Source organism: Williamwhitmania taraxaci (assembly GCF_900096565.1).
Lineage (GTDB): Bacteria > Bacteroidota > Bacteroidia > Bacteroidales > Williamwhitmaniaceae > Williamwhitmania > Williamwhitmania taraxaci.
This window is the reverse complement of the sequence record NZ_FMYP01000028.1, coordinates 1-47192: the sequence shown is the minus strand read 5'-3', so window position 1 is coordinate 47192 and position 47192 is coordinate 1. Positions and strand designations below refer to the sequence as shown.

The following is a 47192-nucleotide window of genomic DNA, read 5'->3' as shown; positions in this document are numbered from 1 at the left end:
CTGGCGTTACCACAACCGATATCCTTCCATCCGGCTACACTTACGTATCCAACGATCTCGGTGCATCATATGTTCCAGTTACAGGTATATGGACTATTGGTAATCTGGCTAACGGCGCTACCGCTTCGCTTAACATCACCGCAACCGTTCTAGCAACTGGGTCATACGCCAACACTGCAACTGTGACCAGCACTACCATGGATCCTACACCGGGCAACAACACCGATATCAACACTCCGGTGCCAAACCATATACCAATAGCGTTTGACGATTCTCAGACAACTTTCATTGAAACTCCAGTTACCATTCCAGTGCTTGGAAACGACACAGGTCTTGAAGATGGAGGTCTTGCGGTTACCATAACGGTAAACCCAACCAACGGAACTTTCGTTGTTAACGGCGATAACACAGTTACCTATACACCGAACGCAGGATTTACCGGAACCGACACCTTTATATACCAAGTGTGCGATGCCGACGGCGACTGTGCAACGGCTACCGTGACCATCACCGTTAATCCAACAGCGATCAATCACCTTCCTGTAGCTGTAAACGATACTACATCGACCAAGCAAGATACTCCTGTTACCATTCCTGTGCTTGGAAACGACTCCGGTCTTGAAGATGGTGGATTGATGGTTACCATAACGGTAAACCCAACCAACGGAACTTTCGTTGTTAACGGCGACAATACCGTTACCTATACACCAAACGCTGGCTTCACTGGAATTGATATCTTCACATACCAAGTTTGCGATGCCAATGGTGACTGCACTACTGCAACTGTAACCATCACGGTGATAGGAACAGTAATTGTCCCTGAAGGCTTCTCCCCCAACGGAGATGGAGTTAACGATAATTTCGTAATACCTGGCCTCGATAATTTCGACAAGCTATCCGTAGAAATCTTCAACCGATGGGGTAATGTAGTTTATAAGGAGGAACACTACAAGAACGATTGGGATGGAAAAGCCAACGTTGGTTTCACCATTGGCAGCGATCTCCCGGTGGGAACCTACTTCTTCCTTGTAACCATTCACGATAATGGGAAGAAAATAACCGGTTATGTTTACATCACTCGATAATCTGATAAAATGGAAAAAAAGTTAACTATGAGAACTTATATAAAACATATACTGGTTGGTTTATCGGGATTTCTCCTCACTTCAAACTTGGCATTTTCCCAACAGGAGCCACAGTACACTCAATACATGTTCAATACCGTGTCGGTAAACCCAGCCTATGCTGGAACCACCAATGCCCTCAACTTTGTAGCCCTATCCCGCATGCAATGGGTGGGGCTCAAGGGGGCTCCTGTAACCCATACTTTTTCAATGCATACGCCTATCAACGGAAAGAAGGCTGGGGTTGGACTTTCGGTAATTTCTGATAAAATTGGCCCGGTTAATAACTTTTACCTAAGCGCCAGCTACTCCTACCGTGTTCCCCTTAATGAAAAAGTAACTCTCTCATTGGGATTAAAGGGAGGTATATATAACTACTATGTTGGGTTGAACCGCTTGAGCATTATCGAAAACAATGATGTGGCCTTTAACCAAAATGAAACCAAAAAGTTTCACCCAAACCTAGGCCTTGGTGCCTACTTCTACGCTGATAGATGGTATGCCGGGTTAGCAATTCCCACTCTAATCCAATCGGATTTGAACAAGGATAACGTCAACACCAATAAGGTGAGCGAGCTGAAGCGCCACTACTTTCTGATGGCAGGTTACGTATTTCCCATCAATTCGGATTGGGATTTTAAGCCCTCCTTTATCGAGAAAGTAGTTACCGGCTCGCCGCTTTCAACCGACCTAACCGCCCAATTCCTCTACCGTAAGGCATACTGGATGGGTGCAACCTACCGAATTGGTGATGCTCTTGCATTCCTTTTCGAAGCTCAGGTTTCTGAACAAATTACCATTGGTTACTCCTACGACATAACCACCTCGAAACTAGCCGGGCACAACAGAGGAAGCCATGAGATTCTCCTCAGTTACTCCTTTGAAAAACTTACTGCTAAGAAAATTAAGTCGCCTAGATATTTTTAATTCGCTGAAGGACTTAATGCCTATACAACTATGCTAAACCTAAAAAAAACGCTTGTGAAACGGTTTCGATACCTATACATATTGCTCGCACTTTTAATGATGACACCTTCTGTCTCAAGTGCGCAGGTAAAGGCAACGCTGGACACGGCCCTTTTCAAAGTAAAGGCGCGCAAAGCCACCTCCCTCTTTGAAAAAACGGCTTACGCCAAGGCTATTCAGCTCTACGAGGAACTCTCCACGGCTGGTTACCTCCCCGATTCGCTCCAACGCAACTTGGGCATTGCCTACTACAAGATAGTAGACATGGGAAAGGCAGAGCCCATTTTTAAGAAGCTTGTGGCAACGCCATCAGCAACGGCTCCGGATTACTACTACTACTCCAAAATTTTGAAGTTCAACGGCAAATATGATGAGGCTGATGTTTGGCTTGATAAATACCTTGCCTTAAATGCAACCGATCAGAGTGCCCAAAACCAGAAAGCCTCGGCCCCCTACATTAAGCAGCTGCTCGAGAAGGAGCGCTACCTGATCGCAGAGGTTCCCTTCAACTCTATAAACTCCGACTTTGGGGCAGTACCTTACGGCGACCAACTTATCTTTGCTTCGGCTCGCCCCAACCAAGATCTCATCAAGTATGAGGACTCATGGAAGCAAACCCCTTACTTTGCCCTCTACACCGTACCTCAAAACGCAGATACAACTTTGCCCACGCACTTCATGTGGAAGTTGAGCACTATTTACCACGATGGACCAGTTTGCCTCAATCAGGAGCAGACCGAGATGTTTGTAACCCGCAACAACTACCGATACCTCTTGCCCCGCAAGGATAAGGAAGGGGTGAACAACCTGAAAATCCACTACACCAAGCGTAGCACCGATGGATCGTGGGGTACGCTCGTGGAACTGCCCTTCAACAGCGACAGCTACTCCTGCGGCCATGCAGCCCTTTCCCCCGACGGCAAAACGCTCTACTTCTCCTCCAATATGCCGGGTGGATATGGGGTCACAGATATTTACGCCATCACCCGCAGCGACTCGGGCTGGTCGGCTCCGCACAACCTAGGTTCAGACATCAACACTGAAGGCGATGAGATGTTCCCGTTCGTGGGGGCCAACGGCCTGCTCTACTTCTCCTCCAACGGACATAAGGGTATTGGTGGCCTCGACGTGTTCGTGGCGCGACTTGGCAAGAATGGCCACTACACCGTGAAGAATATGGGCTATCCCCTCAACGGCAACGCCGATGACTTCAGCTTCTACCTTCGCCCCGATGAGAAAACCGGCTACTTCGCCTCCAACCGTCAGGGAGGAAAGGGCGACGATGATATTTACGCCTTCACCATTACCGATGCCATATCTTTTGCCCTTGAACTTCAGGGCACCACTGCCGATATCGATACTAAGGATTGGTTGACACAAGCAACCGTAACGCTAAAAGCAAACAACCCTTCCGAGGCTGAAAAGGTGGAAACTGGCGATAACCACAGCTTCCGCTTTGAGTTAGAACCGGAGATGACCTACACGATTACTGCTGCACGCCAAGGGTATACACCTGTTTCTATTCCTGTGAACCCCAGTACCATGCCGATCGTTTCCGGGGTCATTTCCGTCCCAATGGAACTCAGAAAGGTAGACGAGTGGGGCGTTTACGGAAACGTATACTTGAAACCTTCCATGGAAATTGTGCCTGAGGTTAAGGTTCGAATTGAAAAAATGGATAAAACCGTAATTGGCGACATCACCACCGAGGGTGAAATAGGATTTAGGCAGAGATTAGAGCCGGAAACGAACTACGTGCTCGTTTTCGAAAAGAAAGGATTCCTCACCAAGCGTGTTGATTACTCTACAAAAGGTCGTAGACCGAGCTATATAAACATTAACGAGATTGTGGAAATAGCAATTGAAAAGGTGGAACTCAACAAGACCATTGAAATCCCAAACATTTACTACGACCTTGGCAAGTGGAATATCCGCCCCGATGCTGCCATTGAGCTCGACAAGGTGGTGCAATTTCTTACCGACAACCCCGACATTAAGGTGGAGTTGGCCTCCCATACCGATTCCCGCGGTAGCTCTCAGGCCAACCAAACCCTATCCCAGAAGCGGGCAGTTTCTGCAGTAGAGTATATTGTGAAGAAAGGTGGAATCAGCGCCGACCGCATTACAGCGAAAGGATATGGTGAGTCCAAACTCAAGAACCAGTGCGCCGATGGTGTGAAGTGCTCTGAACTCGAACACCAGCAAAACCGTAGAACCGATATTCGAATCGTGAGTTTCTAATCGTTCCATACGATTAAAAAGCGCCACCAAATTTTGGTGGCGCTTATATTTAAACGGGTTGGTTGTTTTCTATCTGCATGTTAACAGTAGTAAAGAAACTCACTTAATCGAACAGCCAGAAACGCAATAGCCCAGCAATTCCTCTCCTCCGAGGAACTCCAAAATCGATTTGTCGCCATCTGCCTTACACTAATTGTTGTTATATCTGCTAGCCTTTAGTTCTGCACCAACAGTCCAACACAGCCATATCGGAGCGGCTTCCAACAAGGATGTTTATTTGAAGCAAAAATTGGGGCTTCTATTCGTAAAAAACCTTACTTTGCAGAGTAATAAAGGCAATTGCAATGAACTACTGTAAAGACCTCTTCGCCTACCAACGCAGAAAATCTGCTGAAGTAGCTATTGGAAATACTCCGCTGGGCGGAACCAACCCCATCCGTATTCAATCCATGACGACTACAAACACCCTCGACACTGAGGCTACGGTGGAACAGTGCATCCGCATTTTTGAAGCGGGCGGAGACTACGTTCGCATTACTGCACAAGGGGTTCAGGAGGCCGAAAATCTTGCCAACATAAGAAAATCACTCTCCGAAGAAGGCTTTACCTTTCCGCTGGTTGCCGATATTCACTTCAACCCCAAGGCAGCCGAGGTGGCTGCCCTTCATGTAGAGAAGGTGCGCATAAACCCCGGTAACTTTGCTGAGCGCCGCCCCGAGGGCGAAATCTATACTGAGGCCGAGCTAGAAGAATGCCATCAACGAGTTGAAGCTGCGGTAAAATCTTTCATAGCTATTTGCAAAACAAACAATACCGCTGTCCGCATTGGGGTAAACCACGGCTCCCTCTCCGAGCGCATGGTAAGCCGCTTTGGCGACACACCCGAGGGAATGGTGGAGTCGGCTCTCGAGTTTTTACGAATATTTAAAGCGGAAGACTTCCATAACCTAGCCATCTCCATGAAGAGCAGCAACACCCGTGTGATGGTGCAGTCGGTGCGGCTCCTCGTTTCCCGTATGCAGGAGGAGGGTATGCACTACCCAATACACCTTGGCGTAACCGAAGCGGGCAATAGCCGCGAGGGTCGCATAAAGTCGGCCGTGGGGATTGGCGCGCTTTTGGCCGATGGTATTGGCGATACCATTCGCGTATCGCTCACCGAAGAGCCTGAATTTGAGATTCCAGTTGCCCGTAAGCTCGTATCCCACTTCAAAAAACGTGTTTCCCCAGCCAACCTGATTATTCCAAACATTAACCCCATAAACCCATACTCCTATTCCCGCATCACCTCCAGCGATTTTGGCTGGATTGGAGGCCACACCCCTCCCGTGGTTATGGCCGACCTCACTGGCGCAGAAAACCCCGAGGCCACCATGCTCGATCTTCTCGAGATTATGGGCACCGCTCCAATGCCCGATCTTTTCATTTGCAACGAAAGCGTATCGACCGAAATTTCGCCAGCCTCAAGAATCGTTGTTGCCGCCGAAAAGGCAACCAGCTACGACCTTCCACTTTTCGGAATTGCCAACTATAGCACTTACCGTAATGGAGTTGCCCTAATTGAGGTAAACCATTCCGAACTCAACCTCGATTTTATAAAAAATCTGAAGGAACAGCGCACATGGGTATTGGTGCTGAACGCAACCTCGACAAATCCGGTTGCCGAGTTCCGGTCGATGGTATTCCGCCTGCGCGAGGCCAATTGCCTCAACCCCGTTATTCTTAAGAATACCTACACAAACGACGATATTGAAACCGTTCAGCTGCAAGCTGCGGCGGATTTTGGCACTCTGCTGCTCGATGGCATCGGTGACGGTATCTTCCTCAACGCTCCCAATATCCCCATTGAAGAGTCCATTACCACCGCCTTCGATATTCTACAAGCAGCACGCGTGCGCACCACCAAAACCGAATACATCTCGTGCCCCGGCTGTGGACGAACGCTATACAACCTTCAGCAAACCGCCGGCCTTATTAAGGCTCGCACCTGTCATCTAAAAGGTTTGAAAATTGGGATAATGGGATGTATTGTTAATGGTCCCGGCGAAATGGCCGATGCCGACTACGGTTATGTGGGGGCTGGTCCCGGAAAAATCAACCTCTATAAACAGAAGGAGTTGGTTAAGAAGAATATTCCCCAGACCGATGCTCTCGAGGAGCTTATCTCTCTCATTAAAGAAAACGGCGATTGGAAGGACCAATAAAAATGAACCATACTACTCAAAAAGCATTTCAAGATTTCTACCCCGAAGAGTATAGTCACTGCTACGGCTGCGGAAAGAGCAACCCGAACGGCCACCAGCTCAAAAGTTATTGGGACGGCGACGAAACCGTTGCCCATTTTACACCAAAAAGTTACCACACCGGAGGTTACCCGGATAACGTCTACGGCGGTATAATTGCCTCGCTCTTCGATTGTCACGGAACGGCAAGTGCCGCAGCAGCTGCTTTTAGGGACGAAGTTCGTGGAATGGATACCCTACCGGCTATCCGCTTTATAACCGCCTCGCTCAAGGTAGATTACCTAAAACCTACGCCCCATGGGGTAGAACTCGAAGTACGCGGCCACATTGTGGAGGTTAAGCCGCGCAAAGTTACCGTGGAGATGACCCTTTCGGCCAACGGCGAGGTATGCGCTAAAGGCCACATGATTGCTGTAAGGCTGCGCGAATAAACAACACCCAATAGGGAAATAATTTCGACCTTCAATAGTAACCTCGCAACCAAAAATTTATCTCCTTCTCAAACCAAAATATAAGAGAGGAGTGGTAAAATCCACTTTAATGCAACTCCCAAAAGATGCAACTAATATTGCTCCAGTTAAATTTTCGAGGCTTATTTTCCTTCCATTTCAATAATCTTAAAATTGAAATCCAACAAGAACAACGCCTAGGCATCAGTTACATTGAAGAAAAGATTGAAAAAACACTCTATTTCATTTTTTCCATTAAATTTACAGTATTCTTGCCTGTTGATGAAGCACATCTATTCTCTCGAATATTGTCATTAAACATAAAACAGGCGAATAAACACACATTGCTTGCAATGTGTTGAATATAATAATGCTAGGTTGATAAACGCTTAATCACTTAAAAAAATAATATGAGAATTAAAACTTTACTCTTTATCGCTTTTTCGATCTCTTATGTCTTTGCAAATGGGCAGAACAAGATTGAAAAACAAATTACAAACGACATTTACAATGATTATCAACTCAGCGTTTCGGGCAATAAAATGATTTGGTATCAGGATAGCCTCGAGTACACAAACTTGATGTACTGGGATGGATCAAAAAAAATAAAGTTAGTTGACAAGCAAGATTTAAAAGCAGACAAATCGCCAGCTAAAATTTCGGGCAACTACATTACATGGGCTCAAAAAGTTAATGGAAACTACGAGATTATGCTCTACGATGGCCAAACCATTAAACAAATTACCAGCAATGATTACGATGATATCCGTCCCGATTTATACGAAAACAGAATTGTATGGCAATCTTACAATGCTGTAACAAACAAAAGCAATGTGCTTTACTATAATGGAACAACATCCATTCAAATAAATTCTGATACGCTGCAAGCCTACTATCCCTGTATCTCAAAAAACAAGATTGCATTTACAGCGGGAAGCACGAATGGATATGGCATTTTCCTTTATGAAAATGGAAGCGCAAAACTTATTTCAAATTATTCGAACGATTTTTCTACTGGGACTAAAGGCGAGCCAATGGTGTCGGATAATATCGTGGCTTGGGGTGGTCAAACAAATGAACAAAAGTGGACAATTTTTTATCATGACAACACCACACATCAAGTTGATGCAGCCTATAGCTCTGTAGATGTTAGGGATGTTTATCTAAATAACATCTTGTTTGAGGGGGAAAACGCAGATAAAAGCTATAATGCCTTTCTATACGATGGAGCCATCACCCAAATAACTACAGACGGAGAATCTGGCCCCAACTCTATGTACGGGGATTCCATCTACTATGAAACATCAGGAAATATTTTTCTTTACACCAAAGCCGGTGGAAGTAAGGCAATAACGCAGAGTGGCAATGACTACCACTCTTGTTACAAAGGGGGAGTGCTTGCTTGGACAAGAGATATTAATGATAAAGATGACATTTTTATTTTGGTAGATGCCCAAGATATAACGGCTCCCATACTCTCGGCTGCATCCGTTGATGGAATTACAGCAACAAATGCCGTGGCACACATAACCGCCAACGAAGCAGGAACAGCTTACTATGCCGTGCAACTAGCTTCAATAACAGCACCTACCGCGGCGGCGATTAAAGATGGAACAGGCTTTTTAGCAGCAGGGAATGCCCCGGTAACTGCAACCGTTGAAAAAAGTATAAACATTGCAGGACTATCATTCTCATCGTCATACTCGTTTTACACCATAGTTGTGGATGGAGCAAGCAACACATCGGAGATAAAAAAAGTGGAATTCACCACCATCACGAGTTCTATCTCCAGCACAGCAGGGGAAGAAATTCTGACCATATGGCCAAATCCCGCACATGGCATCGTTCAAATCAATGTAAAAGTATCGGCTCAATACAAAATATTCAACATGCTCGGTATCGTGGTTAAGAGTGGATACCTAGACGAACATCAATCTACCCTCGATATTAGCAACCTAGCAAAAGGCAACTACTTTATTCGTACAATTCAAAAAGGAACAACCATAACTAAGAAGTTAATGATAGAATAAGCATTTTATCACAGAACAAAAAACCCTGGCAAAAATGTCGGGGTTTTTTGTTACCATAAGTTCTATTACTGATCAATAGATCTTACCCTACTCGATAAATCCAGCAAAAGAAGTTCCAATATAGAGAACTGCATATGAAACTAAATCATCTCCCAACCAAAACACTCAACCAGAAATTGTCGTTTTTTCTTGACTTGAATTCTCTTTTTTCCGATATTGCTTCCAATTGTTGCTACAAAAACCAAGAGCTATGTTCAACGATGACGACGATTTCGATGACGACGATGACGACGAAGACGACAATGACCTCTTTGAAAGTGATCTTGATCGATGGATCAGTAACTTTGAACACGAGTTGCCAAAAGAGTTTGTATCCCATCCCGATGCACACCAAATCGAACTCGATATCTTTTACCAAAACTATAATTCCCTAATTACACCGCTCACCAAGGCTATTGAAAGGCTGCTGCCTAGGCACTACCCTCTATTTGAGGATGAACTGCGGCCGAAAGTTATTGAGCGCATAAACAAAATCGCTAAAGACACCGCTTCAACTACCCTAATTGGCCTTTTTAGGCTGGTTTACGATCAACGGAGCGGTGTAAAAATCCGCGAAAAGTATACAGACTTCGAAACACTTAAAGAGTGGTATGCCCGTTCTCCTCAGCCCCAGTTTATTGGAAATGAATACCGTTCCGCAGCACCAAAACTCACCGACCAAGAGTGGGCCGAGCGAGTAATAGAGGTAAACGAGAGCATACAGGAGGAATTTGACGAAGAAAATGAACCCCGAGTTGAGTTTATCGATGCACTTCAGAGCGTTTTGCTACCAAACTACCGTGAAATTGAAAACCTTAACTCTGACGAGCTGTTTGCGTATGCAATTATTCTAAGCCAGGGATATTCTGATTACTGCAACGATGCTTGGCTTATCGATTGTTTCATTGAATTCAAACTACCTATAAGCGATCTCGACCTTCCCGAATATGATTTAGAAAAGAAAATTGTTGCTATAAAGGCTAAGCGATTGGAGGAAAAAAACAGTCGTCTAGCCGAAGAAACACAGGCTAATTGCGAAGAGTAACCCCCAATTAAATTGTTCACCGTCGTTTAACTTAATATTTCAACAATGAAAGAGGAAGACTACGACTACAATCTATGCTACGAAGATTGGCTACACTACTACAGAAACGCCCTTCCCTCCGAATTAGTTTCGGCTCAAGAAAGTCACTATCAAGAGCTTTACTATCTCTATCGCGTATTTACCAACGTGCTGCGCCAATTTCAGCCCGCAGCTTACCAGCTTATGCTAACCCAGTTTCCTCGCTTTAAGGAGGAAACACGACCGCTGGTTATTGATCGGCTCCAGAATATTATTAACAAAACTGGCCAAACTTTTTTGCTACAGCTCTTCTTGCTGATTTATGAGCAACGAGCCGGCGTAAATGTTCATGAAAAATATCCCGACTTTGAGAAATATCAAACAACTTTCAACCAAAATAAAAAGCGAGATACCATGGTTGAAAACCTTCGAAAAGCATACCCCCCATGTACGGATGAGGAGTGGTTTGTTTTTCGCGACGAGCTAAATGTAACGTTAGACGAGCACTCTCAATGGAAAAAGACTAGAGAACTTGCCTACACGAACCTGTTACAAGATATCGTTCTTAGCCAATTTTCGCTGATAGACGAAATAAACCCCGACGAGTGGATTATTTATGCCTTATGGCTACTAGAAGATTATGGTGACTACTACTATGAATGCGATTTCATGTGCTCTTTCTTCGATAGCAAGCTACCAGAGGAAGATATAAAGCTAAACCGCGTGGTGCTCCACGATAAAATAATGGCTCTAATAAAGGAGAGAGATAATCACAATAGTAGACCTATTGATAAATAAACTTAACAATCGCATTCACTAGTAGTGGGATCCTCCGCTTTTTATGGAATGTGACCGAACCCCCATAAAAAAACTCCGACCATCTTTCGACGATCGGAGTTCTTACTAATTTATGATAGCCATTCGGCTATAGGCCTATTGCTTTACAACGCGCAGAATCTTCTTCTGGCCATTGCCTTGCAGCACCACAAAGTAAACACCTTGCTTCATCGAACTCATGTCGAGCTTAATGGTTTGCTCCAATCCAGAAGGTTGCTCGCGGTAAACCAATTTTCCGTTAACATCGGTAACCGAAATATCCGAAACCGAGGTAGTGGCAGGAATATCGATAAACAGTGTACCGGAACATGGGTTTGGATAAGCACTGATGGCGCTGAAAAGCTGCTCATCAACACCTGTTTCAATCACATCACGAAGGATAACCTTTACAACCTTGGTGCTCGAAAGCGTTCCATCGCTTACCTCCAGCTCAAGGCTGAATTCGGGATTCACCTCAAAGTCAACAGGCGTAACAGTTTTTACAACCAAGTTGCCGGAAGCATTGTCGTAAGCAAAGGCATCGCCAGTGTTTCCACCCTTGATGGTTACGGTCAGCGGATTAAGATCGCCATCCTTATCGCTTACCTCAACCTTACCAACAACAAAATTCACTGGTGAGTTCTCATCAATGGTGAACGACGTGGAGGTTATCTCCGGTGTATTATCGTTCACGTTGGTGAGATTAATCGTCAACGTTTCGGTGGCAGAAGTATGCAACCCATCGCTAACGGTTACCGAAAGGGTAAAGGTTGGTGTGGTTTCAAAATCGAGTGCCGACGATTGGTTTACCGTAATTGCTCCGGTAGATGCGTCGATGGCAAAGGCATCGCTGGTGTTGCCTGCGGTAATTGTCCATCCTTGGAATAGTGTTCCATAATCAGGATCCGTTGCCAAAACGAGACCAACCGCCGTGCTGTTGTTGGCGTTTTCGTCGATGGCAAAAGATTGAGCTGCTGTAATCACAGGATTTTCATCATTAACTGCTGAAACAATTATGGATACAGTTTGAGACGAACTGGTATTTGTGCCATCAGATACCGTTAGCGTTAATGTAAAGCTGGGGTTAACTGCAGAATTTAATCCAGTATTGTCCACTACAGTAATTGCTCCGGACGAAGAGTTAATGGCAAAATAGCCACTACTGTTTCCGGCAGTAATTGTCCAATTCTGGAAAGTAGTTGCCGTTACATCACCATCGGTAGCTAAAACTGTTCCTACAGGTGTTCCGTTTGGTGACTGTTCCGCAACATAAAAAACTTGCGCGGCGGTAACCACAGGAGCAACATCGTTCAAATCGTTCAGGTTAATGGTTACATCTTCCTCTGCGCTAGTATTCGTTCCGTCGCTTACCGTAACTTTAATGGTAAGTGAGGAATTAATTTCGCGGTCGAGATCACCTGCATCAGCAACGGTTATTTGACCGGTAGCAGCATTTATTGCAAATGCACTACTGCCATCCCCGTTGGGGTTTACATTAGCAGTTATCGCCCAACCGCTGAAAGTTGTTCCAGCATCGGGATCGGTTGCAACAACTGTTCCCACAACTGTTCCTGAAATCAAGTTTTCGTTAATACTGAAACTTTGTGCTGGTGTTACAACTGGCGTTTCGTTCACATTGTTAATGGTAATCGTAAATGCCTTCTCGAAGGACAAACTGCCTTGGTCGGTTGTTCTTACGCGAACCGAGTAGCTGCTCTTGGTCTCGAAGTCGGGACTTGCTGTAATCCGCAAGTTGCTGCCGCTAATGTTGAACGAGGCGTTATCGGTGCCGCCCGTTCCGGCTACCAGCGTATAGGTAAAGGTATTTGCTGCATCGGCATCGGTGCTGCTCAAGGTACCTATTGTAGAGTTGGCCGATACGTTCTCGTTAATTGAGCTGGCCGATAGCGCAACATCTGTTGGGGCTTCGTTCAAATCATTGATGGTAACGGTGAACGCCTTCTCGTAGGTCAAGTTGCCTTGGTCTGTTGTTCTTACGCGAACCGAGTAGCTGCTCTTGGTCTCAAAGTTGGGACTTGCGGTAATCCGCAAGCTGCTGCCGCTGATGTTGAACGAGGCGTTATCGGTGCTTCCTGTTCCTACCACTAACGTATAGGTAAAGGTGTTGCCGGCATCAGGATCGGTGCTGCTCAACAGACCTACTGTAGTGTTTCCTGCTACGTTCTCGTTGATGGCGCTGGCCGATATCTCAACGTCTGTTGGACTTTCGTTCACATTATTAATCGTAATTGTAAATGCCTTCTCGTAGGTCAAGCTGCTTTGGTCGGTTGTTCTTACGCGAACCGAGTAGCTGCTCTTGGTCTCGAAGTCGGGGCTAGCGGTAATTCGCAAGCTGCTGCCGCTGATGTTGAACGAGGCGTTGTCGGTGCTTCCTGTTCCGGTTACCAGCGTATAGGTAAAAGTGTTGCCGGCATCAGGGTCGGTGCTGCTCAAGCTGCCCACCGCGGAATTGGCCGCTACATTCTCGTTAATGGCGCTGGCCGATAACACTATGTCTGTAGGTGCTTCGTTTACGTCACTAATCGTAATGGTAAACGCCTTTTCAAAGAATAAAGTGCCTTGGTCGGTTGTGCGGACTCTAACCGTGTAACTGCTCTTGGTCTCAAAGTCGGGGCTGGCGGTAATTCGCAAGTTGCTACCGCTTATGTTGAACGAGGCGTTGTCGGTGCTGCCCGTTCCTGCCACTAGCGTGTATGTAAAAGTATTACCTGCATCAGGGTCGGTTGAACTCAAGCTGCCTACGGTTGAGTTGCCTGCTACATTCTCGTTGATTGCGCTGGCAGAAATAGCGATGTCGGTCGGGCTTTCGTTCACATTATTAATCGTAATCGTAAATGCCTTCTCGTAGGTCAAGCTGCCTTGGTCGGTTGTTCTTACGCGAACCGAGTAGCTGCTCTTGGTCTCGAAGTCGGGGCTGGCGGTAATTCGCAGGCTGCTACCGCTGATGTTGAACAAGGCGTTATCGGTGCTGCCCGTTCCAGTTACCAGCGTATAGGTAAAGGTGTTGCCGGCATCAGGGTCAGTGGAACTCAAACTGCCTATTGTCGAGTTGGCGGCTACATTTTCGTTGATCGAGCTCGCCGATAGCGCTATATCTGTAGGCGTTTCGTTCACATTATTAATCGTAATCGTAAATGCCTTCTCGTAGGTCAAGCTGCTTTGGTCGGTTGTTCTTACGCGAACCGAGTAGCTGCTCTTGGTCTCGAAGTCGGGGCTGGCGGTAATACGCAAGCTGCTACCGCTGATGTTGAACGAGGCGTTGTCGGTGCTGCCTGTTCCAGCGACTAGTGTGTATGTAAAAGTATTACCTGCATCAGGATCGGTGCTGCTTAATGTGCCTACAGTGGAGTTGGCCGCTACATTCTCGCTAATCGAGCTGGCCGATAGCGCAACGTCTGTTGGTGCTTCAGCAACATCATTTATGGTAATCGTAAATGCCTTCTCGAAGGACAAACTGCCTTGGTCGGTTGTTCTTACGCGAACCGAGTAGCTGCTCTTGGTCTCGAAATCGGGACTTGAGGTAATACGCAAGCTGCTGCCGCTAATGTTGAACGAGGCGTTATCGGTGCTGCCAGTTCCCGCCACTAGCGTATAGGTAAAGGTATTGCCAACATCTGGATCAGTAGTGCTCAAGGTGCCTACAGTTGAGTTGGCAACTACGTTCTCGTTAATAGCAGAAGCGGAAAGTGCAATGTCAGTTGGGGCGTTGTTTACCACTGCTGCTCCCCAGGTAAAATTGTCAATTGCAAAGTAATTAGTAGTTCCACCCAGCGTAATTTCTAACTCATCGATTGCAATATTATCGTATCCAGGTGTTGCAAAATTAACTAATGAAAAACCCCTATTCGTAGAATTAGTATAGCTGGCACTAGCAAAATCAGATGAAGGGGGGCTGTATGTAAACTTCGTTGTACCACCTAATTTTCCAGTTAAAGTTACAGTTACACCAGATGTTTGGTTAGAGTTTCCACCATTGTCTGAAGGATAAAGATATAGACTCTTCACACTAAATGTTGAAGTCGATTTAATTTGACATGGATTAGTCAAAGAAGTAAGGTTGTCTATAAAATTACTACTGCTTAAATAACCATAAGGATTGTAAACATCCACAGCAAAAGCTCCGCCACTTGGATTAAGGGTAAAAGGAACACTGTTGCTGGTAAAACTTGTGGCACCCATGGAAAAACTTTCAAAAGTCTCTGTTGTTTGGGCTGAAGCACCTGTCAAGAAAAACAACAGACTAATGCAAACCACAAAGATTAGCCTGCCAAGATTTCTTAAATAGGAAAGACTGTTTGTTTCATACAGGATGTCGGTCATCCCGAACACCCGTGCTGAATTTAGCTCACTTCGTTCATAAGAACGCATGCGCTTAATTGTGCCTTGAGTAAAGTAGTTTCTCATTTTCTTATTATTTAGTTTGCGTTCACTTTATTACTACACTGAAAATCATTCTAATAAAAATACAAATAAATCAAGTACGATTAGAACAAATTATCTACAACTTTCTAAATAGTGTTTATATCTTTATTGCAATTCGTTAAATTGAAAACCGTAACAATTAAGAATTACCCATAAACACTATGCCGAATATCAAATTCCTTTTTGAAGAACTCCTAAAAGAGACAACAGATGATACAACAGCCATTAATCTGCTGAAGGAGATTGAAGCAATACTGGCAATCGAATCAAATAGTAACACAGATGATTCAATTACCGATGTTCTCCTTTCGCAAGGAGTTGCCATTAATCCCAAACTTGCCGCGCAATGTTTTACCGATTATCTGCGAACACACCGGTTTATGCTTGGAACCTATCAATGTGTTCTTCAACTAATAAATCAGGGAATAAAACCAGTTCAAATACTCTATGCCGGCACGGGTCCTTTTGCTACTATTGTGTTACCACTATTGTATCTTTTTAGTGAGGATGAAATCTCTATCACAACAATTGAGATCAACAGCAACTCTTACACGGCTGCAAATCTCTTAATTAGAAAGTTGAAAAAAGAAAAATACTTCGATTCCACTCTTTTAACTGATGCCATTACTTACTCCCCGGATAGAGAATTCGACATTATTATTTCCGAAACAATGGATAAGGCTTTAACCCGTGAACCACAGCTGGCTATTTTCAGCAACCTTATAAATTACCTTTCTCCTACCGGACAATTAATCCCGGAATGTATAAAAGTCGATCTAGTTGCATCATCAATCTACCTCGAAAAGGATGTACCCTACTATTGTTTCGATGATAAGGAAACTCGGTTGGTAAATCATAAGCATCGGCAGTTTATCGATAATGTAATCTCAGCTGATCGCCATTTTTTCGAAACACAAACGCTTATTCCAAATCAAAGCCTATTCCTGAAAACTGTCAAAACTAGCCAAATTACAGAAAACCTCAACGAACTGATTTTCACAACAGAACTTGTAGTGTTTGATGATGTAGTATTGCTCGAAGATGATTCCACATTAACGAAAAAATACATTTGTTACTCTTTCACTGCAATGGATAAAGGGAAAGAGTTTGATGTACATTACCTCAATAATGATTCACCTCGAATAGCATTAACACCAAAAAACTAAACACACAAGTATGGATTTTGCCAACCCGTAATACATTCATCGTGTATCTCGCTAAAAATTTCGTGGTTATACTTCAAAGAACGTCCCTGCCCGATTATCATTTTCCGGACACAGTTATTACCAATTTCAATTTTTTCTATGTCGATAATTGGAGTTGCATAATTGGAGTCTAGAAAGAAATTCCGATCGCCCCTTGGCGACTTTACCGTTTCATTCTTCATGCTTCTAATTACAGCATCCCAATCACGCTTTAATAAATCGGGGATCAGCTGAGAAAAAAGCGATCCCATTTCGTAACCAAGCAACGCAAACAGATCGGCTTTTGCCCCTGTGCGCATTGTATATTGTTGCTTAAACCGGACATTCATCTCATCCTGTGAATTATATTTCCACAAAGAGGCTGAATAAACAGTCATATTCAGGTTGCTGATTGTATCCAACAACTCCTCAGATGCCATGTGAGCACTAATAATTAAGGGTATCTTTCCTGCCAATCCTGATTGGTGAAATTCAACCAAAAAATCGATCGCTTCAGTCCCACAAAACAAAGCATGGATGTACGAGGGAGGGTCTTTCCTAAACTTTTCAAAGAAATGATCCAGCTGCCCCTTCACCTGCGATTTTCCTTCGATGTAAGGTAATATATGGTTGTCTATCCATTGGGAACCTGCGGATATTGTACCCTGCCTAAATGCGCTATGAAGGTGATAACCGGCATCATATAACGGCATTATAACGGCGCCTTTATCGCCAAATTCCTTTTGTGCCCACAATCCAAGAGAATACTCCGACTGCCATAGCTGAAAACTGTTAAAAAAAAGATGGTTAGAAATATGTTGGGTGTATGGTATGTATTCTCCCATGTCGAAAAAGAATGCAAGCTTTTTCCTGCTTTCAATAATTGGCGCCAACTCGGGCACTTTTTGGTAACTTACAATTCCCGATATAATATCAACATTGTCAAACTGAATCAATTTTTGAACAGCCTCTTTCACAATATTTCCACCACCCTGCTTTATATACTCTGGATAAAAACGAAACAGATTTTGGTATTGCTCCGGCATTGAACAATAAAACCCATTAACAATATTAGGTGTTAATGCAGGATAAATTGATGAATAAGGTGTTAAAAAACCTATTTTAATTGGTTGATTATTAATCATATTGTGTTTTTACGATTATAAGGCTATCCAAAAAAACATTTTGGATAGCCTCTATTTATTCCTTTAATCTCTGGTTGGATAAATTCCATTTAATGCAATAATAAAATTTACTGCTAGGTAAGGCATACGGTTATCAAACGCAGCACCATTCCCCACAGTTGAATTAACCACAGTTGTTGCTCCGCCCGAAACATCAGTTGCTGTATTCATGGCTACGGTTGGCGTTTGGTTGTTATAAATAGTACTTCCAGTAGCACGACCAGCCATAGAGGCAGCCAGTGTTGTCGAACCATTTGTTCCCGGTACGTTATCTGTTCCCGCTGCAGGACTTGCCTTAATGGTTACACTAATTGGTGTTGTAGTTACAGCAGCAGTATGGGTATGTGAAGGTAAATTAGCTGTTGTTAATGCCATACTTTCAGTTCCCCCAATATTCGCTAGATTGTAATTTATTGATGTACCTGGGCGTGTTCCTAAGCCCATAGGTACCCTACCTCGGAAGTCGGGTAAATTAAAAGTTGAACTCCCATTACCTCCAAATGCAATACCTAGCAGTGAAAACAAAGCTGAATTTTGAGCTACATTCATTGATCTACCATCGCACTGTGCCCAGTAACTTGGTGCCCAGCCCATAGGCCAGAGTAAAAGTTGTGCCATAAAAGGATCCATAATACTTAATTTTTTAGTTAATAATTAGGTTGTATAATCTAAAACTTTAGATTCGATTTTGGGTTTATCGGTTTGGCTATACCAAAAATCAATAGATCGGGGAAAGCGGTCTCCAAGTTCGTAATACTTAAGAGGCATGTTTAAGCTGCAATCGTTTAACCCCAGCACCTCTTCGTTAAATACTTTTATAGTTGTATAGAGAAGCAAGTCATGAGGACCTATAAGCGTTTGGGGTATATCCACAACCTTGCGATAGGTGCTTACATCCAACCTTTCTTTGTTTACAGAAAAGAGTTCGCTTATAAATGTAGTTTTGCCTCCCTCTTCCAGCAATTGATCTCCATCCCAAATACCCCTTTTCCTTAGGTATGCATCAATGGTAATTTGCTCGGGAATGAAAATGGTATCGACCCCACACTGCGGAATTAGATTCTGCATTATGGCCACCTGAGGTTCCTTCTTTAATCCTGCCTGCATAGTCTCTGAAATCACTATGTCGTACTGCCTATCAACCTTATAGATACTTGCATCAGACAAAACAAACATCTCTGCAAACACGTCAATACCTAAGGTTCTATAGAGTTTTTCGACAGCTTCAACTGATACAGGATTGATATCTAAGAGTGTTACACGTACCTGCACTGGTGTGTAAAAAGAAAGAAGAGGTGTAATCAACGTGGCATAAGGACCACATCCGGCATAAAGAATATTAACCGTGCTGTTACCTTCCTGAAGTTTTGAATCAATGGCTTTTTTAATACCCCGAAGGAAGATTGCCGTTCGCTTCATTTCAAGGAGACAATGTGCAGCACCCGAGGGTGATATTGCTTTTCCGGAGGGTAAGAGGATATCGCCATCGCCCAACTTGTGGATGTCAACGCCGGTAATCGAGCTGAATTGCTGATACAACTCATCGCAAGCACGATTCATGAGGAAAAAATCGTCCTTACAGTAAATCAACTCCTTCCCGGCTAATTGGTCTGGGTAAGTCATATGCTTGTTTACTTATATGCTCTATTTTTAGGCAATCGATAAGAAATTACAATTTTACTCCGACCTATTCTATGTACTCAACTTTAAAGAAATGCTTACATCCTAATCACTGCGGAAAAATGTGGAAATCAAACCATTCTAACTTCGTTAATAAATGTACACCATTCTGAAAATACAAAAAAATATTTTCAGAACTTATTTTCAACATAATAAACGAACAGTAGCATTTCAACCAAATCTCACCAGAATACAGCGTCTGATATTCAAAGGCAGGGTAAGACAAACCTATTCAATAACCAAAGTTAGGCTCATTGCAGGGATATCTATTTATCAGAATCAACAAAAGAGGTATCTAAATTGACAAAAACGAAATTATTTATCTGGACATACCACCCGACACAAGTAGACTTATTTGCTTATATTTCATAACATTGAGTCGAAATATAAATTAAAATCACCTTGTCAATGCTAAATACAGACGAAATTCTATCCGATATTGTCGCTCGATATTAAGATGCAGGAAAGTAAACCATATAGAACCCATCTTGGGGGAATTCGGTTCTATATACAGTGCAAGAGGCACAAAACTATGGTAAAAAAGAGATGTAACCTTTTTTGGCGGCGCGCCCAGTCGCAACCAAGCGCATCGTGCCTCTTTACGCCGCCATCTCTGGAGCCACATTCAACGAAATACACCATATGTTTAACTGCTATTTCAGCGAGATGCAGCCGATAAAATCCCAATGTTATAAGCAAGCCCAGAACCACGTAATTGCCTATTATAAAGCACGAACTACCCTAGAAATGCAAAAATCCCGACCATCTTGCGATGATCGGGATTCCGTGGGCCCAGTTGGTATCGAATCCCGAGATTCTTCTCCCGAGGTTCTTCCGAGCGAAGCAAGGTTAGAACCACGTGGATTCCCGCGAAGCGGCACCAACTCCCCTCTGATTATTCCGCTGAATTTTGTAGGGAGATTAATCGCTCAATGTAGGCCCTGCTCTTATGTCCCTTTATCTCCATTTCCCGTTTATACGCTTCTGACCTTGTTTCAAATTGCTCCCAACAAACCAGCTGCCATGGTATACCTCGAGAAGAGTAGCGTTCTTTTCCTGCATTATGACGCTTTACTCGCTCTTCAATATTTAGAGTACTACCAATATAATAACTTCCATCCTTTTTAGATTGTAGTATATAGGTGAAGTAGGCCATTTTTATGCACAAGTTACAAAATCCCATGATTCCTCCGAGAGAAACAAGGTCAGAACCGCGTGGATTCCGCTTCGCGGAACCCCCATAAACTGCAAAAATCCCGACCATCTTGCGATGATCGGGATTCCGTGGGCCCAGTTGGTATCGAACCAACGACCCTCTGATTATGAGTCAGATGCTCTAACCGACTGAGCTATGGGCCCAAGGGCTTTCCCGTTTGGAAAAGTTTGCCTTATTTTGCGGTGCAATGTTAACCATTTACAACGGATTATTCAATACCCACTCACAACTTTTTGCATGCAACCAAAATTTTTCAGCCAATTCAACAGCCCCATTCGTAGCGTTATTTTTGATCTTGGGGGAGTTATCCTTCCAATCGATTACCAACTTACCCTTAATAAATTTGAGGATATAGGATTCGAAAACTTTCAGCAGACCTTTACCCAGGCTGCCCAAAACCAAACCTTCGACCTTCTCGATAAAGGATTAATTGACCCAGCAGCCTTCCGCAACGAGATTCGTAGGCTTGCCGCCAAGGAAATTCCCGATACCGATATCGATGCCGCCTGGAACGCTATGCTCCTCGACTTTATCCCCTCACGCCTTCGCGTTCTTGAACAGGTAAAACGGTGCTGTAACACTTATCTGCTAAGCAATACCAACGAGATTCACTACGATGTATATATCAAACAGCTGTTCGCCAAAACAGGGTTAGAGTCGCTCTCCCAATTCTTCAATAAAGAGTATTACTCACACCTCATCCATTTGCGAAAGCCCGATGCTGCATCTTTTGAACTCATACTCCGCGAAAATAACCTCACGGCCTCCGAAACACTCTTTATCGACGATACGCTCCAGCACGTGCAGGGTGCACAACGGGTTGGTTTAAAGGCGTACCATCTTAAAGTTAACGAAGGAGAATCCATCGAAGCCCTCTTCGCCGATATCCTTTAGCATGCTTGCTTGATCCGGTATTGGACTTCGGAACGTAACATTTCTCTCCGTTAGCCAATTAAATGTGTGTTTCGGACCTAAAAATTTGTTATTTCTGTACCGAAACATATCTTTGTGGGATTTTTAAAATTCCAACCAAAATATTGGCTGGAATTATTCGACTGCGCTTATAGCGTAGTGTTTTGTTTTTAGTAGAAGTAGTAGAGTTTTATAAGGAAAAATCGCATTATCAATGAGTACCAAATTTCCCGAATACAAAGGACTGGACCTGTCGCAGGTAAACAAGGATGTTTTAAAAACCTGGGGCGAGAATGATACTTTTCACAAAAGTTTAAAGGAACGGGAGGGTCATCCCACATTTGTATTTTACGAAGGACCTCCTTCGGCAAACGGCATTCCTGGTATTCACCACGTAATGGCGCGTACCATAAAAGATATGTTTTGCCGTTACAAGACCCAGAAGGGATTTCAAGTTCACCGCAAGGCTGGATGGGATACTCATGGTTTGCCCGTTGAACTCGGCGTAGAGAAAATGCTCGGAATCACCAAGGAGGACATTGGCAAAACAATTTCCGTTGAAGAGTATAACAAAACCTGCCGCAAGGAGGTAATGAAGTATACCGATCTCTGGGAAGATTTAACCCACAAGATGGGATACTGGGTGGATATGAAAAATCCATACATCACCTACGATAACCGTTACATTGAAACGCTTTGGTACCTAATCAGCAAGCTCTACGAAAAGGGCCTATTGTATAAGGGTTACTCCATACAACCATACTCTCCTGCTGCAGGAACGGGCCTAAGCACGCACGAACTCAACCAACCCGGTTGCTACAAAGACGTTAAGGACACTACCATGGTGGCCCAGTTTAAGGTGGTTTTAGATTCGAAAAGCGATTTCCTCTTTAAGGATACCGACGATGAGGTTTTCTTCATTGCTTGGACCACTACCCCTTGGACTTTGCCCTCCAACACTGCCCTTGCGGTGGGGAAAGGTATTACCTATGTGCGCATAAGAACCTTTAATCCATATACATCGTTACCAGTTGTACTTATCCTTGCTAAGGATCTCTATGGAAACTACTTCCCCGAGAAGAATAAAGACCTTAGTTTTGAGGAGTATAAACCAGGCGATAAAAATATCCCATACGAAATCCTTTCGGAGCACAAGGGAAAAGATTTGGAAGGCTGCCGCTACGAGCAACTTATGCCCTACCAGCAACCTACCGACGGCGATGCCTTCCGTGTGCTATGCGGCGACTTTGTTTCCACCGAAGATGGAACCGGAATTGTGCACATCGCCCCAAGCTTTGGTGCCGATGACTTTCGCGTGGCCAAGCAAAACGGAATTGGCTCACTGACCCTAGTCGATAAAACCGGACGATTCGTCGATGGCATGGGTGAATTCAGTGGCCGTTTCGTGAAAAACGAATACGACGACACGCTACCCAAGGATGCACCCACTCTGGATGTGGACATTGCGGTAAAGCTTAAGTTGGAAAACAAAGCCTTCAAAATTGAGAAGTACGAGCACAGCTACCCTCACTGCTGGCGTACCGATAAGCCCGTGCTTTACTATCCGCTCGACAGCTGGTTTATTAAGACAACCGCCGTGCGCGAACGCATGATGCAGCTCAACGATACCATCAACTGGAAGCCACAAAGCACCGGAGTAGGTCGCTTTGGAAAATGGCTTGAGAACCTAGTGGACTGGAACCTTTCACGCTCCCGCTACTGGGGAACACCACTTCCAATTTGGGCAACAGAAGACCATGGCGAACGTATTTGCATTGGCTCCGTTGCGCAGATGAAACTCGAGATCGAAAAATCGGTTAAGGCTGGTTTAATGCAGACTAACCCTCTTGCCGAATTCAACGAAAATGATTTCTCTAAGGAAAATTACGATAAATTCGATCTACACCGACCATTTGTCGATGATGTAGTCCTCGTTTCAAGCAAAGGCGAAAAGATGGTTCGCGAACTCGACCTCATTGATGTTTGGTTCGATTCCGGCGCCATGCCATACGCCCAGGTTCACTATCCCTTCGAAATGGGCGAAAAGGAATTGCACGAGGTTTTTCCAGCCGATTATATTGCAGAAGGTGTAGACCAAACACGTGGCTGGTTTTTTACCCTCCATGCTCTCTCCACCATGCTCTTCGATTCTGTAGCCTTCAAAAACATCATCTCCAATGGACTGGTGCTCGACAAGAACGGAAACAAGATGAGCAAGCGTCTCGGCAATGGTGTTGATCCATTCCAAGCCATTGAGCAGTATGGATCGGACCCACTTCGCTGGTATATGATTACCAATTCACAGCCTTGGGATAACCTAAAGTTCGACCCAGCAGGCATCGATGAGGTAAGGCGTAAGTTCTTTGGAACGCTCTACAACACCTACTCCTTCTTTTCCCTCTACGCCAACGTGGATGGATTTACTGGTAAGGAAGCAGAGATCCCCGTGAACCAACGACCGGAAATTGACCGTTGGGTAATCTCCCAGCTGCATAGCCTTGTGAAGGAAGTTACCGACGCCTTCGAAAACTATGAACCAACCCGTGCTGGTCGTGCTATTCAAGATTTCGTCACTGAAAATCTAAGTAACTGGTACGTGCGCCTCAACCGCAAACGTTACTGGGGTGGTGAATACGATAACGACAAAATTGCGGCCTACCAAACGCTATACACTTGCTTGGAAACCGTTGCCTTGCTGGCGGCTCCCATTGCACCATTTTATATGGATCAACTGTTTACCGATCTCAACAATGTTACCGGTAAGCACCAGAACCAAAGTGTACACTTGGCCAAATTCCCTGAGTGTAACGACCAACTTATCGACAAAAAATTGGAAGTGAGAATGGATATTGCCCAAAAGGTATCATCCATGGTGCTTGGCCTTCGGCGCAAGGTGAGCATTAAGGTGCGTCAACCGCTTTCGAGGATTATGATCCCCGTGCTCGACACCGAAATGCAGGAGAATGTTGAAGCGGTTAAAAACCTAATCCTTACCGAACTAAACGTGAAGGAATTGGAGTATATCTTTGACACCAAGGGCATGTTGGTTAAAAAGATTAAACCAAACTTCAAAACGCTTGGACCAAAGTTTGGTAAGCAAATGAAAGAAATATCCACCATTGTAGGCACTTTCACTCAAGACGACATACAAAAGGTAGAAGCAAACGGTTCTTACACCATACACACAAAAGATGGCGATCTCGAACTGCTCCTCGAAGATTTTGAAATCCTTTCGGAAGATATTCCCGGTTGGCTTGTTGCCAGCGAGGGAAGACTTACCGTGGCACTCGATATTACCATTACCGATGACCTACGTGAGGAAGGAATTGCGCGTGAACTGATTAACCGTATCCAGAATATCCGAAAAGATATTGGTTTAGATGTAACTGATAAGATTAATATCCGTATTGGTAGAAATCCTATCATCAATGATGCGGTAGTGAAGCACAAATCTTACATATCAACACAAACATTAGCGGTTGATATTTTGTTGGAAGACTCGCTTTCTGGCGGAGCGATTCACGAGGTAGAACTTGATCCTGATCTGGTTCTACATATTGGGGTAGAGAAGGCCATCTAACGGTTGGCTGTAAGAAAATATTTATATCTTTAAGAAAATTTTAGGGCTATGGCTGAAACTGAAAAAACAAGATACAACGATGAAGAGCTTGCCGAGTTCAAGGAACTGATTATTCAAAAACTCGAAAAGGCCCGTAAAGACTACGACACGTTAAAAGCCTCTATCACAAATAGCGAGAGCAACGATACCCAAGATACTTCTCCTACATTTAAGGTGTTGGAGGAAGGTGCGTCTACCCTATCGAAAGAAGAGTCGAGTAAGTTGGCACAACGCCAGCAAAAATTTATTTCTCACTTGGAAGCTGCACTGCTAAGGGTTCAGAATAAAACGTACGGCATTTGTCGCGAAACAGGAAAACTCATTTCCAAGGATCGCTTACGTGCTGTGCCCCATGCAACACTTAGCATCGAAGCAAAAAACAACCAAGTGTAAGCAAAACACACATCATTATAGCCGGTGGAAATGCTCCTCCGGCTATTTTTTTGCACTCCCGTCATGCTCCAATCCGTAATATTTAGGTTTTCGGTGGAAAAGAAAATAGAATAATCATTTACCTGTAGCGGTTGAACTCTTATTTTGCTAGTTTTGCACGTTATTGTTAAAGGGTTGCCTAACCCTTGTGAATTAGAGAGATCATCCATACGAAGTGAAACAAAAATATAATGCAATAAGATGAAGCGTTTAAGCATATTGCAACAGGCAGCCCTGGTCGTATTCGCCGTGCTACTGCTTGATCAATCGGTGAAAATTTGGATCAAGATGACCATGAAAATTGGCGACTCTTTTCAGGTTTTTGGGAACTGGTTCTACATCCTGTTTACCGAAAACAAGGGGATGGCATTTGGAATGGAATTTGGCGGCGACTTTGGCAAATTGGCCTTAAGCCTATTTCGAATTGTAGCGGTGATTGGTATAGGCTGGTATCTGCACAAACTTTCGAAAAGCAACGCCTCCAAGGGGCTCATTTTCGGACTAGCTCTCGTTCTTGCCGGTGCTCTAGGTAATATTATAGATTCCATGGTGTATGGTATGCTCTTTACCGATTCCTACGGCCGGATGGCTGAGTTTCTACCGGCTGCAGGAGGATACGCCTCGTTCCTGCATGGCCGAGTGGTCGACATGCTATACTTCCCTCTTTTTGAAGGCTTCTATCCCTCTTGGATACCCTTTGTAGGTGGCGAAGAGTTCGTTTTCTTTCGACCAATTTTTAACATTGCCGATTCTTCCATTAGCATCGGGGTAGTTTACCTCCTGATTTTTCACCGAAAAGAACTTTTTAAAGAAGAGCACAAAACAATAGAGGATCAAGAAACTCCAGCGAAGAACGCAGAATAAGGATACAAAACATATAAAAACCGGGCAGTGCGCTCGGTTTTTTTTTTGCCCATATCGGAGTATATCTAACCGATATCCATCTACTTTGTCAATCAAATATCAGTTGATCTCCCTCATTTACTTGCTGTTTTTCGCACCTGCATCGAAATAATGGCCACCGGTGTAACTAAGTATTGCGAGGTATCCGCTTGCTGCTGGATTTTTTGCACCACGTCCATTCCTGCTACTACGTGACCAAAGGCCGAGAAGCCTTGTCCATCGGGATTGCGGCGTCCACCATAATCCAGCTCGGGCTGGTTGCCAATGCAGATGAAAAACTCCGACGATGCCGTTCCTGGAACCGATCGCGCCATTGAGATTACCCCATCGGTATGGAGAATACCCGTTTCTTGCGTTGTCTCGTGACGAATTGAACCCAACCGATCAATCAAGGAGTCAACAAACAAGCCCCCTTGAATAACCTCAATAGGATACTTGGAGTTAAATTGGTTATCGAGCCTCACCACACGGTAGAATGAACTGTTGCTATAGTTGCCGTGCTCCACGAGAGAGAGAAAATTTCTTCCCGAAACAACTGATCGAACGGTATCTACTTCAATGGTAATAACGCCCTGATTGGTCTGAATCACCACACAAGGTAAGTCGGGCTGGCTTCGATGGAAACCAAAAAAAAGTGCCGATAGCAATCCAGCTACCAGCACTATAGATATTATTGTAAATCGCTTCACTGCCGAGGCATTAATCTTCCGATTTATTAAGATACTCATCAAACATCAACTTCATGCGCCTGATCTCTTTTAGTGGACCACTCACAACAATCGGATTCTCGGTACTATTAATGGTAACGGTATCTTCATAAAGCATAAAGAACTTTTTCATACCATTCTTATACCGATAGTTAAGGATATAACCCTCCTCGCTCTCCTTTACAAAACCAATGGCGTCCATTATTTTCTCAACTTGCTGACGATCATCGGCAAAAGTGCGATTAAGGTGAATGCTCCGCTTACCAAACCCAATCAATGGGAAAATAAAGGAAAAGGCTACACCTATTAAAAGATACGTTTTTATCATCCCGGGATTAAAATCCTTGAACGCTTCCGATTTCATCGATTCCATAATCAGAACCATTGTACCAAGAAGCACAAAGAAATAAACCAGATACTTTGCAACGCGAATTAAGTACTTTTTCATATTCAGCTGTTTTTGTTAGAGCAAAAATAGTAAAATATACTTTCCGTTTGCTATTATTGCATAACTGTTAACTCTCAGAAAAATACAATTCTATGAAAAAGTTCCTCTTTACTGTTATTTCGCTGCTTTTTGCAGGCTCCCTACTGGCACAGCCCGAAAATAAGGTTGTGGGAGTATGGCTTACACAAGACAAGGACTCCAAGATAGAGGTTTCCAAAGGGAAAGATGGAAAATTCCATGGAAACATTGTTTGGCTCAAGGAACCAAACCGAAATGGACAACCAAAAAAGGACGAGAAAAATCCTGAAGTAAAACTAAGAAGCAGACCTACGCTGGGGTTGAACCTACTTTCCGGTTTTTCTTTCGACAAGAGCAAGAACGAATGGGTGGATGGCACCATCTACGATCCCAAATCGGGTAAAACTTATAAATGCCTTATGTGGTTTGAGGATGAACCCAACGTACTCCACGTAAAGGGATTCATTGGCTTCTCGCTCATTGGCAAAGAGATTGAGTGGACTAAATCTACCATGTAAACTCCATGATTGGCTCTTGGTTACGAGGTTTCTGGGGCCTTATCTACCCCGACCTGTGTGCTGTATGTGAGTCGCCGCTCATGCATGGCGAAGAGGTTTTGTGCACCCGCTGTAGCTACAAACTTCCCCGAACCCGTAACTGGAACGAATCGGATAATGAGGTGGCCAAAATATTCTGGGGCAGGGTGTATCTTTTGCACGCCTGCTCCTTTTTCTATTTTCGCAAGGGTAGCCGTTACCAAAAACTCCTGCACAAGTTGAAGTATGCCGATCGAAAAGATATTGGGCGCTATCTCGGCCAGCAGTTTGGCCGGGAATTGCTAACTGTGGATCAGCTTAGTAATATTTCCGCAATTATTCCCGTTCCTTTACATCCAAAGAAATTGCGCAAAAGGGGTTACAACCAAAGCGAATGGATTGCGCTAGGATTATCCGATACCATGTCCATTCCCATTATTACTAACGCACTTCAGAGGATCGTATACACCGAAACCCAAACCAGGAAAGGACGACTCGAGCGATGGGATAATGTTTCGGAGGTGTTTGCCATTGCCCACAAAGAAAAGATTAAAGGAAAACATATTCTCCTTGTCGATGATGTTGTTACCACCGGAGCAACTCTTGAGGCCTGCGCACAAGTCCTTATTACGGAAGGCGAGTGCGAAGTGAGCGTTGCAACTTTAGCTTGCGCGGGAAGATAGGCTACCACCGCTAGAGCATATAGAAGAGAGATATCTGCATCAGGTTGTTATACTGCCCCGCATTGCGCCGATAGGGGCTGTTTTGCTTTGTATCCCGAATAGGTAAAACGGAATAGCTCAACTTTACCGCTCCTCCCGCCCTCGCCCAAAAGAAATACTTAAACCCGCCCTGTGCACTTATCTCGAAAAAGTTGAATGCGGGAGAATCGATTTCGGATAATGGACCCATCTCGTTCTTTTCGGCGGAATGAACAAGAACACCAAATCCCAAGCCCCCCTCAAGAACACTTCGGGACGAAATCCTATACGTTAAAAGTACCGGCACTTCAGCATAGATCAAATTAATTCGATAAAACTCCAGCTCGTTAAACTTCTTGTAAGAACCCTTTTGAACCCCCGACAAGCCAAGATGTAAGGATGTTTGCTTGGAAAACGGGTATTCTACAAACAGTTCGGCCCAAACGCCGGTCTTATGGAATCCGGCATACCTGTCTCCATCCACCTGGCTCATGGCAATTCCACCCGCGATACCACCCTTAAACGATTGGGCGAAAATTGTTGCAGGCATCAATATTAAAACAAGAATAAACCACCTCATTTTTGCTTCGAGTTATTTACAATTCATTATTTCTTCCACTAATTACTCGCTTTATGGTGAATAAACTATCACCACAAACCATGAGTAGCCTGTAAAAATAGTAATCAAAAACCATTTAACGCATCTATTAGCTCCTTTGCCATTAACGAAACACCAACACTAGCGTACTCCTTAATGAAGGTAAAGTTCTTTCTTGCTGAAACGGGAAGCATATTGGGATCGATTAAATATACCCGAACATCACGTGAAATGCAATCGAGTAGGCCTGCTGCGGGGTAAACATTAAGCGACGTGCCGATTACTGCAAATATATCGGCTTGCTTCGCGAGTTCTGCCGCCATCGACATATTAGGAACCGGCTCACCAAACCACACAATGTAAGGCCTGAGTTGCGATCCCTTCTCGCACAAATCACCCATTTTAAGCTCCCAGTTCTTTAGCGTATATACCAATCGAGAATCGACGGTGCTTTGCGCTTTGCGAAGTTCGCCGTGAAGGTGAACCACCGATTTACTGCCCGCCTGCTCGTGCAAATCGTCCACGTTCTGCGTAATCACGGTAACCTCAAAATGTTCCTGAAGAGCGGCTAGGGCCATGTGACCAGCATTTGGCGTAGCCTCAAAGAGGACCTTCCGACGCTCATTATAAAACCGCATTACCAACTCAGGATTCTTACGCCACGCCTCGGGACTCGCCACCTCAGTGACATCATACTGCTCCCACAGACCTCCCATATCACGAAAAGTCTTTAATCCACTCTCAGCACTTATGCCCGCCCCAGTTAAAACAACCAACTTTTTCATCTTAACTCCAACTACCATACCCCAACAAAATTGACCTTATAGCGAACAACGCTTCATTCATCAAAGTTAGACCAAAAAATGCGAGAACACCCACCTTAGAAATAGAAGATTGTGGCAAATTGTAGATCCTATCTCAATTTTTCTTAGTCGACTCTAGCCACCATTGAGTATTTAATGCCTACATTCGAAAAGAAAACGAAGCTAAATAGATATAGCATGAAGCTGTTGGGAAATATTATCTGGCTGCTCTTTGGCGGCATCTTTATTTTTCTGGAATACCTTGTCGGTGGGTTTTTGCTCTGCCTAACCATTATTGGGATTCCTTTTGGTATTCAGGCCTTTAAACTTGCGTTTGTAGCGCTGTGGCCGTTTGGCACTAGGGTTGAAAATACCGATAGCTCCGCCGGTTGCCTCTCAATAATTATGAATGTCATTTGGCTCCTCTGCGGTGGCATTTGGATTGCCCTCACGCACCTCCTTTTTGGAATTATATTCGCCATCACAATTATCGGTATTCCCTTTGCCGGCCAACATATTAAGCTGGCAGGGCTAGCACTCTCCCCATTTGGAAAAGAGATACACTAAGAACGCGGAAAACTATAGGGATGAGGTTGGAACTTGAAGCCAACACCATGTATTCCATAATCGCTATGCGATAAAACAACACCAATCGAACGATTCCCCACAATACCCAAACGGCTACGCGGTATTAACCAATACTGGGACGAAGTATGCTGCCGTAGAGAATAGCCAAGCCTTCAACCCACCCAAACTACCCTCATAACAGACTATGGCACAGATCGCCAAAAACCACGTGTGACTCGGGTAAAAACCACGTGTGGTTTGGAGGAAAACCATACGTGTCTCGGAGCAAAACCACGTGTGGTTTTTTTAAGAGGCACAGCATACTTTTTCTGGGGGACAAAAAACCTACTCCCTTTGCGTCCGTCGAAGTCGTAGGTTATTAAAGTAGGTAATGACTCGCCGTAGTATGTCGAACTGGAGCGTTACGGCAAAGAAGAGCGTGAATATCCAAATGAAGGCAATGTTGAACCACACCGTATCCACGTATTGGTTGTTGAACTTTTTCATGGGGGCATAAAACTGCGCACGGCCCCAATTCATGGTTGGCATCATGAAAATAGGATCCTTTTTGCGAACAATTTGGGTGGGTACCTCTACCATTTTTTCCAACTCCTGGCTGTTCAAAACATAGTCGGCCAACGCCTTATTGTGGTAATCCCGCTTTAACTTTAGAAAACCATCGCTGCCAATGGTTGCCAGCAAGTGGTTGTAAACGCTATCCTTCTGCTTGGTTGCACTATCGGCCTTCTCGTAATAGTATTTTTTTAAAAAAAACAGATAGCCCACAGCCTCCTCAAACACATCTTCACTGAACTCGGCGGGACTAAGCTTTTCTAAATATTCGAATGGTGGCTTTCCCGATTCAACTTGCAGCTTAGTTAGCTCATTCTTTATCACCACCAACCTATCGGACAGTCCAACACCATTGTTGTTGGCCGATTTCAAACGAATAGACTCATCCAACTTGTTCTGCACCTTTGGAATCAAGTAACTCGTATTGTATGCTGCCGTGCTAATTTGCAACTCGTAGGGGAAAAAGTGTTTCTCATACGCGTTCTCCTTAAACTGAACAACCGCCAATGCCTCAAATGCCCATCGAGACACCATGATATCACCCACAAAAGGAACGTAAATCTTATCGGTGAGCTTACGGTGCAGGTTATCAAACGGAACAATGGTGCCACTAAGAAGCAGTTGGGGCACTAGAATTAATGGAATTAGAATGTAGATTGCCACCACGGAGTTTAATCCCGCGGATATATTTAGCCCTAGCATATTTGCAAAGCAACAAAGCGTAAACAGTATGAGCCAGTAGATGGGAAGTAACCCTTGGATTTCGAGAATGTAACCAGCCACTGCAACGTAGAGCAACATCTGAATGGCCGAAAGCGCAAAGAGATACAATATTTTTGAGTTTAGGTAACTAAACCTGCTCAGATTCAAAAAGGATTCTCGCTCTAGGATTTTCCTGTCCCGAATAATCTCCTCCGCGCTCACTGTAAGCCCAAGGAAAAGGGCCACTACAACGCTCATGAAAAGGAACGCGGGAAAGTTCTTGTTATCGCTAAACACATAAGCTGGCCCTGCTGCAAATTTTGTGAAGTACCCCAAAATTAGCGCAAGTATCGGTGCCTCAAGTAAGTTAATAAACATATACTGCTTATTCGAAATTTTCGAGAGCAGGTTGCGCAGAAAGAAAATCTGCATCTGAACCTCAATATTGGGGATATTGAAGAAGTTTTTGGGTATTATTCGTTTCACCTCCTTCGGCCTAACCTTATTAAGAAGGTGCTCGGTGTAGAGGGCATGCCACTCTTGCGGACTTTTGCGTCGCTTCCGGGTAAAACGCCCTTCTCGATCAACCTCCTTCGCCTCAATAATTTCGAGCAGCTGCTCCGGATGTACATGGCCGCAGTACGGACACTCGGTTTCGGTTGGGTTAACCTGAGTAATCATCCGCTTAAAGTAAACAATGGCATCGAGCGGATTTCCTTGGTAAATGGGATATCCGCCTCTATCGAAAATCCACAGCTTATCAAACATCTTAAATATCCGCGACGACGGTTGATGGATATTTACAATTACCAGTTTTCCTTTCCTTGCCTGGGCTTTGAGAAGATCCATCACCATCACCGAGTCCTGCGACGATAACCCCGATGTAGGCTCATCCACCATGAGCACCGAAGGTTCGCGCATTAGCTCCAGAGCAATATTTACACGCTTTCGCTGGCCACCACTAATTGTCTTGTTCAATGGACTGCCCACCACTAAGTCCCGGATATCGTCTAGGTCGAAGTCGCGAATGATGCGCTCCACTGTTTCGCGGAGCTTATACTCCGAAAAATTACTAAAACAGAGCTTGGCGTTATAGTAAAGATTCTGGTAAACCGTTAGTTCCTCAAAAAGCAAATCGTCCTGAGGCACAAAACCGATTACTCCTTCGAGGCGGTAATGCTCCCGATGAACATCGTATCCGTTTACCATTACATGACCCGACTTGGGTTCCAACTTGCCGTTTAGAAGGTTCAGTAACGTAGATTTTCCAACTCCGCTCCCGCCCATTACGCCTATAACTTGGCCGGATTCTTCCCAAAAGGAGAAATCACGAACTCCATTTTGGGTATTCTTGAATCGGAAGTTCAGATTTTCGGCACTAAATATAATACTACTGCTTCCGGGTTGTATAAACAGGGCGCTCTCAATCTCACGAAAGTAAATCGGCTCATTATCGGGAACTTTAATGATATTTCCTGTGTCGATAATGTACGAAACACCCGATTTAAGCGGTTTGTTGTTAAGTTGAATATTGCCTGTTCCGAAATACTGAAGCAGAAACTGGTTAATTGTCTCCAACTTTAGGATGAAGATGCTCCCCTCTAGGTTGCTTCTAATTATGAGCTTGCGCTCCTCCTCCCTTGGTCGATTACTTTCCACCCACAAACCCTCTAGGTCTTCCACGTGAAGCTGGTCGCTGTTGGAAACAATAAGCAACTGATTGCGAGGGATATTATTTTTAAAAGGAGATATTATAAACTGATAAATGTTCTCAAACTCTTTTGCTTCAATGTTAAAGTTCTGCGCCACCACATGAACAAAATGCTCCTCTTGGGCGGTAATTATTCCATCGACATGGATAAATTCGAGGAGCCGAATAAATACCATTATTCGCTCTGTCTTTGGTAAACTCTTGGTAATGTGTTCACAGATTTTGGCGGCTTGCCGAACAACCAGTGTTCCTTCTACCGCCACACCAACGGTTGCATCAATACTCTCCAATTCTTGCTGGTAAAACGAGAAGTAATCCTCAAACAGCTTCAGATAGTCATTTGTGTGCTCAATACCAATATGTTGATTCAGATATGATGCAACAATTTTCTTTCCTCTCGACGACACGGTAGAGCCATTCTCATTAGCAATGAGAGCAAAAAGTTGCATTAGCGCATTGAGTACCGATTCGTTCATGGAGAGCAATGATTGTTCCGAAAATTACAAAAAAAAGAGCATCTGCTGCAGTGCAGATGCTCTTTTCATTCATCTTAAATATAAATCACACGCTATTTTACCATTTCATTGCGAATCTTTTCAACCACACTAGATAGGTTAGCAATCGCTTTTGCATCTACCTTATCGCCTTGAACACCTTTGTATGCTTCAGAAATAGTCTGAAGTTTTACAAGCATCTCAGCAACATCTGCGTTTGCTTTATTCTTATCCAAAAGTTCGATTAACTTAACTAACGATCCGTTTTGGTTAACAATAATCTTAACAATGTCTTGGTTGTTCTTGCTGGTCTTCTCAATTTGGGTAGTAATGTAAAGACCTTCGGTCCAGCTACCCGACATCACCAACAGGGAGAGGTTGTCCTTACCGTTGTTAGTTAAAAATTCGTAGGTTTTGAAGAATGAATCGCTAATCACTTGGATAAGACTATCCTGATTGTCGATGTTTTTTTCTACGCGCTCAGCAAAAGTCGCATTGAACTCGGTTGAGATTTGGAGTTCATCGATAAGCTTTTTGGAAACCTTAAGATAGTTCATGGTTTCTTGCTTCATTTGGTATGTGCTTGCATACGCCAAATCGGCACCATAAATACCAAGGTTTATTGCCTTGCTCTTCTCAGTAAAGTATTTATCAACATTGTTTGTTGAGTTCGAAATGCTGAGAATAAACCCTGCACCGGCCTTGTTTAGTAGGTTGGTGACCTCAAAAGCAGTGGGAAGAGGATACTTGGTAACCATCTTCACAAGTGAATCTTTGGGTAGGTTTTCGTCTTGAGCCTCGGTGCTTGCTTGTTGACCACCTCCGCAGGAGGTTAAAACAAAAGCAAAAGAAAGGCCGTAAATTGATAGCTTAGTTGCGTTTAATAGAGTTTTCATCTTATTCTGGCTTATATTATTGTTTGTCGATATAAACAGCCACAAGTTACGAATTTTAGGAAAACAACCATAATCCTTGCGTCATTAGTTTTCTGAGTTTTTTCTCTTTACAGGACTACCCTATCCAATTCTTTCGACAGCCTCATTTTTAGCTGATTAAGCTGATTCAATTGAGCTAAAATTGCGTTCACCTGTTCTTGGTTCCCCTCCTTGTGCGATACGGAAAGCTGCGTATGTAGCTTGCCCATCACCGACTGAATAATCTTTGTCTTATACACAATTACCGATTTTGGAACAGCAAGTTTTAGAATCATCTCCTCCGATTCCACATATGCGCTGTGCTTTTCCCAAAGTTTACTGGCAATGTGCTCCGAGGTAAGAATATCCACCGAAAGCTCACTGATCTTAACGTCGGGATGCTGCAAAAAGTGCCGCGCTTCTGGTTGTTCTCCTTTATTGAGCATTCTATAATACTCGTCAAAAAGCTGCCGATATGCCAAGTTGTTGAACTCAAGTTCATCGTTTTTGATCTCGGCAATAATATAGTTAGCAACAGTAATCTCAAACGAATCGCCATTCACATCCTCATAGGTGGAATGTACACGTTCGCCATACTTTAGCAGGTAGTATATGAGTTCTTTCTCCTGCTCTTCGCAAAATACCCCCTGCACAAACGAAGGAACAACCAATTCCTTGTGCTGCAACTGGGCATATATATCGTGAGGGACAACCTGTTGATCGGATTCGTATTTTTTACGTCGCAGCGATCCCACTTCCGAAAACAGCACCCGCTCCTCGATGTCGAGCAATCGGCTACACTCACGAATGTATACCGTACGAATAATTGCATCAGGAATTGCCCCAATGGATCGAACAATATCTGAAATCAATCCCGCCCGTTTCACCGGATCTTTACCGGCATCTACAAGTAATAAGTTGGTCTTAAAGGAGATGAAATCCTCCTCCTTCTCACCAATAAACTCGAGCAACTCCTTGGCCGATCGTGTTTTGCTAAACGAATCGGGATCCTCTCCTGCGGGAAGGAGCAAAACCCTTACATTCAGACCCTCTTCCAGTACTAAATCAATTCCTCTAAGCGAGGCCTTAATTCCCGCTGCATCTCCATCGTATAGAATGGTAACGTTGGGCGTAAAACGCTTGATAAGCCGTATCTGCTCAACAGTTAGCGATGTTCCCGACGAAGCCACAACATTCTCTATTCCAGCCTGGTGAAGTGATGTCACATCGGTGTAACCCTCAACGAGCAAGCACTTATTCTCACGAGTTATAGCTTGTTTGGCAAAGTATATGCCGTATAAGGTCTGCCCTTTATGGTATATTTCGCTCTCGGGAGAGTTGAGATATTTTGCGGTTTTTTTATCGTTTCGGAGCACTCGCCCTCCAAAGCCGATAACCCGACCGCTGATGGAATGGATAGGGAAAATAACCCGACCATAAAATCGATCGAGAAGGCCATGCTCATGGTCAATAGTCAGCCCCGCTTTTACAAGATACTCTTTCTTAAATCCTTGCTTAATGGCCGATTGTGAAAATGCGTCGCGATTATCGAGCGAATAACCCAACTGAAATTTTTTGATAGTCTCATCGCGCATTCCACGCTCCTTGAGATAAGCTAGTCCAATATTTTTTCCATCGATATGGTGATAGAGGGTATCGGAGAAATGACGCTGCGCCCAAGCATTAAGCACCATCATACTTTCCCGGTCGTCGTTTTGCTTTACTTCGTCCAGAGAAAGTTCCCGCTCCTTAACCTCAATTCCATACTTCTTGCCCAAGTACTTCAGCGCCTCAAAGTAGCTAAGGTGCTCCAGCTCCATTATAAAGTTGACCGAGTTCCCACCTTTACCACAACCAAAGCACTTAAATATCCCCTTGGCGGGCGAAACGGTAAACGAGGGTGATTTCTCGTTATGGAAAGGGCAAAGGCCCAAATAATTCACGCCTCGCTTCTTCAGCGACACAAAATCCTGCACAACCTCCTGTATATTGGCGGTGGCAATAATTCGTTCTACGGTTGCGTGATCTATCATTAACGCTCTAGTATTCTTATCTTTGTGGTGTGTAAATCAATTTTAAAGGTAGTATTAATTTCGGAAATTATTTGAAAAACCTTAGCAGTACTCTAGTCCCCTTAGAATATAGCCAGTTCCATAAATGATTCAAATGCCTAAAGAGGGATCTTCTGCTAAGTATTTTTCACTGTAAGGATCAATATAAGATTTTCGAACAATAGTTTGAAAAAAATATCTGTTCTCATATTACAAAAAATCCTCTTCGGACTCGAAGAGGATTTTTAATGAAAACAGGTTTAATCCAAACACTAGTTAACATAATTAATGCCCTAGAATTTCGATGGTTCCTTCGTCTCTTGATTCTCATACCATATAGGAATAGCAAACTTGGGGTTGTCATTCAATGAACGCCTATACCAATTGGCTGGATAGCCCACCTGCTGAGGATTTCCAAGGCTATCTTGTATGTATCCGTCGTTGTATCGTGTGAGCAAATCTAGAAAAAGTTCGGTCCATTCGGTAAAAACTCGGTTACCCGATGCCACGCTGAACTCGGTAAGGGCCGCCCTCATTTTTTCGGGATCGTTTTTAAGGACCAACGCCTTTTTGTCCATCTCAGGAATTTGATTCCGAAACTCTGCTTCCAACTCTTGCTGCACTTTTTGAATGTCCTTCACCATGTAGCTATATTTTATGTTGGCCAGGTTTGCAACGCCATTAAAAATCCACCAAGCCGAATTCATGGAAAACCGTTTTAGGCTTCCTTCGTTAAACGACTTTGGAACGTCGGTAACACCAGCATAAAGTGGGAAGTAACAGGTTGTATAAGTATCGTCCACGCCGTACCATAAAATTCCACCAATGGAGTTTGGCAACCAACTTCTCATTTGAGCCACAAATGAGAATCCTGTATTATAGGTCGAAATAGCTCGCTCCCATGTAGCAGAAATGGAATCGACTTTAAAGGTCAATGGTCTGGCATAGTTTGGATTTCCAAATGGTCCTGCAGCAAGACCCTTGGTCATATCAATAGAGGTTCCCTCGTAGTGATCGCGAATAAGCGAAAATATGTTTTCAAGGGACAGCTTCTTGTCGGGTTTTATCCAAAGCGGATATCGCTCCGCACCTTGAACACCTCGATTATAATCCATTGAAAGTTTTAAACTGGGTGCTGCTCTGTTGAAAATACTCCAAACTCTCGTTTCACAGTAACGAAGTTTAGTTGGTTCATCGGGATCGTAGGCTTGGTTAAACTGAAATGGCTTTCCCCCTTTAGGATCATAGTATCCCCTTTCAACTGCGAACGATATCACATTCTTTGAATAAATACACACGTCGGGATTATTTAGCGGAAACTCACCAATCCGCGAGTGATTTGCATGTGCGCAAACATATCCATCGGGTACACGCATTGCCACCCAGACCGGTCCTGGTCCATTCACACCACCACCAATCATCTCCAAAAGCCAAGCTTCATTAGGATCGGCAATAGAAAACGATTCACCGGTACTACCATAGCCATACTTTTCTGCTAATGAGGTAATAACCGATATAGCTTCACGTGCTGTGCGAGAGCGTTCCAAAGCAATTTCCATGAGTTGCCAATAGTTCAACACCTTAGTAGTATCAAAAAGTTCCGATCTACCATCGAATGTTGTTTCACCAATTGAAACTTGAAACTCATTCATGTTTGGACCAACCACCGAGTAAGTATATGGTGCCTGAGGAATGCTACCAGCCTTTCCTGTGTCCCAATTATAAAGACGGATAATTTCCCCATCCTTACTTTTGCCACCTTTTTTGTAACTCAGCTGAGGATGAAATTCTCCATCGCAAGTATAAACTACATAGCAGGATCCATCAACAGAAGCACCCTTGGTTACAATAATATTAGTACACGCCAATGATGGCAACACACTAAAATAGCCAATGATTATGGGCAAGAACAATTTCTTCATATTTCTTTTTTTAATGCATTGAGGTCTAGAATGCCTCCATTGCCGTAAAGTAGAACAAGGGTTTTCCCCCAGGAGTAATAGCCGTGTCGAATCGAAGATTCACACCGGCCCGATTTAACTTATACCTAAGTCCGCCACCAAAAGAGGGCGTATACTCCTTGAGTGCAAACTCGTTTGTAACAGGAGCAACATCAGCTGCGGCAACAAAAGCCGTGGCAAACAACTTTCGGGTTATGGTTAACCGAAACTCCAACTGTGCCGCCATCATCATCTTATCGCGGTAGCGCCCCTGCCTCACCCCACGTAATATTTCGCTTCCACCCTCCATTGGGAGCCGCTGAAAGGGAACATCGCCCCAGGTAAAATCGCCATAAAACTGAAACCCCATGGAAGTGATTCTAGAAATGGCACCAAACTCGCGAAAATCTGCAATTACCCGTGTGTAGTTGTATTCACTCAAGAAAACCTTACTATTCGATAGTAAGGAAACCTTATAAAAGCTTCCTGTTCGGGCATAAAACATGTTATCGCGGCTGTCCCAGGTAATCAAAGCACCGAGGGCAGAAGTAAAAAACTCCCCATTACCATACAACTCCTGCTCAGGATAACGTGACTCAGGAATGGGGTCCTTCATTTTTCCGTAATCCAACTGAACTTGATAGCCAATCATTAGATCGGAAAATACAACCTTTTGTCTCTGAAACAGAAAAGAAAGGTTCCTCCAAGTAAAGTTTTGAACGCTATCGGCATCTCTCCCAATGCCATAAAACTTATCTGGGAAATTCTGGACTTCAAACTTACCCGAATAGAAACTACGCTTATCTTCAGAAAATACTTTTGGCGTAACGGAAAGTTTAAACTGGTTGTCTTGGGTATAAATCGCAGATCCCTGAATATTGGAGATCCTTCGACTCTCCTCCTTAGAAAAATAGTATCCGGCCGAAACCCCAAAGCCCCAATGAGTTTCTGGGCTGTAAAATGCGTAAGGAATCGCCAAAACGCTATTGTGTGATTCGCTTACCGAATCGGGTATGAGTACTTCCTGCTTTTGCTGTGCCATGAGTTGTGTACAACTAGCAACAGTAAGGTAAAGACCAAAAACGAAACTACTCTTTCTCACTTTTTTCCCAATTAGATAATAGTAATCTTAACACCAATACACACCTTACGGCATGCAATAGCAATTTATGCCTCTTTTTTTTCTACCTTTTCCTTCTTACCTTTTCTGTTTTGCGACCATTGGTAAAGGAATACAACTCCACCTAAAAGGACCAAGCCCCCAATATTCATAAGTGGATTTACCAACGATGCCGATTCCCGCCACGCATTCACCAGTACGGAAACATTTATTCCAACAACCAAGGCAATGAAGATCAACAATAGAAGACGAGATGTGGAAAAATACATACTCCAAGATTTAAATTAATAATAGAACTAACAATAATACGTCAAAAATAAAGTAACGACACTCATATTGTCGTTTTTTTTTAAGGAATTAGTAGCTTTGTCATTCTAGTAAAACGAAACACGATGTCAATCGAAGTTCAAAACATCTCCAAACTATACGGAACTCAGAAAGCACTTGATTCCGTCTCCTTTTCAGTAAAATCTGGGGAAGTAGTCGGATTTCTTGGTCCCAATGGAGCCGGCAAATCGACCCTCATGAAAACCCTTATGGGTGTGATAAACCCCTCGGAAGGTTCAGCTTTTATTAATGGTATTGACGTAACGGTAAATCCCTATGCTATTAAGGCAATAACGGGTTACCTACCGGAACATAATCCGCTCTACCTTGAGATGTACGTTAAGGAGTTTTTAATGTTTATAGGAAAAGTGCATAAGGTTCACAATCTAACCCAGCGGGTGCAATACCTTATCGATCAGGTAGGTATAGGAGTCGAATGCCATAAAAAGATTGGAATGCTAAGCAAGGGATATCGCCAGCGAATTGGCCTTGCACAAGCGCTGATACATGATCCAGAGGTGCTTATTTTGGATGAACCAACAACTGGACTTGATCCAAATCAAATTCTGGAAATCCGAAAATTAATTATAGAGGTGGGAAAAACAAAAACCATCCTACTTTCATCCCATATCATGCAAGAAGTAGAGGCAATTTGCTCCAAGGTGATAATTCTGAGTAAGGGAAAAATTGTAGCTAATGAAAATCAGGATTACCTCAAGACGCACACAGGAAAAGGCGTGACAACAACCTTTGTAGAGTTTCTTGAAGAGACGAACACTTCCGTTTTTAATGGCCTTCCCGGTATTGAATTGGTTGAGAAAGTTGGCAAAACTGGTTGGTTGATTACCTCCGCATCAACGATAGATCCAAGACCAACACTGTTTAATATGGCCGTTAGTAACAACCTAACTATAATAACACTGCAGCTACATGAAAAACATCTTGAAGATGTTTTCAGAGAACTCACTTCTGAGAATTAAGCAAAAGACAAAAAAATTGTTTCTATCTTCACACACTCAAACCCAAATAACCCAAATATGGACGAAACGAACAAGCAATCCGGTTTGCCGGAGAAAAAATCCAGCATTGGATACCTTGTTATTATTGGTGCTCTAGTAATTGTGTGTGGCTTACTTTACTGGAAATATACCGGGGAAAAGCAGCAATCCCAAGAAATTCAATCCCAATTAAACCAAGAAAAAGACAGCATTGAATCCAACCTCACGAATCTATATGCCGATTATACCGGATTAGAGTCCAACAACGATTCCCTCAATAAAGAACTTGCAGTTGAGCGCGGAAAGATTCAAGGATTAATCAAACAAGTTAAGAGCGAAAAAGCAATCAACTATCAAAAAATAAAAGATTATCAATCGGAACTAGGTTCGCTTCGTTCTATTATGCGGAACTATATTCAGCAAATAGACTCCTTGAACACGCTTAACCAACATCTTATTGCCGAGAACGTTAAGGTGAGGGAAGAATCCACGATGACCAAAATGGCCAACAAAGAACTCTCCACGCAAAACGACGAACTCTCTACAAAGGTTCAGAAGGGGTCGGTTATAAAAGCTCGTGATATTGTTTCCACTCCCATAAACAGTAGGGGTAAAGAGGTGACAAGAGCTCGTCGTGTTGAGAAAATTAAAGTTTGCTTTACCCTAGTTGAAAACGAGATAGCACAACCGGGCCTTAGGGACGCATTTGTTCGAATTACCGGTCCAGATAAATTTGTGCTCACAAAATCGGAAACCGATCAGTTCGATTTTAATGGTGAAAAAATTGTGTTTTCGGCCAAACGTGAAGTTGATTACCAAAATAAGGATGTCGATCTTTGTATCTTCTATGATAATAAAGGAGACCTTCTGGTCGGTTCCTACGAAATTGCCGTTTTCCTTGATGGCATCCTAATAGGACAATCCCAGTTTTTGATTAAGTAGATTAACACAATCTGGAATAAAAACCCTCTCTCCAGAGGGTTTTTTTATTTGTACCTTTTCCCGGAAACTCGTGAACGTTCAGGCGGAACAATCAATAAACATGTGTTAGAACATTAACGCAACCACTGTAAACACAGGATTCCTTAGCAAAAAGGTTGATCGATTAATTTTTTTTTATATTTGCCATGAACACAATTCACCGGCTCACACTAACGACCTGTTTTTGTGCGCATTAACTGTAATTAACCAATTTTTCTACCATGGAGCAGAGCTTTGTTGCCCATATCGAAAAAAGTATAAAACAGAACTGGACTCTTCCGGCTCTGAGCGACTATAAGGGCATTACCTACACCTATGAGGATTTGGCTCGAAAGATTGCCAAAATACATATCATCTTTGAAAAAACAGGAATTAAAAAAGGTGATAGAATTGCCCTTGTAGGACGCAATTCTGCAAACTGGGCTGTTACTTTTCTTGCTATTACTAGCTATGGGGCCGTTGTTGTTCCTATTCTTCATGAATTTAAACCAGATAACGTTCATCACATTGTAAACCATTCCGAGGCAATGGTTCTTTTTGTTGGCGATGTGATTTGGGAAAACCTCAATGAAGCTCAAATGCCGAATGTTAAATGCATTATCTCTGTTGCAGACTTCAGCATTCTCCACGAAAACACACCATTCTCCGTTCGAGATATTCATGCTAAACTTGATTCTGACTATTCACTGAAATACCCAAAAGGTATTTCCCCCGACGAGGTAATATACCACCGTGATAAACCAGAGGAACTTGGGGTAATAAACTATACTTCAGGAACATCTGGGTTTTCGAAAGGGGTAATGCTACCTTTCCGAAGTCTGACATCCAACTTGCTTTTTGCTATACAGGTGCTTCCGCTCGAGCCGGCAGGAAAAATGGTAAGCATTCTTCCAATGGCTCACGCCTATGGCTCTGCTTTCGAGTTTATCTACCCCATTACCAGAGGGTGCCATATAAATTTCTTGACACGAACACCATCACCAAAGATTATCCTCGATGCGTTTGGGGAACTAAAGCCAAAAGTTGTGCTTTCCGTTCCGCTTATCATCGAAAAAATCTATAAAAAAAGTGTTCTAGAGGCAATTAGTAAGCCGTCCATAAAATTGCTCCTTAAGATTCCCCTCATCGACCGCAGAATTTGCAAGAAGATAAACGAGAAGTTAACCTCAATATTTGGCGGCGAATTCTACGAAGTTGTAATTGGGGGAGCAGCCCTAAATCCCGAGGTGGAGCGTTTTCTTAAAAAAATTGAGTTTCGCTATACCGTTGGCTACGGCATGACCGAGTGTGGACCAATAATTACCTACGATTCGTGGAATACGAACAAGCTATACTCCACCGGAAAGGCAGCGCCCGGAATGGAGATAAAGATTGACTCTGACGATTCGGAAAATCTGGTAGGCGAAATCCTTGTACGTGGCGAAAACGTTATGCTGGGATATTATAGGAACGAGGAAGCAACTACAGCTGCCTTTACTGCAGACGGTTGGATGCGCACTGGCGATCTTGGAATAATCGATGCCGATGGCTATCTGTTTATTAAAGGTCGTTGCAAAAATATGATACTAGGCCCTTCTGGTCAGAATATCTTCCCCGAAGAGATTGAGGGTAAAGTAAACAATTTACCATTTGTTCAGGAATCACTCGTTGTAGAAAGCAACGGGAAACTCATTGCCCTTATTTATCCCGACTACGAGACGGCAGATAAGCATGGGCTTACCATTCACGATATAGAAAAGAAAATGGAGGAAAACCGCATCGAAACAAATAAAGACCTACCTGCCTATAGCCAAATTTCTTCGGTGAAACTATATCCGGAAGAGTTCGAAAAAACACCCAAGCGCAGTATTAAACGGTTTCTATACCAACCACAGGTCCAATAATCGTTCACTACAATCAAAAAGAAATGATTGCACAAAACTTCATTAAGGAATATATCGAAAAAAGTCTCCAAGAGAATTGGAATAGCCCCGCATTTTCCGATTATCAAGGGAAAACCATTCCCTTTTCAACGGTAGCGAAGGACGTTGTTCGTATTCACCAGATGCTAGAAATGTGGGGAATAAAACCCGGTGACAAAGTGGCACTGGTTGGAAGAAACAGCAGTTCGTGGGCTACTTCATATTTAGCCATAATATCATATGGCGCCGTAGTTGTTCCCGTTCTTGCCGATTTTGCCGTTGCAGATATTCACCATATTATTAACCATTCCGACTCTAAAATTCTATTCACAAGCGATCAAATTTGGGAAAACATCGATGAATCATCAATGCCCCACCTTACCGCAATTTTTTCATTGACACAATTTAACCTATTGGTTTCTAGAAACGATGATGCTACAAACCAGTTGAAATCAGAAGTCGATAATCTGACCAAAAAACTAGAAGAGCTTACGCCTAATGACATTAACTTCCGGGAAATATCGAACGATAAACTTGGAGTAATTAGCTACACTTCAGGCACTACCGGTTTCTCAAAAGGGGTTATGCTTCCGTTAAATAGCCTAGCTGCAAATGTGCTATTTGGTCATAACAACATACCACTTCAGGCCGGAGATAAAATCGTTTCTTTCCTGCCGCTGGCACATGCCTATGGTTGTGCCTTTGAGTTCTTATGGCCATTTTCTGTGGGCTGTCACATCACCTTCTTAACAAAAACTCCTGCACCAAAAACCATTATACAAGCATTTGAACAAGTACGTCCAAAGTTGATACTTACTGTTCCGCTGATAATGGAGAAGATATACAAAAAACAAATCTTGCCAACGCTGAACAAGCAGCCAATGAAGCTGCTGCTTAATGTTCCTCTCCTCGACAAGAAGATTTATCAACAGATAAACAAAAAACTGTCTGAGGTCTTCGGAGGAAACTTCATGCAGGTTATTATTGGTGGAGCGCCACTCAATAGTGAAGTAGAAGATTTTCTTAAGAAAATAAAATTCCCATTCACCGTTGGCTTTGGCATGACCGAGTGTGGTCCACTAATTTCCTATGCCGCCTGGGCCGATAATCCCCAAGGTGCATGTGGTAAGATACTACCAACGCTCTCTGTTAAAATTGATTCCGCAGATCCATTCGTGGAAGTAGGCGAAATTATGGTAAAGGGAGAGAATGTGATGATGGGCTATTACAAAAATCCAGAAGCGACTAATTCTGCAATAACTTCCGATGGTTGGTTACGCACGGGCGACCTTGGACTTATCGATAGCGAAAACTACATCTATATAAAGGGTAGGAGTAAGAGTATGATTTTAGGCCCTAGTGGGCAAAATATATATCCCGAAGAAATTGAGGCTAAACTCAATAACATGCCCTATATTCAAGAATCACTGGTCGTTGAGAAAAACAACCGACTTGTGGCTCTCATTTACCCCGATTACGAAACGGCCGATGAAGCGGGTTTAAATGCCGAGGATCTAGCCCTTATCATGGAGGAGAACAAAAAAATTCTGAACAGCGTACTACCGGCCTTCATGCAAATTCAAAAAACCAAACTCTATCCCGAAGAGTTTGAAAAAACCCCAAAGAAAAGCATAAAGCGATTCCTATATTTATCTGTGGAAATCTAATAAAAGAGGCTGTCCTTTCTGGACAGCCTCTTCTATTTTTCATCAATGGCCTCTCGTAAAAACGTATTGAATCGATACATTGCTCGGCAGGCCTCAACAACGCGTTCCTCAAAATTAGGTTCTAACACATCCCTATTCGTAAAGGTATGTCCAACCGTAAAACTCTTCATTCTTAAATAGTTTGCAACAGGAGAATCATTGCTGAATCCCGCAGGTACTCTCACCAGCGCATCATCACTACTCAACTTACCAAACCACTTCGTAAAAATCTTCTCCGAGACTATCTGCAAAAACTCTTCGTGATAGAGATCAATCGCCCTTCTGATTTTTTTTAAGTTTTCAGACTCTGGCCTCCAAATGCCACCAGCGAGCACCGAACCATCCGCCTCTAGGTGAACATAGTATCCTGCAGATGGACTCTTTCGTCCACCCCGTGCAAGATAAGCACCAAAATGAGTTTTGTAGGGACTCTTGTCGTGCGAAAAACGAACATCGCGATAAATCCGAAAAATTGCATCCTTGGGTTTGAGCCCCACAACTTCATCATCGAACAAACCAACTGAAGAAATTAGCTGTTCGAGGATGTTATCATAACTTTTTAGAGCCTGCAAATAATTATCCTTATTCTCGTTAAACCAATCCCGTGAATTATTTGCCTTTAAACCCTCCAAAAAAATCATTACAGTCTTTGGTACCATTTTATGCGTCTTTGTGTTACAATAGTTCGGTAATAACTAGTGTAAATATTTGACAATCAGAAAAATAGGCGTGAATAAATTTGAATAAGACCTTAGAAATCAGTATCTTAAAAGATTATTCCAGTAATTTTCTAAGCATGATTCCTAAGGTCAGTAATATTGTTAAGTATTACATATACAGCACATTAAACAA

At 43.4% G+C, this 47192-nt stretch carries 36 protein-coding genes and 1 tRNA gene; 20 read left to right on the top strand and 17 right to left on the bottom strand.

Annotation, left to right across the window (positions count from 1 at the left end; all coding sequences use genetic code 11):
- From BLS65_RS08885 to BLS65_RS08845, 8 genes are all read left to right on the top strand, one after another.
- Positions 1 to 1085, top strand: a 1085-nt coding sequence (locus BLS65_RS08885) for an Ig-like domain-containing protein (protein WP_092438082.1), incomplete at its 5' end; no start/stop codon positions are given.
- 27 nt (positions 1086 to 1112) lie between these two features.
- Positions 1113 to 2051, top strand: a complete 939-nt coding sequence (locus tag BLS65_RS08880) for a PorP/SprF family type IX secretion system membrane protein (protein ID WP_170830052.1) — start codon at positions 1113 to 1115, stop codon at positions 2049 to 2051.
- Positions 2052 to 2081: 30 nt separating this feature from the next.
- Complete coding sequence (locus BLS65_RS08875; protein WP_092438078.1) at positions 2082 to 4331, top strand: OmpA family protein; 2250 nt, start codon at positions 2082 to 2084, stop codon at positions 4329 to 4331.
- A 344-nt stretch (positions 4332 to 4675) separates the two neighbouring features.
- Entirely contained in the window at positions 4676 to 6535 is a 1860-nt protein-coding gene (ispG, locus tag BLS65_RS08870) for a (E)-4-hydroxy-3-methylbut-2-enyl-diphosphate synthase (protein WP_092438076.1), read from the top strand.
- Between the two features lie 2 nt (positions 6536 to 6537).
- Positions 6538 to 7005 carry a PaaI family thioesterase gene (locus BLS65_RS08865; protein WP_092438074.1) on the top strand — a complete coding sequence of 156 codons (468 nt, stop codon included), beginning with the start codon at positions 6538 to 6540 and terminating at the stop codon, positions 7003 to 7005.
- Between the two features lie 428 nt (positions 7006 to 7433).
- On the top strand, positions 7434 to 9053 hold the full coding sequence (locus tag BLS65_RS08855) for a T9SS type A sorting domain-containing protein (RefSeq protein WP_092438070.1): 1620 nt from the start codon (positions 7434 to 7436) through the stop codon (positions 9051 to 9053).
- A gap of 250 nt (positions 9054 to 9303) precedes the next feature.
- Positions 9304 to 10137, top strand: a complete 834-nt coding sequence (locus BLS65_RS08850; RefSeq protein ID WP_092438068.1) for a hypothetical protein — start codon at positions 9304 to 9306, stop codon at positions 10135 to 10137.
- Between the two features lie 45 nt (positions 10138 to 10182).
- Positions 10183 to 10953, top strand: coding sequence for a hypothetical protein (locus BLS65_RS08845; protein ID WP_092438066.1), 771 nt, complete (start codon positions 10183 to 10185; stop codon positions 10951 to 10953).
- A gap of 135 nt (positions 10954 to 11088) precedes the next feature.
- Here the strand turns inward: BLS65_RS08845 and BLS65_RS08840 are convergent, their stop codons facing one another.
- The gene (locus tag BLS65_RS08840; protein ID WP_092438064.1) at positions 11089 to 15396 is read right to left on the bottom strand and encodes a cadherin domain-containing protein; all 4308 of its coding nucleotides are present in this window, start codon (positions 15394 to 15396) and stop codon (positions 11089 to 11091) included.
- A 179-nt stretch (positions 15397 to 15575) separates the two neighbouring features.
- Between BLS65_RS08840 and BLS65_RS08835 the strand changes: the two genes are divergently transcribed.
- A complete protein-coding gene (locus BLS65_RS08835; RefSeq protein WP_092438062.1) occupies positions 15576 to 16580 on the top strand; it encodes an SAM-dependent methyltransferase in 1005 nt (334 codons plus the stop codon).
- Here the strand turns inward: BLS65_RS08835 and BLS65_RS08830 are convergent.
- From BLS65_RS08830 to BLS65_RS08810, 5 genes are all read right to left on the bottom strand, one after another.
- A complete protein-coding gene (locus tag BLS65_RS08830; protein ID WP_092438060.1) occupies positions 16577 to 17743 on the bottom strand; it encodes an ABC transporter substrate-binding protein in 1167 nt (388 codons plus the stop codon). The two genes, BLS65_RS08835 and BLS65_RS08830, sit on opposite strands and share 4 nt — an antisense overlap.
- A 63-nt stretch (positions 17744 to 17806) precedes the next feature.
- The gene (locus BLS65_RS08825) at positions 17807 to 18412 is read right to left on the bottom strand and encodes a phage tail protein (protein ID WP_092438058.1); all 606 of its coding nucleotides are present in this window, start codon (positions 18410 to 18412) and stop codon (positions 17807 to 17809) included.
- Positions 18413 to 18436: 24 nt separating this feature from the next.
- A complete protein-coding gene (locus tag BLS65_RS08820; protein ID WP_092438056.1) occupies positions 18437 to 19405 on the bottom strand; it encodes an SAM-dependent methyltransferase in 969 nt (322 codons plus the stop codon).
- A 952-nt stretch (positions 19406 to 20357) separates the two neighbouring features.
- Positions 20358 to 20771, bottom strand: coding sequence for a GIY-YIG nuclease family protein (locus BLS65_RS08815; RefSeq protein WP_212590519.1), 414 nt, complete (start codon positions 20769 to 20771; stop codon positions 20358 to 20360).
- Positions 20748 to 20821: transfer RNA gene (locus BLS65_RS08810), tRNA-Ile, on the bottom strand. Before BLS65_RS08810 ends, BLS65_RS08815 begins: the two co-directional genes overlap by 24 nt.
- Positions 20822 to 20915: 94 nt before the next feature.
- On the opposite strand from BLS65_RS08810, the gene BLS65_RS08805 reads away from it, so the two are divergent.
- The 4 genes from BLS65_RS08805 (at position 20916) to BLS65_RS08790 (ending at position 26505) form a co-directional block, all read left to right on the top strand.
- On the top strand, positions 20916 to 21572 hold the full coding sequence (locus BLS65_RS08805; RefSeq protein WP_170830050.1) for an HAD family hydrolase: 657 nt from the start codon (positions 20916 to 20918) through the stop codon (positions 21570 to 21572).
- A 232-nt stretch (positions 21573 to 21804) separates the two neighbouring features.
- Positions 21805 to 25170 carry an isoleucine--tRNA ligase gene (gene ileS, locus BLS65_RS08800; RefSeq protein WP_092438052.1) on the top strand — a complete coding sequence of 1122 codons (3366 nt, stop codon included), beginning with the start codon at positions 21805 to 21807 and terminating at the stop codon, positions 25168 to 25170.
- A gap of 48 nt (positions 25171 to 25218) precedes the next feature.
- Positions 25219 to 25602 (top strand): TraR/DksA family transcriptional regulator, encoded by a 384-nt coding sequence (locus tag BLS65_RS08795; protein WP_092438050.1) that lies wholly within the window; start codon positions 25219 to 25221, stop codon positions 25600 to 25602.
- Between the two features lie 240 nt (positions 25603 to 25842).
- Positions 25843 to 26505 (top strand): lipoprotein signal peptidase, encoded by a 663-nt coding sequence (locus BLS65_RS08790; protein WP_092438048.1) that lies wholly within the window; start codon positions 25843 to 25845, stop codon positions 26503 to 26505.
- 113 nt (positions 26506 to 26618) lie between these two features.
- Here BLS65_RS08790 and BLS65_RS08785 read toward each other — a convergent pair whose 3' ends face one another.
- Entirely contained in the window at positions 26619 to 27272 is a 654-nt protein-coding gene (locus tag BLS65_RS08785) for a peptidylprolyl isomerase (protein ID WP_092438046.1), read from the bottom strand.
- Positions 27244 to 27699, bottom strand: a complete 456-nt coding sequence (locus BLS65_RS08780; RefSeq protein WP_092438044.1) for a hypothetical protein — start codon at positions 27697 to 27699, stop codon at positions 27244 to 27246. The genes BLS65_RS08785 and BLS65_RS08780 overlap by 29 nt, the downstream gene beginning before the upstream one ends.
- Before the next feature lie 92 nt (positions 27700 to 27791).
- Here BLS65_RS08780 and BLS65_RS08775 point away from each other — a divergent pair, with 92 nt between their 5' ends.
- Positions 27792 to 28235, top strand: a complete 444-nt coding sequence (locus BLS65_RS08775; protein ID WP_092438042.1) for a DUF2147 domain-containing protein — start codon at positions 27792 to 27794, stop codon at positions 28233 to 28235.
- A 5-nt stretch (positions 28236 to 28240) separates the two neighbouring features.
- Positions 28241 to 28936 carry a ComF family protein gene (locus tag BLS65_RS08770; protein ID WP_092438040.1) on the top strand — a complete coding sequence of 232 codons (696 nt, stop codon included), beginning with the start codon at positions 28241 to 28243 and terminating at the stop codon, positions 28934 to 28936.
- A 10-nt stretch (positions 28937 to 28946) separates the two neighbouring features.
- On the opposite strand, the gene BLS65_RS08765 is transcribed toward BLS65_RS08770, so the two are convergent.
- A complete protein-coding gene (locus tag BLS65_RS08765) occupies positions 28947 to 29534 on the bottom strand; it encodes an outer membrane beta-barrel protein (RefSeq protein ID WP_092438038.1) in 588 nt (195 codons plus the stop codon).
- Positions 29535 to 29638: 104 nt separating this feature from the next.
- Positions 29639 to 30355: an SIR2 family NAD-dependent protein deacylase gene (locus tag BLS65_RS08760; RefSeq protein WP_317039063.1), complete on the bottom strand. Its 717-nt coding sequence runs from the start codon at positions 30353 to 30355 to the stop codon at positions 29639 to 29641.
- A 198-nt stretch (positions 30356 to 30553) separates the two neighbouring features.
- Here BLS65_RS08760 and BLS65_RS08755 point away from each other — a divergent pair, with 198 nt between their 5' ends.
- A complete protein-coding gene (locus BLS65_RS08755) occupies positions 30554 to 30922 on the top strand; it encodes a YccF domain-containing protein (protein ID WP_092438084.1) in 369 nt (122 codons plus the stop codon).
- 345 nt (positions 30923 to 31267) lie between these two features.
- Here the strand turns inward: BLS65_RS08755 and BLS65_RS08750 are convergent, their stop codons facing one another.
- From BLS65_RS08750 to BLS65_RS08725, 6 genes are all read right to left on the bottom strand, one after another.
- Positions 31268 to 34384 carry an ATP-binding cassette domain-containing protein gene (locus BLS65_RS08750; protein ID WP_092438036.1) on the bottom strand — a complete coding sequence of 1039 codons (3117 nt, stop codon included), beginning with the start codon at positions 34382 to 34384 and terminating at the stop codon, positions 31268 to 31270.
- Between the two features lie 92 nt (positions 34385 to 34476).
- Positions 34477 to 35298, bottom strand: a complete 822-nt coding sequence (locus BLS65_RS08745) for a hypothetical protein (protein ID WP_092438034.1) — start codon at positions 35296 to 35298, stop codon at positions 34477 to 34479.
- A 107-nt stretch (positions 35299 to 35405) separates the two neighbouring features.
- Positions 35406 to 37349, bottom strand: a complete 1944-nt coding sequence (gene dnaG / locus BLS65_RS08740; RefSeq protein WP_092438032.1) for a DNA primase — start codon at positions 37347 to 37349, stop codon at positions 35406 to 35408.
- 311 nt (positions 37350 to 37660) lie between these two features.
- Positions 37661 to 39289 carry a dipeptidase gene (locus BLS65_RS08735; RefSeq protein ID WP_092438030.1) on the bottom strand — a complete coding sequence of 543 codons (1629 nt, stop codon included), beginning with the start codon at positions 39287 to 39289 and terminating at the stop codon, positions 37661 to 37663.
- Between the two features lie 25 nt (positions 39290 to 39314).
- Positions 39315 to 40409 (bottom strand): BamA/TamA family outer membrane protein, encoded by a 1095-nt coding sequence (locus BLS65_RS08730; protein ID WP_125869817.1) that lies wholly within the window; start codon positions 40407 to 40409, stop codon positions 39315 to 39317.
- A gap of 65 nt (positions 40410 to 40474) precedes the next feature.
- Positions 40475 to 40696, bottom strand: a complete 222-nt coding sequence (locus BLS65_RS08725) for a hypothetical protein (RefSeq protein ID WP_092438026.1) — start codon at positions 40694 to 40696, stop codon at positions 40475 to 40477.
- A gap of 123 nt (positions 40697 to 40819) precedes the next feature.
- Here BLS65_RS08725 and BLS65_RS19025 point away from each other — a divergent pair, with 123 nt between their 5' ends.
- The 4 genes from BLS65_RS19025 to BLS65_RS08705 all read left to right on the top strand — a co-directional run bounded on the left by BLS65_RS19025 (position 40820) and on the right by BLS65_RS08705 (position 46301).
- The gene (locus tag BLS65_RS19025; protein ID WP_092438024.1) at positions 40820 to 41734 is read left to right on the top strand and encodes an ATP-binding cassette domain-containing protein; all 915 of its coding nucleotides are present in this window, start codon (positions 40820 to 40822) and stop codon (positions 41732 to 41734) included.
- Between the two features lie 57 nt (positions 41735 to 41791).
- The gene (locus BLS65_RS08715) at positions 41792 to 42694 is read left to right on the top strand and encodes a hypothetical protein (RefSeq protein WP_092438022.1); all 903 of its coding nucleotides are present in this window, start codon (positions 41792 to 41794) and stop codon (positions 42692 to 42694) included.
- A gap of 260 nt (positions 42695 to 42954) precedes the next feature.
- The gene (locus BLS65_RS08710) at positions 42955 to 44616 is read left to right on the top strand and encodes an AMP-binding protein (protein ID WP_092438020.1); all 1662 of its coding nucleotides are present in this window, start codon (positions 42955 to 42957) and stop codon (positions 44614 to 44616) included.
- Positions 44617 to 44642: 26 nt separating this feature from the next.
- The gene (locus BLS65_RS08705) at positions 44643 to 46301 is read left to right on the top strand and encodes an AMP-binding protein (RefSeq protein ID WP_212590520.1); all 1659 of its coding nucleotides are present in this window, start codon (positions 44643 to 44645) and stop codon (positions 46299 to 46301) included.
- A 32-nt stretch (positions 46302 to 46333) separates the two neighbouring features.
- Here BLS65_RS08705 and BLS65_RS08700 read toward each other — a convergent pair whose 3' ends face one another.
- Positions 46334 to 46999: a DUF2461 domain-containing protein gene (locus BLS65_RS08700; RefSeq protein ID WP_092438015.1), complete on the bottom strand. Its 666-nt coding sequence runs from the start codon at positions 46997 to 46999 to the stop codon at positions 46334 to 46336.
- Positions 47000 to 47192 lie beyond the last annotated feature (193 nt).

Excerpts from the sequence above, each read along its gene's own strand:
- BLS65_RS08880 (WP_170830052.1), top strand. The coding sequence starts at position 1,113 with ATGAGAACTTATATAAAACATATACTGGTTGGTTTATCGGGATTTCTC.
- BLS65_RS08875 (WP_092438078.1), top strand. The coding sequence starts at position 2,082 with ATGCTAAACCTAAAAAAAACGCTTGTGAAACGGTTTCGATACCTATAC.
- ispG (WP_092438076.1), top strand. The coding sequence starts at position 4,676 with ATGAACTACTGTAAAGACCTCTTCGCCTACCAACGCAGAAAATCTGCT.
- BLS65_RS08865 (WP_092438074.1), top strand. The coding sequence starts at position 6,538 with ATGAACCATACTACTCAAAAAGCATTTCAAGATTTCTACCCCGAAGAG.
- BLS65_RS08855 (WP_092438070.1), top strand. The coding sequence starts at position 7,434 with ATGAGAATTAAAACTTTACTCTTTATCGCTTTTTCGATCTCTTATGTC.
- BLS65_RS08850 (WP_092438068.1), top strand. The coding sequence starts at position 9,304 with ATGTTCAACGATGACGACGATTTCGATGACGACGATGACGACGAAGAC.
- BLS65_RS08845 (WP_092438066.1), top strand. The coding sequence starts at position 10,183 with ATGAAAGAGGAAGACTACGACTACAATCTATGCTACGAAGATTGGCTA.
- BLS65_RS08840 (WP_092438064.1), bottom strand. The coding sequence starts at position 15,396 with ATGAGAAACTACTTTACTCAAGGCACAATTAAGCGCATGCGTTCTTAT.
- BLS65_RS08835 (WP_092438062.1), top strand. The coding sequence starts at position 15,576 with ATGCCGAATATCAAATTCCTTTTTGAAGAACTCCTAAAAGAGACAACA.
- BLS65_RS08830 (WP_092438060.1), bottom strand. The coding sequence starts at position 17,743 with ATGATTAATAATCAACCAATTAAAATAGGTTTTTTAACACCTTATTCA.
- BLS65_RS08825 (WP_092438058.1), bottom strand. The coding sequence starts at position 18,412 with ATGGATCCTTTTATGGCACAACTTTTACTCTGGCCTATGGGCTGGGCA.
- BLS65_RS08820 (WP_092438056.1), bottom strand. The coding sequence starts at position 19,405 with ATGACTTACCCAGACCAATTAGCCGGGAAGGAGTTGATTTACTGTAAG.
- BLS65_RS08805 (WP_170830050.1), top strand. The coding sequence starts at position 20,916 with ATGCAACCAAAATTTTTCAGCCAATTCAACAGCCCCATTCGTAGCGTT.
- ileS (WP_092438052.1), top strand. The coding sequence starts at position 21,805 with ATGAGTACCAAATTTCCCGAATACAAAGGACTGGACCTGTCGCAGGTA.
- BLS65_RS08795 (WP_092438050.1), top strand. The coding sequence starts at position 25,219 with ATGGCTGAAACTGAAAAAACAAGATACAACGATGAAGAGCTTGCCGAG.
- BLS65_RS08790 (WP_092438048.1), top strand. The coding sequence starts at position 25,843 with ATGAAGCGTTTAAGCATATTGCAACAGGCAGCCCTGGTCGTATTCGCC.
- BLS65_RS08785 (WP_092438046.1), bottom strand. The coding sequence starts at position 27,272 with ATGAGTATCTTAATAAATCGGAAGATTAATGCCTCGGCAGTGAAGCGA.
- BLS65_RS08780 (WP_092438044.1), bottom strand. The coding sequence starts at position 27,699 with ATGAAAAAGTACTTAATTCGCGTTGCAAAGTATCTGGTTTATTTCTTT.
- BLS65_RS08775 (WP_092438042.1), top strand. The coding sequence starts at position 27,792 with ATGAAAAAGTTCCTCTTTACTGTTATTTCGCTGCTTTTTGCAGGCTCC.
- BLS65_RS08770 (WP_092438040.1), top strand. The coding sequence starts at position 28,241 with ATGATTGGCTCTTGGTTACGAGGTTTCTGGGGCCTTATCTACCCCGAC.
- BLS65_RS08765 (WP_092438038.1), bottom strand. The coding sequence starts at position 29,534 with ATGAGGTGGTTTATTCTTGTTTTAATATTGATGCCTGCAACAATTTTC.
- BLS65_RS08760 (WP_317039063.1), bottom strand. The coding sequence starts at position 30,355 with ATGGTAGTTGGAGTTAAGATGAAAAAGTTGGTTGTTTTAACTGGGGCG.
- BLS65_RS08755 (WP_092438084.1), top strand. The coding sequence starts at position 30,554 with ATGAAGCTGTTGGGAAATATTATCTGGCTGCTCTTTGGCGGCATCTTT.
- BLS65_RS08750 (WP_092438036.1), bottom strand. The coding sequence starts at position 34,384 with ATGAACGAATCGGTACTCAATGCGCTAATGCAACTTTTTGCTCTCATT.
- BLS65_RS08745 (WP_092438034.1), bottom strand. The coding sequence starts at position 35,298 with ATGAAAACTCTATTAAACGCAACTAAGCTATCAATTTACGGCCTTTCT.
- dnaG (WP_092438032.1), bottom strand. The coding sequence starts at position 37,349 with ATGATAGATCACGCAACCGTAGAACGAATTATTGCCACCGCCAATATA.
- BLS65_RS08735 (WP_092438030.1), bottom strand. The coding sequence starts at position 39,289 with ATGAAGAAATTGTTCTTGCCCATAATCATTGGCTATTTTAGTGTGTTG.
- BLS65_RS08725 (WP_092438026.1), bottom strand. The coding sequence starts at position 40,696 with ATGTATTTTTCCACATCTCGTCTTCTATTGTTGATCTTCATTGCCTTG.
- BLS65_RS19025 (WP_092438024.1), top strand. The coding sequence starts at position 40,820 with ATGTCAATCGAAGTTCAAAACATCTCCAAACTATACGGAACTCAGAAA.
- BLS65_RS08715 (WP_092438022.1), top strand. The coding sequence starts at position 41,792 with ATGGACGAAACGAACAAGCAATCCGGTTTGCCGGAGAAAAAATCCAGC.
- BLS65_RS08710 (WP_092438020.1), top strand. The coding sequence starts at position 42,955 with ATGGAGCAGAGCTTTGTTGCCCATATCGAAAAAAGTATAAAACAGAAC.
- BLS65_RS08700 (WP_092438015.1), bottom strand. The coding sequence starts at position 46,999 with ATGGTACCAAAGACTGTAATGATTTTTTTGGAGGGTTTAAAGGCAAAT.